Below are 57671 nucleotides of genomic sequence, written 5' to 3' on the forward strand. Positions count from 1 at the left end.
TAAGAGGCTAGGACTTTTGTCCCAGCCTCTTTTGAGTTAATGAAAACTTCCTTTGCTTAAAATGGTAATTTCCCTGCGAAAGCACCGAGTTTTTTCTTGGTTGCAGCATCAATTTCTTCAATGGCAGCATTGATGGCTTGAACCGTCATATCAGAAAGAGTTTCTGTATCTTCAGGATCGACCACTGCAACATTGAAATCAATGGAGACGACCTTCTTATCACCTGTAAGAGTCGCGACAACCAAATCTTGAGCAGATTTTCCGACAAATTGAGTTGCAGCTAGCTCCGCTTGGCTTTGCTCCATTTGCTTTTGCAATTTTTGAGCTTGCTTCATCATATTTTGCATATTCATCATAGCAATAACATTCCTTCCAAATTGTGAAATTTACAGTTCATTATACCATTTTTTAGACGCTTGGAAAAGCCTAGGTGAGGGAACTCTGACATCATGCCTGCTGTTTCAGGCAATTTCATGAAGAGAGAAAAGAGTTTTGAAATCTGTGGGCCTCATCTTCCCTTAAAAGCCAGAATGTTCTTTCAAATACTCCTCTTCTTCCTTGGTCGAAGGCCGTCCTAAGATGGCATTCCGATGTGGATAACGCCCAAATTGTTGAAGAATGTCCATGTGCATCTTCTCATACTTCAAACGCTTTTCTAAGCCCGGTTGATCAAATAGGCGCAGAGCTTCTTCATGAATGGTTAAAGATTCCGAATGCATAAAGGGCATGTAGAAAAAGCCTCTTTGTACAACTGGTAATTCTTGAGCTTGTGTTAGGCCTTCTTGGGCCAAGACCAAGGCCAGGGAATCTGTCGCAAAAGCTTGGGCAGTCCCTCGAAAAATATTGCGAGGAATTTGGTCCAAGAGCAAAATCTCTGCTAAACGCCCTTCTGCCGTAGCCCGCCAGTGAAACAATTCCCCACGACTGGCCTTCCAATAAAGTTCCTCAAAGCGCTCCCGCATTTCTTGATCCAGTGCTTCTGATTTTTTGAACCAATCCTCTGGCTTCAACTCTTCGAACCAGAACCTTATCACTTCCTTCATTGCTTAACCTGCCATAATTTTTTCTTTTGTTTTTTCATCCAATGCATCATTCATCCGGCCGTACTTATATCCAGCCAAATCCAAGGCTACATAGGTAAATCCGATTTTTTTCATGTAGTCATTGATCTTGTCATGCAGTTGGATGGCTTTAAGCAGATGGTCTTCTTCCACTTCGATGCGCGCCAAGTCTCCATGCACACGCACACGGACTTGCTCAAAGCCAAGTCCTACAAGGAACTCTTCCCCTTCAAAAACCCGTTGTACATTTTCTGAAGTGATTTTCACTCCGTATGGGAAGCGTGAGGCAACGCTACAAGATGGCACCTTATTCCAATTGGAGACCCCTCTTTCCTTGGCCAATTGACGAATTTCTGTCTTATAGAGGCCGGCTTCTTGCAAGACACTGCGGACACCCGCTTCGTCCCGAGCCTTGATACCAGGGCGAAAATCGTCGATATCATCCATAATATTGCCGTCTACCAATTGCTTAAAGCCCAGTTCTGTAACTGAATCCTTAATAGTTTGGTACATCAATTGTTTGGTGTAATACCAAATATTGGGCGTATTGGCAGCAATCCGTGGATCACTCAATTCTCTCATTTCCAGTCCAAGCACAGGTGCTCCTAGCTGATCGGCCAAGTCGAGCGCTAGATCGAATTCTTCATTTGAAAACATCTCAGAGTTCACGACGGCCGCAATAACATTGTCAGGTCCCAAGGTATCCAAGGCCACCTTCAAGAGATAAGAGCTGTCAATCCCACCTGAATAGGTAACGGCTACTTTTCCGATTTCCCGCAAAATATCTTGTAATTTTTCTTCTTTTTCTTTTCTGATTTGTGCTTCTGTTGCCATGTTAGAATGTTTCCCTTCCAATAAATTCTTCAATTCGTTCGATGTCCAAAATAACGATCTTTTGCTGTCGAATGTCTAAAACTCCCTCCCGCTTTAATTCGTTCAGTATGCGGTTGACACTGTTTCGGGTTGAGATCCCACAAAAACCAGCAATATCTTCATTGGTAATATTAAAATCAATCAAGATACCATCGTCCTGCTCTACCCCAAACAAACTGCACAGCTTTTGTAGGTGAAAACAAACTGCGCCTTTTTTCCCATTCATCATCATGTACTGCTGGGATTCCATACTCTCAGACAGTTTATTGCGATAATAATCCCGTACGTAATCTTGCAGTTCCTTTTTCTCTTTGACAAAGGTCCAGAACTTGACCCGAGGAATCCGGTAAAAACTAGCCTCAGCTGTCTCGACGCGCACGTTAAAAGGCGAGTCCGTATAATTGGATACCTCATCCCGTAACAAGGATACAATATCGGTCGCTTTTAAATAGGAAAAGTTAAATTCTCGACCATCACGCATGATGACACTGGTCTTGACAACCCCTTCTTTTAAAATATAGATATAGTCCTCTTTAATCCCGCGATAAGAGAGGTAGCTGTGGTATTTTTTCTTGATAATGGGCGTTCGCCTCTCTTCCAAGAATTTCACTAAAAATGCTGAATCCACGCGCGTTTTTCCTCCTGTTTTGGCTCTTCATAGAAGTCACACTAATGATACACCTGTTCAAAACGAACGACGTTAACATTTGTTGACATCAATTGGTGCACACCTCTTTTTAAAAAGAATTATACTATAAGTATCAGTATTAATAAAGGAGATCGCAAATAATGGTAGAAATTAAATTACCGTACGACAAAAAATCGATTGTTGCAAAGATTCCAGATGAAAACTTTGCAGGATTGTTAGAGTCTAAGGCGGAAAACTTCCATAACCCACTGTCTGAAGAAGAAACTGTTGAACGTTCAATGGACAACCCTATCGGCAGCCCTACTTTGGAAGAACTTGCTAAAGGCAAAAAAGACATCGTGTTGATCAGTTCTGACCACACTCGTCCCGTTCCTTCTCACATCATCACTCCAATCATTTTGCGTCGTATTCGCTCAGTTAACCCTGATGCACGCGTGCGTATCTTGGTTGCTACTGGTTTCCACCGTCCTTCAACTCGTGAAGAATTGATCAATAAATACGGCCAAGAAATCGTTGACAATGAAGAAATCGTTATGCACATTTCAACAAACGACGATGACATGGTGAAAATCGGTCAACTTCCTTCAGGTGGTGATTGTATCATCAATAAGATCGCTGCTGAAGCTGACTTGTTGATAGCAGAAGGATTCATCGAATCTCACTTCTTTGCTGGTTTCTCAGGTGGACGTAAATCAGTCCTTCCAGGTATCGCATCATACAAAACTATCATGGCGAACCACTCAGGTGACTTCATCAATTCTGATAAGGCACGTACTGGTAACCTTGACCACAACCCAATCCACGAAGATATGCTTTACGCTGCTCGTACTGCAAACTTGGCCTTCATCGTCAACGTTGTATTGGACGGCGAAAAACACATCATCGGATCTTTCGCTGGGGACATGGTTGAAGCCCACAAAGTTGGTTGTGACTTCGTTGCAGACTTGGCACGTGTGTCTAAGATCGAAAGCGACATCACAATTTCAACAAACGGTGGTTTCCCACTTGACCAAAACATCTACCAAGCTGTTAAAGGGATGACTGCAGCCGAAGCTTCTAACAAAGAAGGCGGAACAATCATCATGGTAGCTGGATGTGCAGACGGTCACGGTGGAGAAGGTTTCTATCGCAACCTTGCTGACGTAGAAGATCCAAAAGAATTCTTGGAACAAGCCATCAATACACCTCGTTTAGAGACTGTCCCAGACCAATGGACTTCTCAAATCTTGGCACGTATTTTGGTACACCACCATGTTATCTTTGTATCTGACCTTGTAGATCCTGAATTGATCAAAGGTATGCATATGGAACTTGCAACTTCATTTGACGAAGCGCTTGAAAAAGCCTTTGCTCGTGAAGGAAAAGATGCTAAAGTAACTGTTATCCGCGACGGACTTTCTGTCGTTGTTGAATAGAATCAAACATGGATTTTCAACCCAATCTAGAACAAACACTCCGTTCTTTGCAAGCGGGCCATCTCTCCGTTGAGGATGCGCTGGAGCAAATCAACGGGGTTAAAGAGCTAGGGTATGCAGCAATTGATACTGACCGGCAACGTCGCAACGGCTTCCCTGAAGTCGTATACGGCGAAGGAAAGACAGTTGAGCAAATTGAAGGAATCCTGCAATTTCTTTCACAGAAAGAATTGCCGATCCTCACAACAAGAGTCTCTCTCCAAAAGGGAGAGGCTCTTTCTCAGCGCTTTCCGACTGGCCACTATTATCCGGAAGCCCGCTGCTTCGTTCTCAACTCTAAAAAGGAAGAAGCCGATCCTGAACACTACATTGCGGTCGTCACAGCAGGGACAAGTGATGTTCCTGTTGCAGAAGAAGCTGCAGTCACTGCAGAAACCTTTGGCCATTCGGTTCGCCGAATCTATGATGTGGGAGTCGCCGGCATCCATCGCCTCTTCAATCGCTTAGAAGAGATCCAAAAAGCCAGTGTGATCATCGTGATTGCCGGTATGGAAGGAGCTCTTGTTAGTGTTGTAGGAGGTCTTGTGGATGTTCCCGTTATTGCCGTTCCGACCAGCATTGGATACGGAAGCAACCTTCAAGGGCTAACAACCTTGATGAGTATGTTGACCTCTTGCGCTTCTGGCGTAACGGTCGTCAACATTGATAACGGATTTGGTGCAGCTTATTCAGCATGTATGATCAATCGACTCAACCACAATCGAAAGGAAAACTGATGACCAGTCTATTTTTAGAACCTTTTTCTGGAATAAGTGGCGATATGCTCAATGGTCTTCTTGTGGACCTTGGGGCAGATGTCGAGCTTCTTCACACAGAACTCGAGAAACTGGGAGTGGATGGTTTCCACCTCCACGTTCATCGCGTCGCAAAGAGCGCAATTTGGGGAACTGATTTTGATGTTCACCTTCACCACGGGGAGAAAGATACGGGGATTGAAGGTGATTTTGATCACGATCATGAACATCATCACGATCATGAACACCATCACGATCACGAACATCATCACGATCATGAACATCATCATCACCATTCCCACGCGGATGCTCGCAGTTATGCGGATATCCACGATCTGATTGCCGCTTCACAGTTGAGTCCTTTTGTGAAAGAAAAGAGTCTTGAAGTCTTTCTTGATATCGCAAAGGCCGAAGCAGCTGTGCATAACATGCCTGTCGAACAGATTCATTTCCATGAAATTGGTGCAATTGACTCCATCGTCGATATCGTTAGCTTTTTCATCCTAGTGGAATCGCTCGGTATCGATACAGTTTACTCTACTCCTCTCACTGAGGGAAGTGGGACTATTTCAGTTGCCCATGGAGAAATGCCTGTTCCGGTTCCCGCTGTGATGCAGTTGAGAAAAGGAACGACTATTCCGATTACTCAAGACTTCACAGTTAAAACGGAGTTGATTACTCCGACAGGGTTAGCCCTCCTTAAAGCATTGTCACCAATCTTTGAACCAATCCCCTCTCACCTTTCCATCGAAAGTGTGGGCTATGGATTTGGTAAAAGAGAGACTGGAAAATTCAATGCTTTACGCGGTTCGCTATTGAAAGAAGACACCTCTCACAGCACCACTGTTGTTCATCGCACGGAAGATCAAATTATTGAGATCACCACTACGATCGATGATCAAACACCAGAGCAACTCGGTTATATTATCCACCGTTTCCTGGACGCTGGAGCTTTAGATGTCTACTATCGTAGCGTCGTTATGAAAAAGAATCGCCCTGGCTTTGAATTGATTCTCTTGATTCAAGGAAGTCAGTTGGAAGATTTTTCAGCCCTCTTGTTCAAAGAAACCAGTACCATTGGTTTTCGATACCAACAAGTCGACCGAAAGGTCATGCAACGTCGATTTGAACAAATCGATACGGAATTTGGACCCGTTACGGTAAAAATTAACCAGTACGGATCTACCACTAAAAAAACACTTGAATACGAAGACTGTCAGCGTATTGCTACGGAGATGCAGTTGCCGATTCAAGAAGTTTATCACCAATTACAAAAATACATTTATTAATTTAGGAGACATTAATTAACATGACACATCAATTACTTGCAGAAGTTATGAGTACAGCTTTGATGATTATCTTCGGGGTTGGCGTACACTGTGACGACGTTTTGAAGAAAACAAAATATGCTGGAACTGGACACTTATTCGCGATCACTACATGGGCATTCGGTATCACTGTCTGCTTGTTCGTCTTTGGTGGCGTTTCAATGAACCCTGCTATGGCTTTGCTGAAAGTCCTTCTTGGTAAATTGACAATCGCTCAATTCTTCCCAATTGCAATCGCTGAAATGATCGGTGCCTTCCTTGGTGCAGTCATTGCTTACTTTATGTACGCAGACCACTTCAAGATTTCTGAAGGTCAAATTGATGGTGTTGCTATCCGTAACATCTTCTCAACTAACCCTAACTGCCGTAACCTTCCACGTAACTACTTCGTCGAAGCGTTCGCAACATTTATCTTCTTGACATCTATCATGGCTGCTGAACACGCCAACGAAGCAATGCTTCCATTCACTGTTGGTTTGATCGTTTGGGCTATCGGTATGGGTCTTGGTGGTACTACAGGTTTCGCGATGAACCAAGCGCGTGACCTTGGACCTCGTTTCGCTTACCAAATCTTGCCAATCAAAGATAAAGTAAACAACGACTGGCAATATGGTCTTCTTGTACCAGGTACTGCTCCATTTGTTGGTGCTGTCCTTGCCTTCTTCTTCATCCGTTACTTCCTTGGAATCATGTAATAAGTTGATCGAAGAATCATTCAAAAGCAAGCATCGAAGGGTGCTTGTTTTTTTGATTCCTTCATTTTCCGAAGCCGTCCATAAAATGATATAATGGACAAAGCAAATCATGAAAGAAACAAAAGAAGGAAGAACGACATGACTCATTTTCACACCATTGTCATCGGTGGTGGCCCAGCAGGTATGATGGCGACCATTGCCAGCGCCTCTTATGGCCAACCTACACTACTAATCGAAAAAAATAAAAAGCTGGGTAAGAAACTTGCAGGTACCGGAGGGGGTCGCTGTAATGTCACAAACAACGGGACCTTAGACGATTTGATGGCCGGTATCCCTGGAAATGGCCGTTTCCTTTACAGTGTGTTTTCCCAATTTGATAATCATGATATCATCCAATTTTTTACCGATAATGGCGTCAAGTTAAAAGTCGAAGACCATGGCCGGGTCTTTCCTGTTAGTGATCAATCTCGCACCATTATTCAAGCCTTAGAAAATAAGATTCTTGAGCTTGGTGCTAGCATTGCCACCAACTGTGAAGTAGTCTCTGTCACCAAGCCAGAAGACGTCTTCATCGTCAAATCAGCTGAAAACACTTGGACAGCTGATAAGCTGATCGTTACGACTGGAGGCAAATCCTACCCTTCTACCGGCTCTACTGGCTACGGACACGAAATTGCCCGTCACTTCAAACATAACATTACGGATCTAGAAGCGACAGAAAGCCCTCTTTTGACATATTTCCCACACAAGGCCCTCCAAGGGATCTCTCTGACAGATGTGACCCTCAGCTACGGTAAACACATCATCACACACGACCTTCTCTTTACCCATTTTGGACTTTCTGGCCCTGCAGCCCTTCGGATGTCCAGCTTTGTTAAAGGCGGGGAAATCTTATCTCTGGACCTCCTTCCGACTACTTCTTCTCAAGACTTAAAAGACTTTCTAGAAGAGCATCGAGAAAAGGCCATTAAAAATAGCCTCAAAGCCCTGCTTCCTGAACGATTAGCTGATTTCTTGGCGCAAGGATTCCCTGAAAAAGCCAAGCAACTCACTCCTCTTCAAACAGAAGAGCTCATTCAAAAGATCAAAGAGCTACCTATCCCCGTCACTGGGAAGATGTCACTAGCCAAATCCTTTGTCACCAAGGGTGGTGTCAGCCTTAAAGAAATCAATCCTAAAACCCTAGAAAGTAAGCTCGTTCCTGGACTCCACTTTGCAGGAGAAGTCCTCGATATCAATGCCCATACAGGCGGTTTTAATATTACAGCCGCCCTCTGTACCGGTTGGGTAGCAGGGAGCCTTCATTATTAAAAAAAACGAACTCGATTTTCCATCGAGTTCGTCTTTTTATTGTTCTTTGGTTAATGAAAAACGGAAATCATTGTATTTGGTGTAGTCAAATTCTGTATTGACAGGCGCTGTGAAAACAATCGGGGTATAGTGTCCTTCTTCTAAGACAAAACCTGGCTCCAGTCGGAAGTTGGCTACACCTAGCCCTGTGATCCCAGGAAGCAAGGCATCAGCTCCATCCAATCCTTCTGACTCCCAATAGTAGATATTGCCTGTTGCTTTTACTGCTCTTGCTGTATAGGTAGCTGTCCGAGTTGGTTCGCTATCATTTTTGAAGCTAACCACTGTTGTCACATCTCCATTGGCATCCACTGTCATTTTAATCGCATCCGCTTGTGGGCTAGATCCTACCCAAGTTCCCACCAGTTCTGCAGGGACAGTAGCTTGCGTCGTAGTAGACGCATTGTCAGTCTTACTAGAGTCTTTTGCAGCTGTCGCGCTACTGGCTTGAGTCGAAGAGCTAGCTGTATCGTTTGCCTGAGAGGAAGATGCCGCACTCTTTTTGCTATTACTTTTGGCTTTTTTCTCTACCTTGCTGGTAGATGCTTTTTCGGATGAGGAAGCTGTTTTTTTATCCTTAGCACCACAACCACCGAGAGCTAGACCAAGTGAAGCAGCCACCAGAACAGCGGCACTCCAACGGAAGATTGATTTTTTCATACGATCACCTCTTTATCTTTCTGACTTCCATTATACTCCAATTGTTACAAAAATCAAGTTTTTTGTAACAATTGTAATTTTTTTGTAACATATTTTTCCATTTAAAACACCAATCGCAATAGGGCGATCAAGACAATTCCAAACAAAACGGTTCCCATAAGGTTTTTGTAACGAAAGGCGACAAAGAGACTGGGAATGGTCACTACTAGGTCCAACCAGTGAAACTGCGGGAGGCTTCCAATTTTTCCATCTACTAAGCTTGATAAAACCAAGGCAAAGATAATGGAAATGGGCAGGTATTTGAGAAAGCGGGTCACAGGAGCCGGCAGTCCCTTGTATTTGACTAAGAGGAAGGGCAAGATCCGAGGAATCCAGGTAACGAGGGCTGAGGCCAGAATGGCCATGAAGATATAACTATTCACGCGCATCACAGACCACCCCCACAAAACAGCCGATCAAGGTCGCAGCTAACACTGCTAGAGGTTGCGAAACAAAAAAGAGTAAGAGAAAGAAACTCACTGCTACTGCTAACAGCACCATGAGCATTGTCTTGGTCTTTTCTGTTAGTTGCATTCCTTGAAACTGGGCTGCAAAAATCCCAATAAACATAGCCACTAAGGCAAAATCAAGCCCAAAAGCCTTTGGATCAGGTAGGAGAGATCCCAGAGCTGTTCCGATAACCGTCGCACTGATCCAAGCCACATAGCCTACTAGATTGTTCCCATGCATCCAAGGAACTGTAATGGTATCCGTCTTTAACTTCTCACTCAAGTAGACCCCATAACTCTCATCGGTCAGGAGACTTCCAATCCCAATGGTATGAGCAAGGCTCGCATCCTTAAAATCCGTGGACGTATGCAGACTCATCAACATATTCCGGAGATTGATCAAACACACCGTCAAGGCCATATTCAGAATCGAAGAGTGGGCCGCAATCAGAGAGAGCATCGCAAACTGAGCTGCCCCAGCATAGACCAAGACACTCATCAAGGCCATCTCCAAAGGAGAAAGATAGGGAGACGCCACCACACCGCAAGCTAGGCCAATACTGATATAGCCCAAAGCAGTCGGTAGCGCGTCCCTCACCCCCTGCCAAAAATCTTTTTCCACTCTCTCACTCCTTTCTGAATCATTGACCTCTATTATAACACAAGAAAAAAAGTTGAAAAGGGACCAATGAGAGAGAATGGATAAGCCTCGATATATTTCTATCTCTCCCCTAATGATTCACTTTTAAATCCGACATCTCTAATGACATCTTTTCTTCTTGTGTCATGCTCTCGACAATTTGTTTTTGCTCGCTGGATATTGGCAAGATCAAAATCGTAGCAGATTGATCCGGCAATGCTCCACTGTCACTAATTTTATAGCCAATCCGTTGATGTTGATAAATGAATTGCCCATCATATTTCCAATTTAATGAAAAGTCAAAATCCTTATCAATTTGAAATCCAGCTTTGTTAATCAATAGAAAAACGGCATATTCTTGTTGATTAGATGAGAAAGTTGCTCCAGTATAGTTGATCGATAGGCTTCCTTTATTTCCAAGTTCTGGATGTTCCTTGGTTAATTTCTTCCCTAATTCAATTACATTTGATTCTTTTCCTTCATACTGTGGTCCCACCACAAACTGCAAGCCTTTTTCATTTTTAACAGTTGAAGACTCTTTTGAAATCTGCTCCGTTTTGCTCTGCGAAGAATCTTTTGATTCCTGTCGAGACTGGACGCATGCTGTTAATGATAGAAGCGCTACTAACAAAACGATCGTTTTTTCATCATTTCTACTCCTTTTTCTTGTCCATTTCATTCTAGTTACTTTTTTCGATGACTATCTCTTCTACACTATCAAACTGTAAATTCCCTGTTTTAGCTCCTAAAAGAACTGGAACTTTACCAAATTCAAAGGTCAATAGAAAAGCCGTAAGAATACCGCCTATCACCAAAAAGATCCCCTCTTGTCCATTATTGTTGAATAAATACATGGCTAAACAGGCCAGTAAGACAACATTTAATAGATGGGCATCAAAAATTTGCTTTCTTTCTGGTATCGGCTTGAAAGTCACCCTGTATCTCTTCCTCGCTGTAGGAAATAGATTCTTAACTTTTTTACGAGCCTTTGCTATAGAAAATCGAAAGAACGCAAAAGATATAAGCATGGCAACCATGAATAAGACCATCTTTAGAAAAATTTGCTGACTAATATCATACTCACTGAATAGATTTTGTAAGAGTCTATAAACCACTCCAACAAATGGCTGGACTATAATGGCTGCTGTCCCTCCTTTTATTTTATTGATGGGTGTGCCTGGAATTTCAACTTTTTTATTTACTTCCATCATCTCAACAGTGATAGCTTCCGTTGGCATCCCCCAATAATAGAGCTTAGGCTTCATGGTACTAGCATCTAACAGAAATTTTTTGCCATTGTACTCTACCAGTTGGTGACAGAAAATACTTGTTTCTTTATATTCTAACATCCTATTTACTTCCTACATGCTTTCAACATAGCGTCCTAGACGGTACTAACCTGATCAAATCCAGCTTTCTTCTCCCAACCTTCCAGATGAGGCTTTACTCAGCCAATTCACCACCTTTTCCATTGTAGTATTGTTTAAACTCATCATAAGAACGAATTTCATGTTCTTGACCATCTATTGAGTACCGAGCTTCAATTTTTACACCAGGTAAGGTGTCCTGTCCTTTAGGTGCAAACCAGTGAAGAAGAGTATCAAACCATTCCTTACTACTTAACAACTGTAATCTAGGTTCAATCCAGTACTCACCACTCAACATTTTCTCTTTGAATTCCGGATAAATTACAAATAAATTGATATCTGTATTTACATTCTTAGCCTGTTTCTGAAATTTAAATCCTGCTTGAAGGTCAAAACCGGTATTCTTATCGATTAATTCCATTAAATTTGTATAGTCTATTATTTTTTCCTTAACTGCACTGCCCTCTGGGATGGCATATTTGCTATAGTATTTCTGTTCATCCAACTTGTAATAAATATTTTTCCCATTTCCAATACTACGTTCCATTGCGCTACGAGAATCAAAATAGATTAGATCTACAACACTTACTCCACTATTAACATTTATTTGATAATCATAAATAAAGGCTTTTGGTGCTGTCTTACGAATCTCATCTAAAGCATTTACGGTTGTTTCTTTAAAATGATTGTCAATCTCGTAATATCGGAATCCGACATACTCCCATTTTATTCTGTCATCGGTTTTTACATAGTCAAAACCAACCAGATACTTCCCATCAACCAAGGTCAGATCCTTACTCAAAACAAATTGATTTTTCTCACCAAATAGCTGAACATCCTTGAGATTCCCTTCATGAATGATTTTTGTTGAGCTAGGTCTCTTTTCGATAGGTTTTTTCTTAGTCTCTGAAGGTTTAAAATAAAACACCAAACCAACTATAACACCCAATATGAAAACCAGTTTCAAACTTAAAATTTTTTTCAATACATCCACCTACTTTTCAAAATCCTCTTGACCATCAGAGATTTTCTTACTTACCATTTTCCACTTCTTGAGATATGATCTCTATCATATAAGGCCATTTGGATAATTGGTAATCAAATTTAAACATAAATATCACTAAAAAACTAATGAGCAAAAAGAGGACTGCAATGGTTTCATTGCCAATCACAAACAAAAGAATCGCGGCTACAGTTAGGAGTCTAAAAAGATTAAGGATACAGGTGAAGTACACCCTTCGTCTCTTCAAGGACCTGATCAATTTTTTTCCTTGATCCTCCTCTAACTTGGATGGCTGTAATTTCAGACTCGCATGGTAATATCGAATGATCCACGCCGCAAGAAAGTAGGAGAAGACACCTAAAATTGGAATCGTTCCAAGTCGTACCAACTGATTGTCGAATATTCCAGCCTCCGCTAATCCATCCGAAATTTTGTTGATAATAAATAATGTAATAGGGAGCAGTACATAAGACCAGTAGTTAGGAGAAGATGTCTCTTCTAGTATGACTTTTTCCTCCCAATCAAAATGGAAATTCTTGTTCTCCCATATTCCTAAATTAATCATTGTTTGCATAACAACCTCTTTTTCACTCTCCTTGTATGTTTTCTAAAAATTCTCTCAGTATCAATATGAAAAAGATTTACCGTTATAATACTTTTGAATCTCGTCGAACTGAGAGATTTTCGTATCCTTATTTTCTATACTCAGTTCTTTAGGTAGGTAAGCATGATCGTACACAGAAGAACCTAATTTAAGAAATTCTGATTCAAGATCTATCAATTCTTTTCCATTCGTAATGGCACCATTCTCAGAATTGATCACTTTATACGCAAAACCTTCTGGTTTTGAAAAGAGTTTAAATGCTGTCGGATAAGATGCTCTTAAATTGATATCCCCTTTGAAAGATTTTTCCTTCCAAAAATAATTATCAAACGGAAGAACTCCAGCAGTGTAGCCTTTACGGGTAGAAATGGAGAGATACACTCTATTTTTCTCATTAACTTCTTCTTCCGTTATTTCTTTATCGATTTTAAGGGTTTTAAGATTAAGCAAGAAATAACGTGACTGAGTTTGCTTCATAATTTTAATGATAGCGTAGTCATTCCCATTCATTTTTCGAAGAGTAGGGAAAGGACTATAGAGCTCAAAATCATCGTTTTTTACATACTCCACCATCATCTTCCAAAGATCGACTTCCTTTCGTTTCGCCTTACTCCCTGTCAAATCATAAATCTCTAAATGGGCAAATTCATCTGATTTCATTTTTTTCGATGGAATAATACCTCTTACTCTGTTCCTTTGTCTAACCAAATAATTAGAGTTCACCTCAACCCAATCTGATGAATCAGGAGACTTCAAAGATTTCTTCCGTTCTTTTTCATCAAACTTCCATTCGACCACAAGCCCATTTTTTGCACGGATAAATTGAAAGTCTTTAATATCAGATTTCGCATTATAGACCGAGAATTCGTAAGACTCTTTATCTTTGTCACTTTTTTCAATTTTCTTTTTTGATTCACATCCTGCAACCAGTAGCAAACAGACAGCAAAGACAAGAATCGTACCAATTCTATATTTATAGCTCTTCTCTTTCTTCATATCTATTCTCTTCCACCTCAGTTTCATTCCTTCTATCATACCGAATTTTCTTTCACCTCGCAAATCCGCTACTAGTTGGTGAGATTCCAGCAAAAAAGCCATTGGACCTTGCACATCCAATTGGCTCCTTTTTCTTATTCAATTCCTTCAAAGGCCAAGCTTGGTTTGGCATTGAGGTCCCAGCCTGCGAAGTTTTCTTTGTTCCATTCACTAACGCTAGCATAGGCAATCATCCCTGCATTGTCCCCGCAGAGACGCAGAGGCGGAATGATGACCTTAACATCCGTGATGTCAGAAGCCAAGCGTTCACGGAGACCTTGGTTGGCTGCGACCCCACCCGCAACGACTAGAGTCTTGACTGGATATTTCTCCAAAGCCTTCTTGGTCTTGGCCATGAGAATGTCTAAGACGGCTGCTTGGAAACTCGCTGACAGGTCCGCATTAGAGAGACTTTCCCCTTTTTGCTGGGCATTGTGGTGCAGATTGATAAAGGCCGATTTGAGCCCTGAAAAAGAAAATTCCAGATTGTCTTCTTTGATCATGGCCCGTGGAAAATCATAAATATCAGCCCCTTGGTGGGCTAGCTGATCAATCTCACGTCCTGCTGGATAGGTCAAGCCCATCACGCGCCCGACCTTGTCATAAGCCTCTCCTACAGCGTCATCACGGGTCTCTCCGACGATCTTATAATCCCCCGCTTCACTGACATAGACCAACTCGGTATGTCCTCCACTCACCAGCAAGGCTAAGAGCGGAAATTCTAAGGGCTCGACGCTTTGAGCGGCCATCAAGTGCCCCGCCATATGATTGACAGGAATCAAAGGAAGGCCGTGCACCCAGGCAAAGGCCTTAGCTGCAGCCAAGCCGACTAAAAGAGCCCCAACCAGGCCTGGGCCGTAAGTAACGGCTACAGCAGTGACCTCGTCTTCTGTGATGCCGGCTTCTTCTAGGGCTTCTTCAATACATGCCGTGATGACTTCCACATGGTGACGAGAGGCTACCTCAGGCACTACTCCACCAAAACGCTTGTGACTTTCGATTTGACTGGCAATGACATTGGATAAGAGTTGGTCGTCATTTTTCAAGACAGCCACGCTGGTCTCATCACACGATGTCTCAAAAGCCAAAATATATCTATCTTTCATTTGGGTTCCTCTTCATGATCACGGCATCCTCTATCGGATCGTGATAGTAGTTTTTCCTCCGTGCAATTTCTTCAAAATGCATTTTTTTGTATAGGCCTTGGGCCGGTTGATTGGACACGCGCACTTCTAAGAAAATCTCTTTTTGGTCCGGCAACTGCGCGAGTAACTGCTGAGCTAGGCCTCGGCCCTGAAAGGCGCGCTTGACCGCAATCTGCAAAACCTCTGCTTCATAGAGAGTATCTTGAATGGCGACAAACCCAAGGACTTGTCCCTCATCCACAGCTAGGAAATAGGAGATCGATTCCTGCTCTAAATCGGCTTCGATCTGCTCCAACTTCCAGGGACTAGCTTCATAGACATCTTCCATCACAGAGAGAATAGCGGCTGCATCCTGAATTCGCCCCTTTTTGATTTCTACTTTGATCATAGACGCTTGATGTAGGAGGTCGTTGTTTCCGTGTGGTCTTTGAGCCAGTTTTCCTCCGCTTCGACCCGTTTGAGATAATTGGGGACAAAATCATGGAGGCTAGCAGGTACTTGTTTGAGGCCGAGACGTCCGATTTTCACTGCATCTGGCAGTGTTTCAGAGCAAGTAGCACTTGGCAGGCTAGAGGCAATCTGCTCCTTAAAAGCCGTGACCTCTCCGACAAAGGTGACCTGCTCACTCGTTGCTGCACGCTCTAGGACTTCCTCAAATGGAAAATGCCCTTCTGGCGCGACCAGCTGATCTCCTTGGTAAAAACCCGCATAGACGTTGTTCCGACGGGCATCCATGACAGGTACTACCAAACCTTCTAGATCATCCGGCACTAGGGCTAAGAGGCTTGAAACCCCGACCAATTCAATCCCTAAAGTATGAGCCAAGGTCTTTGCGGTTGCGACTGCAATGCGCAGCCCAGTATAGCTCCCAGGACCTTCTGCCACCACGATGCGGTCCAAGTCCTTGGGTGTCAAGTCGATTTGTTGCATCAAAAAATCGATGACCGGCATCAAGGTGATACTATGATTCTTTTTAATGGTTAAAGTTGTTTCTGCAAGTAGAGTCTCATCTTCTAAAATCGCTACAGAAAGAGCCTTACTCGAGGTATCAAATGCTAATAATTTCATTTCCTACTCCTCTTGAACTGGATTATATTATACTACAAATTCCCTTCAAATCCCAGCGAAACTTTCCCTTAGAGTGCAGGATTTTCATATCCAAAACCTCTCAAAAGCTTCTCTATTATAGGTCTTTGCCTCTCTGACTTTTCCAGTCTATCTTTTACTTACAGGCGAATTTATGATATAATGATAATTAATTGTATCGAATCAGGTCCACTAGTTGCGAGTAGAAAACTCTAGTGATTGCACTCCTTCGCAGCTAACAAATAGACCGAAATAATGAAAGGAAAATTACTTCATGATTTACAAAGTTTTTTATCAGGAAACAAAAGAACGGAACCCTCGTCGTGAAACGACGCATGCACTTTATCTCGATATTGATGCACCGAATGAACGCGAAGGACGCATCCAAGCACGTCAATTGGTTGAAGCAAACACAGATTTCAACATTGAATTTATCACACCACTTTCTGAGCAACATCTTGCTTACGAGAAAGAGTCAGGTGCTTTTGAACTAACGGAGTACTAATCCATGGCTTATACCTTAAAACCTGAAGAAGTTGGTGTATTTGCCATTGGTGGACTTGGAGAGATCGGAAAAAATACCTACGGGATCGAATACCAAGATGAAATCATCATTGTCGATGCCGGGATCAAATTTCCAGAAGATGACCTCCTTGGGATCGACTATGTAATCCCAGATTACTCTTATATCGTTGACAATATCGATCGCGTCAAAGCGGTCCTCATTACCCACGGGCACGAAGACCACATCGGTGGGATTCCTTTCCTTTTGAAGCAAGCCAATGTCCCTATCTATGCTGGGCCTTTGGCGCTTGCCTTAATCCGTGGAAAATTAGAAGAGCATGGTCTTCTTCGTGATGCTAAACTCTACGAAATCAATCAAAACACTGAGCTTCAATTTAAAAATCTTAAAGCAACCTTCTTCCGTACGACTCACTCGATTCCAGAACCTTTAGGGATTGTGATTCACACCCCTCAAGGAAAGATTGTTTGTACCGGAGACTTCAAATTCGACTTCACACCTGTTGGGGAACCAGCTGACCTCCATCGTATGGCAGCTCTTGGAGAAGAAGGCGTTCTCTGCCTGCTTTCAGACTCAACCAACGCGGAAATCCCAACCTTTACCAACTCTGAAAAAGTGGTTGGCCAATCCATCATGAAGATCATCGAAGGGATCCACGGACGCATCATCTTTGCTTCCTTTGCTTCGAATATCTTCCGTCTCCAACAAGCTGCTGAGGCTGCTGTCAAGACCGGTCGCAAGATCGTCGTTTTTGGACGCTCGATGGAAAAAGCCATCGTCAATGGAATCGAGCTTGGCTACATCAAGGTCCCCGCTGGAACCATTATCGAGCCAAATGAGATCAAAGACTATGCGGCCAATGAGATCCTGATCATGTGTACAGGAAGCCAAGGAGAGCCAATGGCAGCCCTCTCTCGGATTGCCAACGGAACGCACCGCCAAGTGCAACTCCAACCAGGAGATACTGTGATCTTCTCTTCTAGTCCAATTCCTGGAAATACAACCAGTGTGAATAAATTAATCAATACGATTTCTGAAGCGGGTGTAGAGGTCATTCACGGGAAGATCAACAATATCCATACTTCTGGACACGGGGGGCAACAAGAACAAAAACTTATGCTCCGCTTGATCAAACCAAAATACTTCATGCCTGTCCATGGTGAATACCGGATGCAGAAGATCCACGCAGGACTTGCGCGTGATTGCGGAGTGGAAAAAGACAATATCTACATCATGAGTAATGGTGATGTCCTCGCTCTAACAGCCAACTCTGCTCGGATCGCAGGAAGCTTCAATGCTCAAGATATCTATGTCGATGGAAATCGCATCGGTGAAATCGGGGCTGCTGTCCTTCGTGACCGGAGAGACCTTTCCGAAGACGGTGTCGTTCTTGCTGTTGCGACTGTTGACTTCAAATCGAAGATGATCCTGGCTGGTCCAGACATCTTGAGCCGTGGTTTCATCTACATGCGTGAATCAGGAGATCTGATTCGTGAAAGCCAACGCATTCTCTTCAATGCTATTCGTATCGCCTTGAAGAACAAAGATGCCAATATCCAAACCGTCAATGGTGCGATTGTTAATGCCCTTCGTCCATTCTTATACGAGAGCACGGAACGTGAACCTATCATTATTCCTATGATTCTCACACCAGATGACGAAAATTAAAAAAACAACCAGTTGAGACCACTGTTTCAACTGGTTTTATGATGACTTTTTGAGGATCAAAAAGAGAGTGGGACAGAAATCGGTAATTCGTTAGAATTCGATTTCATCGTCCCACCTCCGCACAGTTGAGTAGGGCTGTAAAAGCTGATGAAATCAGCGTATTAGAGCCCACTCAACCACTGCATCTTGCTCGACATCCAAAAGAGGCTAGGACTTTTGTCCTAGCCTCTTTACTCTTGTTTCTTAATAAAGATCTAAATAGTTGTCTACTTCCCATTGGGATACGAAGGTAGCATAACTTGCCCATTCGATTCGTTTGGCTTCAAGGAAGCTGGTGTAGATGTGCTCACCCAAGGCAGCTTTCACCACTTCGTCTTCTGTCAAGGCTTTCAAGGCATTGTGAAGGGTAGAAGGGAGATCTGTGATTCCAGCTGCTCTACGTTCTTCTGGTGTCATCACATAGATATTTTCTTCGATCGGAGCAGGTGCTTCGATTTTATTTTCAATCCCGTGAAGGCCGACTTCAAGCAAGACTGCCAAGGCTACATAAGGATTGGCCATTGGGTCTACGGAGCGCAATTCTAAACGAGTTCCCATACCACGTGATGCTGGCACACGTACCAATGGGGAACGGTTGCGACCTGCCCAAGCGATATAAACGGGTGCTTCATATCCTGGCACCAAACGCTTATAAGAGTTAACCGTTGGGTTTGTCACCGCTGTAAAGTTATATGCATGCTTGATCAAACCACCCAAGAAGTGATAAGCTGTTTCTGACAATTGCATGCCCTTTGGATCTTCTGGATCAAAGAAGGCATTGTTGCCATCTTGGTCAAAGAGAGACATATTACAGTGCATACCTGATCCGGCAATTCCAAATTTTGGTTTGGCCATAAAGGTTGCATACAAGCCGTGTTTACGAGCGATGGTCTTCACAACGAGTTTAAAGATTTGGATCTTATCACAAGCGCGAAGCACTTCGTCATACTTAAAGTCGATTTCATGCTGACCAACGGCTACTTCGTGGTGGCTGGCTTCTACTTCAAAGCCCATCTTGGTCAAGACATTTACGATTTCACGACGAGTGTTATCTGCAAGGTCTGTTGGAGCCAAGTCAAAATAGCCACCTTTGTCGTTTACTTCAAGAGTTGGATCTCCATTTTCGTCCAACTTAAAGAGGAAGAATTCTGGTTCTGGTCCAAGGTTAAAGGATTTGAATCCAAGTTTTTCCATATGACGAAGGGCACGTTTCAAGTTGCCACGTGGGTCTCCTGCAAATGGTTCTCCTTCTGTCGTATAGACATCACAGATCAAGCCAGCTACGCTACCATTTTCATCTCCCCAAGGGAAGACTGTCCATGTATCCAAATCTGGGTAAAGATACATATCTGACTCGTTGATACGGACAAATCCTTCGATAGAAGAACCATCAAACATGGCTTTGTTTGAAAGAACCTTGTCCAGTTGCTCATCGGTAGCTGGAATTTCGACGTTCTTCATGGTTCCCAAAATATCAGAAAACATCAAGCGAATAAAAGTAACATTTTTTTCTTTTACTTCACGGCGAATATCTGCAGCAGTAATTGACATTTTTGTCTCCTTAAAATAGATTACAAGCTTATGAAATGATCAACGAAATTGACCATATGGCGATGGGGAAGATGTGAAGCGACTTTGCTGAAGAATGTCACGATGAAGAGCCTTACGAATGGCTTCTTGACTGACAACCTTGGTTTGCTCTTGCTCTTTTTCCGCATATTTCTTCTTAATATCCGCAATATTGAAGCCATCTGAGATATAATCTTTGATCTCAAGCAAGCGGTCCATATCGTCCAACGAATACATGCGGCGATTGCCTTCTGTCCGATCAGGAGAAATCAATCCCTGATCTTCATAATAACGAATCTGGCGAGCTGTCAAGTCGGTCAGCTTCATAACACTGCCAATCGGAAAGACTGCCAGCGAGCGTCGTAATTCCTTTTCCTTCATACCATTCCTCTTTCTATTCTATTATATCGAAAAAAAAATCTATGTCAAGATTAAATGTTATATAATCTTACATAGGTTTTTTGTGTTTCTTGAGAAAATCGCGAATGCGATCCACATCCGAATTGACCAAAATCGCAACGAAAACGCCAATAAAGGTCTCAAATATTCGGGCAAAAACATACAAGAAGGTTTCTCCGTTAGGAATCGAGAGGGTAATGATCAGCATTGCCGAAACTCCTCCGATAATTCCTGCTTTGTTATTCATAGCGACATTTGTCATAATGGTTAACATGGTCGCAATGGGTACAAAAATAAGAGTCACCCAATACTCCCCATGAAAGAGCGTTTTTAAAAGGAAGAACAATACAGCATAAAAACCTCCGATACTGTTGCCCATGACACGCGAAGCCCCGAAGTGGACACTCTTATCAAAGTCTTCCCTCAAACTAAAAACAGCTGTCAAGGTCCCGATCTGAAGGCCTCGCCAGCCAAATATTCCAAAAATAAGTAGTACAATAAAAACGGCAATCCCTGTTTTAAAGGTTCTCATCCCCAAACGGAATTTGGACCAATCAAATTTGTGTCGTTTAAAGTAATCCATGGTCACCTATCTTTCTATTTCTATTATTCTACCATATTTTCAGAAAGGAGAGAACAGATATCAATAGAAAGAAAAAAAGAGAGTGGGACAGAAATCGGTAATTCGTTAGAATTCGATTTCATCGTCCCACATCCGCACAGTTGAGTAGGGCTGTAAAAGCTGATGAAATCAGCGTATTAGAGCCCACTCAACCACTGCATCTTGCTCGACATCCAAAAACAATTGAGAGGCTAGGACTTTTGTCCCAGCCTCTTTCATTCTATTTAGATTATTTGTCTGTAAGAGCAGCCAATCCTGGAAGTTCTTTACCTTCAAGGAGTTCCATAGAAGCACCACCACCAGTAGAGATCCATGAGAATTTGTCTGCACGGCCAAGGTTGATCGCAGCAGCAGCTGAGTCACCACCACCGATGATTGATTTAACGCCTGGTTGTTTCACGATAGCGTCCATCACACCGATTGTACCAGCTTGGAAGTCAGGGTTTTCAAATACACCCATAGGTCCGTTCCATACAACTGTTTTCGCACCAGTCAATTCTTGGTCGAATTTAGCGATTGATTTAGGACCGATATCAAGACCAAGGAATCCTGGATCTACTGCTTCACCTTCAGTGTCTTTCACTTCAGTGTAGTCAGCAAATGCGTTTGCTTCTTTTGAGTCAACTGGCAAGATCAATTTGCCGTTTGATTTTTCAAGAAGAGCTTTCGCAACATCCAATTTGTCTTCTTCTACAAGTGAGTTACCGATTTCGATACCTTGTGCTTTGTAGAATGTGTAAGTCATCCCACCACCGATAAGGACTTTATCAGCTTTTTCAAGCAAGTTTTCGATAACACCGATCTTGTCAGATACTTTAGATCCACCAAGGATAGCTACGAATGGACGTTCTGGAGCTTCAACTGCTTCTTTGATATAAGCAATTTCGTTTTCAAGAAGGAATCCAGCAACAGCTTTATCAACGTTTGCAGAGATACCAACGTTAGATGCGTGTGCACGGTGAGCAGTACCGAATGCATCGTTTACGAAGATACCATCTCCAAGTGATGCCCAGTATTTACCAAGTTCAGGATCGTTTTTAGATTCTTTCTTGCCGTCAACATCTTCGAAACGAGTGTTTTCAACCAAGAGAACTTGTCCATCTTCAAGAGCGTTAACAGCTGCTTCCAATTCAGCACCACGTGTAACACCTGGGATAAATTTCACTTCTTGACCCAATTTAGCAGCCAAGTCAGCAGCTACAGGAGCAAGTGATTTACCTTCTTTATCTGCTTCTTCTTTTACACGTCCAAGGTGAGAGAAGAGGATTGCACGTCCACCTTGTTCAAGGATGTACTTGATAGTTGGAAGAGCTGCAGTGATACGGTTATCGTTAGTGATCACGCCGTCTTTTACAGGAACGTTGAAGTCAACACGAACGAGAACTTTTTTCCCTTTCAAGTCAACGTCTTTAACAGTCAATTTTGCCATTAGATATGACTCCTTCTTTTTTTAATACATGATAATTATATCACAAAAGCTGTAAAAGAGGTAGAAAAATCCAATGCTTTTCCCCTCTAATTCACAGGATCCGAACGACACTTCTAAATACAAGATCAAACCTCTCTGGTTTTCACCAGAGAGGTTTTTTGAGAGTGACTTTTTAAGTGAACGAAAGAATCCTGTAAAAGACTTACTCTTCTTTCTTCTTACCAGCCAAGAGGAAGCCGCCTAAGGCCGCTAAGAGAACAGCTTCAGCTGCAAAGGAAGCTTCTAGGCTTGCCGTATTTGGCAAGTGTTCCGATTGACTTTCTTTGCTTGCATCTTTTGTTTCTTGCTGAACCGTTGGCTGTGAGTTCGCTCCTTGGTGGGCACTTAACAACTGATGGATCTCTTGATCGACCATATCCTTGTGTTCTTCCTCCTGATGACCCGCTTGAGTAGAAGTCGTTGGGGCCAACTGATCCACTTGAGAAGACTCTGTAGGCTTCAATGGATTAGCTGGATCCGGAGTTACTGGGGTAGCTGGTTGGACTGGTTGATTTGGTTGAGCTGGTTGAACAGGCTGATCAGGTTTAGCCGGTTCCTCTGGTTGGATCGGTTGATCTGGTTCTTCCGTTTGTGCTGGCTTATAGACAATCGCATAGTGAGTAAAGTGAGGAGCTGTAAAAATGACCACATCTCCAACTCTCTCAAAGGCCAAGGATTGAGGTGCTTGACCTTCTGGGAAGAAGAGAACTTGCTCCACTTCTTTATCCTTATCCACAGGGATTTTCACAAGGGATGGATGGTGGGTATCGATATCTTGACCGCTGGCATCCACACCTTCAATATCAAAGACGATTCCTTCTCGGCCCTTCAGCTCTTCTTTTTCTGCCTGATTGGCTTCAACTTTCGCGACTTTCAGTCCTTTGACAACGGTTGGCTCTAAGTTGGAGAATTGGACTTCGACTCCAGTCGCAGGGTCTACAAAGACCGCTGGCTTGTCTTCTTTCAGGAGTGCAATCAAGGTCTCTAGACCTGTCTTAGCTGTTCCAAGAGCTTCAGGAGTGAGCTCTGAAGAAGCTAGGAGTTCTTTATTTTTCTCCAGGAGTGCCTGTAAAGCTTCACCAGAAGGGTGATTTGGCTTGCTTGCTAATAGAGAGGTCGCTTCAGTTGTCAGAGCAGAAAGTGCTTCTTTTTCTTTTGTTAGATTGGCTTGACCATCCAAGGCTTTCAAGAGAGCGGTCAAATTGTTCAACTGCTCATTGACTTGATCTTGTGTGCTGGTATCATGCTCTTTCAAGACTTTTTCAGAAGCAGCCATTCCAGCTAGCAAAGCTTCTTTAACTTCAGGAGTGGCAAAAGTAAAGTCTACTTTGTCTTTTGCAGCTTCAGCTTCAGCCAATTTTTGCTTAAGGTATTCATCGTTGAGAGCTGGTTTTGGATTGACGAGGACATCAAAGCTTGTGCTAGCTCCTTTGTAATGGATAGTGATGGTTTGACGGCCTTCCTTGCTCGCATCAAATCCAGTTATTTCAACACCTTCATCGGTCAAGGCGTGCGTTTCGGTCGTTTCATCTTCAAAGACGACTGTAAAGCGTCCGCCTTCTTTCTCCAATGCTTCTCCGACGATATATTCCACTTTTGGTTTGTCGGTCAATTCTAGACCAGCAACTGCTTTTTCACCTGCTTCCTCTGCACTGACCACAAAAACAGTGAGAGTCTTATCCAATTTCTGACCAAGGTAAGAAACTTCTAGGTGTTGTTCTCCAAGCTTGCTACTGTCAAATCCATGAATCTCTACACCTGAGTTGGTGAGGTTGACCAGTTGATCTGCTTGGCCATCTTTATAATGAACGCGGAGAGTCGCCCCTTTCAAGGAAAGGGCATCGCCTTCCCGGTAGACCTTCTTGGTCAATCCATCTTCAAATTGAAGTCCCGCAATTTCTTTATCATTCTTTGGAACTTCGATCGCCAAAACATTACTGATATCTTTACCAGGTTCTTGCGCACGATAGTAGAGAAGAGATGGGGTTGATTCAAAAGCGAGCGGTTTAAAGATCAGATTTCCAGCTTGATCGGCTGTCATGGTCGCAATTGGATTAGTGGCTTCTTTATCGGCATAAAGAGTCAGAGTAGTATTAGCCGGAACATCTTTGAAACCGACTTGGACAAAATGATTACCTAAGTTTTGCGCTGCAGCATGTTTCATCGGAATGTTGACCGTTTCAGTATCCAGACTTTCATACATCTTCCAGTTGTAAATCCGGATGGCTTGCCATGGGGTGCCGTTATCTGCCGTAATGACATGGAGACGCCAGTCTTGAGCCTTGATTGGATGGTCGAGTGTAATGTCGGACACATGGGCTTTATTGCCACGAACTTCCTTAGCAAGCTTCCATTCACCCGCTTCATCCTTGTAGTAAAGGTCGAAGTCACGGGTATTCATCTTGCCATCGTCGACAGATTCTCCACCCGCACCGGCATGGTCCATGACCCAACGAACAATGGTCCGTGGTTGTGTCAAACGAATATCGACGGTTCCACTCAATTGAGCAGAAGACCATTTATCTGAAAGACTGGTAATGGTACCATTTAACATGCCTTCGATGCCTTCACTACCATCCGCATCCGGGAAGCTCGAACCGATCACTTTGGCTCCGATGACCACGTTTGGCGCTAAAGCTTTTGGTAGACTGGTATCTGACACGGTCATGCCCCAATCAAAGGCTACAGTTCCCGCATCCGAACGTTGACCATTCTTTCCAACTGCCACAACCTTGAGTTCCTGAGTGGTTCCTTCAGCACTTGCTGAACGGCTAACTTTTGGTAGATAGACGGTTGCCGCAGAAGATCCTGTTAAGAGACGCCAGTTATCGCCATCTTTTTCATAGACTTCATAATAATCCGCATCTGCTACCCCTTTAAAATTGAGGACTGCTTCTGCTTCTTGCGCATTTTGTAGACGTTTTGCACGAACGGATACTTCTGCTGGAGTAGCTGGTTTTTCTTGGTTTGACGTAATCGACAATTGGCCGAGATTAAATTTGTAGTCTTTAACATCCGTATCATGGTCAAAGAACATCTTCACAGCATAGATGGTCTTGCCAGCCAAACTTCCTAAATCAAAGGTTTGAGTAGACCAATCTGCACTCGGTGTCAATTCTTTCCATTCGTATTCAGAGTAGTCTTCTTTGGTGGCAACAGCTACCCAGGCAGCAGCTCCGATCCCACCTTTATGACTGACGCTCAATTTTGTCGTTTCTGTCACAGGAATCTTGGTCGAATAGAGCATGACATTTTGACTGCTATTGGCTTTTAAATCTCCTTCAAAGGCTAGAGAATTTCCTCCATTGTAAGCTTGATCAAAATCATAGCGACCTTTTAATGGTGTACTATCTTCACTATGCTCTACCCACCAACGCCATGTTGGAAGGTAGCCAGAAACAGAACGGTAGTTCCATTCCCCTTCTTTAGAAATCTTGCCATCGACAAACCAGTGTTTTCCGTGACCAGTATTGAAGGAAGTATTGAAATCTTCACTAGTGATTGGGGTTTTGTCCACTACTAGATTGGACATACCGTACCAAGATTGGTCTGCTGGTTTTCCTTTAGTCGGATCTCCTTGGAAACCTGTCCAGAATAGATCTTCATGGGTATGGTATCCTTCTCCAGTCTTTCCTAGCCCTGTAATGGTATCAGGTGCATAAAGCCCAAGAGATAGACGCAACTTGCCATGTTCATCTAAAATGGCATTCCAGTCTACATTAGTCTTATAAGAGCCTCCTTTTTGGAGTTCGAGTCCAGCTAGAACATCATAAGGATTCCGATGAATCCATTTAGCTGTACTGATGGAATAATCCACTTCTGATTTGCCCCAGTTAAAGTTAGCAAAGAAGGTATCCACTGGATTTTCCCCATTTTCTGGCTGCATGAAATTGTAGTTGTATTCTCCCAGCGCATTCTCATGGTAACGGCCATATTCATAGGTCATAGCATCATACCAGGAATACTTAATCGGATAGTTCAGACTCTTCGCATATTCCTTGGTATAAAGAAGGAAATCTCTCAATTTTGGCCCCAATGGTTCTACAAGATTTCCGGTCGTTTCTTGGTTGATAAAGTAACCATCAAAGCCATAGTACTTAGCAAGTTCGACTAATTTACGAGCGATCGGGAAAGTTTTAGAGCCTTCACTATCTTCTTTCAAGGTTTCTGCAAAATGTTCTTGATCCTTGATGCTGCTAGACCAGTTATAAAAGAGTGTTCCATAAATAGGAACCCCATTTCGGTGGGCAGCATCAATCACATCTGCTGATGGAACCAGCCCTTCCCAAAAGACCATGGAATCCAAATATTGCCAGTAATCAAAAGCATAGGCTTTAAACTCTTCCCCGCCGACAGACGCATGATCCTTTGCTTTGGAGTTCATATTTGACAGTGCTTGGATCTTCGCTTCAGGGTTGGCTTGTTCATTAATTTGTTTTCCTTGGAAACGACTCGCAAGTGGGACGCTTGCTCTGTTCATATCGTCATCCACTCGTTTTCCTGGTTCCCACTTCAAGAGATCATCCCAGGTATCGAACTTAACTTCTTTGGGTCTTAATTGTTTTTCTTCATTGGTTGGTAAATCAGCCACTTTTTCTGCAGCAGCTTTCGGTTTTTCAGTCTCTGAAACGGCTGGATGATCTGTAGTTGTCGAGCTAGCTTCTGTACTTGTAGGACTAGCCTCCGGAGTGACCGCTTCTGCGGCTGGTTTTTCCGTTTCTGCAGCAGGTAAGGCCGCATCTGCAGTATAGACGCCAGCTTCTCTCACTAGATGATTAACATCTTCAGTCGCTACTGAAGAGGTTTCCAAGGGTTGTTCACTAGTAGAAACCGTCTCATCTGCAGAGACAGCGCCTGTTCCCAAAAATGCTAACCCAATCAATGCGGAGCAAACTCCCACACTGAATTTTCGTATACTAAATCGTTCTTTCTTTTCAAATAGATGACCTTTCATCTTGACCTCCTTGTATGGTTTTTTTCTTTTTCTTGAGCGATTTCCATTGGCTCCTTCCTCCACGATCTGTAATCGCTTTCATTTTCTTGTATTAGAAATCTCCAATCAAGGATAGGATACCCTAATCTATTTAGCACTGTCAATCATTTTTAGCAATTCCTATAATATGATGAGAAAGCCCTAAAAAAAGTACAAAAAAAGAGGAGGTTTCCCTCCTCTCATCATACGCATGAATTATTTAGCAATTTTTGCGAAGTATTCAAGAGTACGAACAAGTTGTGCAGTGTAAGACATTTCGTTGTCATACCATGAAACAACTTTAACCAATTGTTTACCGTCAACGTCAATAACTTTAGTTTGAGTTGCGTCAAACAATGATCCGTAAGACATACCTACAACGTCTGAAGAAACGATTGGATCTTCAGTGTAACCGTATGATTCGTTTGAAGCTGCTTTCATAGCTGCGTTCACTTCATCAACAGTAACGTTCTTGTCAAGAACAACTACCAATTCAGTAACTGATCCAGTTGGAACAGGAACACGTTGTGCAGCTCCGTCCAATTTACCGTTCAATTCAGGGATAACCAAACCGATTGCTTTAGCAGCACCAGTTGAGTTAGGAACGATGTTAGCAGCACCAGCGCGTGCACGACGAAGGTCACCTTTACGGTGTGGACCGTCAAGGATCATTTGGTCACCAGTGTAAGCGTGGATAGTAGTCATCAATCCTTCAACAACACCGAAGTTATCTTGAAGAGCTTTAGCCATTGGAGCCAAGCAGTTTGTAGTACATGAAGCACCTGAGATAACTGTTTCAGTACCATCAAGAATATCGTGGTTAGTGTTAAATACGACTGTTTTAACATCTGATCCACCAGGAGCAGTGATAACAACTTTCTTAGCACCACCAGCATGCAAGTGTTTTTCAGCAGCTGCTTTAGTAGCAAAGAAACCAGTTGCTTCAAGAACGATTTCTACACCGTCGTTAGCCCAGTCGATTTGTTCTGGATCACGTTCAGCGGAAACTTTAATGAATTTACCGTTAACTTCGAATCCACCTTCTTTAACTTCCACAGTACCGTCGAAACGACCTTGAGTTGTATCGTATTTCAACAAGTGTGCAAGCATAACTGGATCTGTAAGGTCGTTGATGCGTGTAACTTCAACACCTTCTACGTTTTGGATACGACGGAAAGCAAGACGTCCGATACGACCGAAACCGTTAATACCAACTTTAACTACCATTCGTGATTTCCTCCTTATGAAAATCAAAAAAATTTTTTGTGAAAAGAGTAACTTGACACAGCGCCAAACATCTTTTAACAGTCTCTATTATATACTTTATTGCATTAAAAAGCAACTATTTCCCCACGAAAAGCAAGATTTATCATAGATCACCACCTCTTTTATTGAAGTTTTTCACAAAGTCTTGTTTGCTAGGAAGAGCACTTTTTTACTTGTATTCACTTTTGGAACAAAGAAAAACTCTTCCCAAAGTGGGAAGAGTTTTTAAGCATTGGTAAATTAAGCTTCACCTTTAGCTTTTTTAATGATTTCTTCTTGTACTGATTTTGGTACATCTTCGTAGTGGTCAAATACCATCATGAAGGTACCACGTCCTTGAGTTGCAGAACGAAGGACAGTAGCGTAACCGAACATTTCAGCAAGTGGTACATATGCACGAACGATTTGGCTTGCACCGTGTGCTTCCATACCATCTACACGTCCACGACGAGCAGTTACGTGACCCATAACATCCCCAAGGTTTTCTTCAGGAACTGTGATGGTTACAAGCATCATTGGTTCAAGGATAGCTGGTTGTGCAGTCTTAGCAGCTTCTTTAAGTGCAAGAGATGCAGCGATCTTGAAGGCAGTTTCAGATGAGTCGACATCGTGGTATGAACCATCGTAAAGCTTAGCTTTCACGTCAACCATTGGGTAACCAGCAAGAACACCGTTCGCCATAGATTCTTGAAGTCCTTTTTCTACTGCAGGGATGAATTCACGTGGAACCACACCACCGACGATCGCATTTTCGAACTCGAATCCTTTACCTTCTTCGTTTGGAGTAAATTCGATCCAAACATCACCAAACTGACCTTTACCACCAGATTGACGTTTGAAGAATCCACGTGCTTGTGTAGAAGCGCGGAATGTTTCACGGTAAGATACTTGAGGAGCACCAACGTTAGCTTCAACCTTGAATTCACGTTTCATACGGTCAACAAGGACATCCAAGTGCAACTCACCCATACCAGAGATAACTGTTTCACCAGTTTCAGGGTTTGTTTCAACGCGGAATGTTGGATCTTCTTCAGCCAATTTTTGAAGGGCGATACCCATCTTGTCTTGGTCCGCTTTAGATTTAGGCTCAACCATCAATTGGATAACTGGTTCTGGAACTTCGATTGATTCAAGGATGATTTTTGCTTTTTCATCTGTCAATGAGTCACCAGTTGTAGTATCTTTCAAACCAACGGCAGCAGCGATATCTCCAGAGTAAACTGTTTCGATTTCTTTACGAGTGTTGGCGTGCATTTGAAGGATACGTCCGATACGTTCACGTTTACCTTTAGAAGTGTTCAATACGTATGAACCTGAGTTCAAGACACCTGAGTAAACACGGAAGAATGTCAAACGACCTACGAATGGGTCAGTCATGATCTTGAAGGCAAGAGCTGCAAATGGCTCTTCATCAGATGCTGGACGTTCTTCTTCTTCGTCTGTATCTGGGTTTACACCCTTGATTGCAGGGATATCAAGTGGGCTTGGAAGGTAGTCAAGGACTGCATCCAACATCAATTGAACCCCTTTGTTCTTGAAGGCAGAACCACAAAGTACTGGGTAGAATTCAACGTTGATTGTAGCTTTACGGATACCAGCTTTCAATTCTTCGTTAGTAATTTCTTCCCCTTCAAGGTATTTCATCATCAAGTCTTCATCAGTTTCAGCAACTGCTTCAACCAATTTTTCACGGTATTCTTGAGCTTGTTCAAGGTATTCAGCTGGAATATCTTCTTCAAGGATATCTGTACCAAGGTCGTTAGTATAGATTTCAGCTTTCATCTTGATCAAGTCAATGATTCCGCGGAAGTCATCTTCAGCACCGATTGGCAATTGAATTGGGTGAGCGTTTGCTTGAAGACGGTCATGAAGTGTGCTTACTGAGTAAAGGAAGTCAGCACCGATTTTATCCATCTTGTTAGCGAATACGATACGTGGAACTCCGTATTCAGTTGCTTGACGCCAAACTGTTTCAGTTTGAGGCTCAACACCTGATTGTGAGTCAAGAACGGTTACAGCACCGTCCAAAACGCGGAGTGAACGTTGAACTTCGATCGTGAAGTCCACGTGTCCTGGTGTGTCGATGATGTTTACACGAGTGTCTTTCCATTGAGCTGTTGTAGCGGCAGATGTGATAGTGATACCACGTTCTTGTTCTTGCTCCATCCAGTCCATTTGTGACGCACCTTCGTGAGTTTCACCGATTTTGTGAATCTTACCAGTGTAGTAAAGGATACGCTCAGTTGTAGTTGTTTTACCAGCATCGACGTGAGCCATGATACCGATATTACGAGTTTTTTCAAGTGAAAATTCGCGTGCCATGAGGTTTGTTTCTCCTATATTTTTTATTTCTATATTCTATTATAACATGATTTAATAAAAACGGATAGGCAGGACCTACCCGTTCTCAGTGTTTTCATGCTAAGTTTTGGTTCCAACTTGTAAGAAGAGTTGAATTGGGTTCAAGAGCTGACGAAGCTTAATTGAACTCGGGCTAAAGTTAGTTAGCCGATTTGAGCCGGAACGGGATGCTGTGTGAAAAAGATAAACTTCCTTGTATTCATCGAATACTGCGTCAGTTTCCTATTTTCACTTTGCATCCTTGCCGTTCCTAGCATCATGATCTTACCAGCGGAAGTGTGCGAATGCACGGTTAGCTTCAGCCATACGGTGAGTATCTTCACGTTTCTTAACAGCTGCACCAGTGTTGTTCGCTGCATCCAAGATTTCTTTTGCAAGACGATCAACCATTGTGTGTTCACCACGTTGACGAGCGATTGTTACCAACCAACGAAGTCCAAGTGTTGTACGACGTTCTGGACGAACTTCAACTGGGACTTGGTAGTTAGAACCACCGACACGGCGAGCACGTACTTCAAGTACAGGCATGATGTTTTCCATAGCTGTTTCGAATACTTCAAGAGCATCGTTTCCAGTAGCTTCTTTAATTTGTTCGAAAGCTCCGTAAACGATTGAAGCAGCTGTACCACGTTTACCATCAAGCATAACGCGGTTGATAAGACGAGTAACTAATTGTGAATTGTAAAGCGGATCTGGCAATACATCGCGTTTAGGCGCACGGTTTTTACGACTCATTTTTCTTTATCCCCTTTCCTTATGCTTTTGGTTTTTTAGTACCGTATTTAGAACGGCCTTGTTTACGATCGTTTACACCTGCAGTATCAAGTGCTCCACGGACGATATGGTAACGTACCCCTGGAAGGTCTTTTACACGTCCACCACGAAGAAGAACCACGCTGTGTTCTTGCAAGTTGTGTCCGATACCTGGGATATAAGCAGTTACTTCGATCAAGTTGCTCAAACGTACACGGGCAAATTTACGAAGGGCAGAGTTAGGTTTTTTAGGTGTCATTGTTCCAACACGAGTTGCAACACCACGTTTTTGTGGTGAAGAAACGTTTGTTTGAACTTTTTTATGACTGTTGTAACCAACGTTCAAAGCTGGTGATTTAGATTTTTCTACTTTTGATTTACGCGGTTTGCGAACCAATTGGTTAATTGTAGGCATCTACATTCTCCTGTGAAATTTTTTATTTTTGGTGATGGTACACTTGGTGACAGCTACCATCTGTGTGTACTTTTGCAACATTTGTCAGCACGTCCCTGTACACTCTTGAGAGACCAAAAGTAAAAAGTACCGTCTATTATTATAACATGACGGCACTTTGATTGCAAGATGTTTTTTTATTTTTTAAAGAAGTCGAAAAAGTTCATTATTGACCAGCTTCAGCAGGTACTTCTGCCCCTGCATCTGCAGCCGGAGCATACTGTTGTTGCTGTTGTGGTTGAACTGTCGCATTGGCTCCAGCTACTCCAGCGTTGGCATTAGCGTCTGTTTGAGTCTGCTGCGTTGCCGCTGTGTCACTCTCATAGGTCAGTCCATAATAGTTAGCGATGTATTGGATACGGGCATCAAGCGATTGCTTTTGAGTCGCATCTTTGACTTTCTTCACAGCAGCTTGGGCAGCGTTCACAGAATCTTGACTTGGGGTTGTTTCCATTTGAACGACTGCTTTTTCAGCAGCTTCTGTATTTTTCTTTTCTTCCTTCTTTTCTTTTTCTTCCTTTGTTTCCTTTTTCACTGGAAGGGAACCTGTTTTTTTAGCAGGTTGAATTTCTGTCGTTACCTGGGCAGCCGTATTCTTTTTAACGGTATACAAACCAGCTACCAATATAAAGGATAGAGACAGAACTGTCACCAAGCGAATCCACAAAGGGCTATTATCAAATCGATCTAAAATTCTTTTCACTTTTTGATCCTCCTTTGCTGCTCTTAATCAAAGATATTCCCAACTTCGACACTCAATTTATTTTCTTTTACATCGATGTTGGTAACGCGCAATAAGGATTTGTGTTCAAAGAATTCACGGTCGGTTGCAGCATTATCCGCAAAGACAGCTACCCCTGCTAATTCAGAATCAAATTCAGACAAGAGGCTGACCATCCCGTTAATCGTTCCGCCACCTTTAAGGAAGTCATCGACAATCAAGACCCGGCTTCCTGCTTTTAGGCTCCGTTTTGAAAGGAACATTTTCTCAATGCGATCCCCACTTGAGCCTGAAACATAGTTGACACTAACGGTTGACCCTTCTGTGATTTTCAAATCACGACGGACAATAACAAAAGGAACATTCAAGACATTGGCTACTGCATTGGCTAGAGGAACTCCCTTGGTCGCTACGGTCATGACAGCATCAATCTTCTTATCCCGGAAAGCTTTGGCAATGATGCGGCCGATGCGATTCAAAATCTTTGGATTGCTCAACAGATCAGACAGGTAAATGTAGCCACCAGGAAGGATACGATCACTTTCAGACAGCTGCTTGCAAAGATCCTCGACGATTTCTTTGGATTCTTGATCTGAGATAGACGGTGTAAAGATAACACCTCCACCAGCTCCTGTAATGGTCTCAATATTTCCGATTTCCATCTCTTCAAACGCACGCTTAATGATCACGATATCTTCTGAGATGGAAGACTTGGCAGACTCATACTTTTCCGCAAACGTATTGAGGCTCGTCAATTCATAGGGATGGTTGATCAAGTAATTAGAAATCACGACCATCCGTTCACTTCTTCTTAATTTCATTTTCTCACCATGTAGTTTTTTCTATCATTATACCATAAGAAGCGAAAAAAACGAACATTCTGATTTACAGAAGGCCGTTTTTTCCTGATTATTTTATTTTTGGCAGAATCATTCCCGTATTTATCTCTGTTTTTACTAGTCGAGATTCGGTTTATAGAAGGAACGATTTTCCATAGCAAAGATTTTATTGGTCATTTCGCCAGGACCAATTAAGCCAAGTGCTGTTGTCATCATCATCATTTCCGCATCCAAATTATCGATCATATGAATAATCTCTGCTTCCATGATCTTTGGACGAACAGGACTACCGTATTCGAGCAAGCCATGGTGACTCAAGATCACATGGCGAAGGACGATGACTTCTTCTTTTTGGTCATCAATCTTCAAGTCTTGCAAGACCTTGGTGATTTCTTCATCGATGAGTGCAATGTGGCCGATGAGGTTGCCCCGAACAGTGTATTCTGTATTTTCAGGACCTGTCAACTCGATCACTTTGGCCAAATCGTGTAACATAATCCCTGCAAAGAGCAAGCTCTTATTCAACTGAGGATAGATATCACCGATACTATCTGCCAAGCGGACCATGGTCGCCGTATGATAAGCGAGACCGGCTTCAAAGGCATGGTGGTTGGTCTTAGCAGCTGGATAACTATAAAACTCTTTCTCATATTTCCCATAGAGGGCTCGGACAATCCGTTGCCAGACTGGATTTTCAATTTTGAAAATCATGTTTGACAGGTATTCATGCAATTCCTTAGGATCTACTGGTGGTTTTTCCTTGAAGTCTGCTGGATTGTTAGGCTCTCCTGCTTGTGGCAAGCGCATGTTTAATTGGTTGACTTGCGGAGTATTATTGTATACTTCCCGACGACCAGCCATATGGACCACACGCCCAGCTGTAAAGCTCTCTACATTGTGAGGTTGAGCGTCCCATAGTTTACCTTCGATTGTACCGGTCTCATCCTGGAAGACAAAGGCTAAGTAGTTCTTCCCAGCCCGCGTTTGACGCACTTCTGCTGACTTGATCAAATAGAATCCTTCGAACAATTCATCTTTTTTCATTTGGCTAATTTTGACCATCATCTTCTCCATCTTCTATATATACATCTAGTCCCAGCAGGTCCTCATCGCTTTCGATTTGGCGGAGTGTCCGCTCGATGGCACTGGTCCGTCTGGTTAGCAAATCATCAATATTATTGGAAGCATTCTTTAAATGGCGCTGAGTTTTGGCCAGAATCCCTCCAAACTTATGGAATTCTGATTTGACCGATCCCAACACCTTGCTAATGTCATCTGCACTCTTTTGGATGTTGAGCGTTTTAAAGCCAACAGACAAGGAATTCAAGAGGGCTGATAGCGTACTTGGACCAGCCACTAAAATTTGTTCGTCCCGACGCAAGCGATCGAAGAATTCTGGATTGCGAACCACTTCGGAATAGAGGCCTTCAGTTGGCAAAAAGAGAATTCCGAAATTCGTTGTCGCTGGTGGAAAGAGGTATTTTTGTTGGATATCCTTAGCAAAACGCTTGATACTAGCAAGAAGGGCCTTGCGGTAACGATCGATCTCCTCTTTCTCTCCTGATTCATAAGCTTCTTCCAGACGATAGTAGTCTTCCAGTGGGAATTTAGAGTCAATCGGCAGATAGACTGGCTCCTCTCCTTGTCCTGGAAGCTTAATGGCATACTCCACGCGCTCACTGGATTGGGGAACGGTGACAAACTCCCGCTCATACTGGGCTGGGGTCAAGATATCTTCAATAATTTGGCCCAGTTGCAATTCGCCCATAATCCCACGCGTCTTGGTATTGGAGAGAACTTTATTGAGGGTTCCAACATCTCGCGCCACCGTCTGCATTTCTCCCAGCCCTTTGTTGACCGATTCCAATTGTTTTGAAACCGTCTCAAAGGAGGTCTGCAAACGGTGCTGCAAGGTTTTCTCCAATTTTTCTTCTACCGTTTGGCGCATCTGTTCTAGCCGCACTTCATTGGACTCTTGGATCTGGCGCATACGCTCATCTGTTTTGTCCCGATTTTTAGTAAAGTGCTCATTCATCTCAGCGCGCAGAGCCGTCGTCTGCTGGTGGATCTCCACTCGCATCTCGGTTAAGCGATCTGTCAGGGCGATCTCTAACTGCTGATTGGCAATCTGGTTTGCTTGTCTTTCTTTTTCAAAACGATAGTCCAACTGGTCTGTCAAATGATCCTCATGGTCTTCCAGCATCTCTCGTAAAGCCGGTCTTGTATCATCTGACCGTTGCAAGAAATAGATGAGGAGGCCCAGATTGAGCAGGCCAATCAGAAGCAGAATGATATTCATATTAACCTCTGTCTTTACTATAAACAATGACAAGATAGCCACGGTTAAGACTCACTTGAATCGGTTGATCCAAAAATTCGTTGGAGCCATACATGGCCTTCAAAAAATAATTCTCCTGATGGAGCGGATACTTGGCCCCTGTGATCTCTAAGTGGCCTTGTCCGACAGGCATAAAACCAACATAGGACATGGCAGGATCTGGCTGAATCTCATGGCAACCAGCTGGTCTGTAGATCAAGCGATTTTGACCATCGACTAATTGGATTTGCTCCATGTAGGGAGCTAGGTCTGGATCGGTCGGCAAAAAGATATTGGACAAAAAGTGATCCAAGCGACCGCCAAAGGCACCATAAACGGTGACAGCAGCATCTGGATAGGCCTCAAAGACCGCTTTCAAGGCCAATTCCAAATCCGTATCGTTCTTTTCAGGGATGGATTGAACAACCTGCTTGGCTTGGGTTTGGATCTTATTCAAATCAGTCTCAGAGACAGAATCGAAATCCCCCACAGCTATATCTAAAGGCAGACCTTGTTCCAGTAACTTCAAACAGCCACCATCAACGCCTACATAAACATCATGATCTCTTGGCAAGAGCGTGCTGTCACCTCCTGCCAGTATTGCGATGTTACCCATTTACAGCATCTCGGAGCGTTTGAACGCGCTCATTGACATCTCCATTAAAGACATAAGAGCCTGCTACAAAGACATTGGCCCCGGCTTCTTTGGCTTGGGAAATACTTTGGTCATCAATTCCACCATCCACTTCGATATCAAAGTCTAAGCCTTTTTCTTCACGAAGAGCGGCTAATTCGCGCACCTTGTCCATGGTTTCAGGCAAGAAGGCTTGGCCACCGAATCCTGGATTAACGGTCATAACCAAGACTTGATCCACCAAGTTCAAGACATGTTTGATACTGTCTACTGGAGTCCCTGGATTGATCACAACACTCGCCTTCACACCCGCTTGACGAATTTTTTGAAGAGCTCCGTGAATATGGGGAGTAGCTTCCACATGGATGCTGATGATGTCAGCACCTGCACGGGCAAATTCTTCGATATGGTGTTCAGGATTGGTGACCATCAAGTGGCAATCAAAGACCAACTTGCTATGTGGACGCATGCTCTCTACGACACCAGCTCCAAAGCTGATATTGGGCACAAAATGGCCATCCATGACATCGATATGGGCATAGTCAGCTCCTGCTGCTTCTAAGTGTTTCAATTCACTTTCAAAATTGGCATAATCGGCACTCAAAATTGAGGGTGCAATTTTCATTGTTTTCATCGTTGTAGTGTCTCCTATTTTGGCATTTTTTTCGAAACTTTTTTATAGGTTTCGCGACGGTTTTCAATCTCACTTAGAAATTGCAAGTAATCCTCATAACGGAAAGGTGCAATTTCCTCTCTTTCAACGGCTGGTTTCACCGCACAAGCTGGCTCATGCGTGTGGGTACAGGTACGAAATTTACAAGAGTGGCTCACATCGGCGATCTCTGGGAAGGCTTGATTTAAATCTTCACTGGTTGTCACTTCATAATCAAGGGAGGAGAAGCCAGGCGTATCTGCGATCTTTCCTCCATTTAAATGGTAAAAGCTGACAGCTCGGGTCGTGTGTCGACCGCGCCCCAGACTATCTGAAATCTCACCCGTTTCAAGCTCCAGATCCGGAGCGATTTTATTGAGCAAGGTCGATTTTCCTACACCAGTCTGCCCCATAAAGACCGTGGTTTGATTGGTCAAAAGGGGCAAGAGTTCCTCAATCGACAAGACAAAATCATAGCCAATAACCTGGTAGATTCCTTGGTAGTAGTGGATGTCTTCCATATCTTCTAACAAGTCCAGTTTTGAAATATAGACAATGGGATGAATCCCCTTATGCTCCAAAAGAACCAGAAAACGGTCTAAAAGATTGGCGTTGAAATCTGGCTCCTTAGCTGACATAATCACTACTGCCTGATCAATATTGACAATAGGAGGGCGTACGAGGCTATTTTTACGAGGGGCAATGCTCAAGATGTAGCCTTCTGAATTCTCTTCAGCAGAAAACTCCACCTGATCCCCCACATAAGGAGTCTGTCCTTTTTTTCTAAAATTTCCACGAGCCCGTGTCTGGTAAATGTGACCATCTGACTCCACGTAGTAGAAGCCAGCCAAGGCCTTGACGATTGTTCCTTGCAAATCGCACTCCTTTGAGATTAATACTCCTATTATACCAAAAAATGAGAAATAAGGCTGGATTGCTCAATAAGAAAAAACGAAAAGTGAACCTCTCCGGACGCTTTTAGAAACGAATAGGTTCGTTTTTTAAATGGATAGAAACAGAAGACGGAGTATCTGTTATGACTTGTCTTTTAGCAGAATTCGGGAAAGGGCACCTTCCTTTTTTTCCTTGGCATTTTTCCTAAAAAGTGTATAATAGAACTATGCGGAGGTGGTGGAACGGCAGACACGCATGCTTCAGGCGCATGTGCCCCTTCGGGCGTGAGGGTTCAAATCCCTTTCTCCGCATCTTGGAAAGGTGGCCCAGCTCGGTACGGCACCGGACTCGAAATCCGGCAAGTGGATTTTTATTCACGCGCGGGTTCAAATCCCGTCCTTTCCTTCTACAACAAACAAGACATGAGCTATGAAGCTCATGTCTTTTCTGTTATTTTATTCCCGCATCTAGAAGGCCATCTGCTAGGCGGGCGAAGTCTTCTAAGCTCAGAGCTTCTCCTCGTACAGAAGGTTGCAGGCCTGCAGTTTGGATTCCTGCTTCCAGCTTGGCTTTGATTTCTTCGGTCTTGCCGAAGCGACTAGTCAAGTTGTTCCAAAGTGTTTTGCGGCGGTGGACAAAGCTAGCCTTGCTGACAGAGAAGAAGAAATCTTCATCCTTGACGGTTACTGCTGGCTCTTCGCGACGGACCATCTTGAGGATGGCAGAGTCGACGTTTGGTGCTGGCACAAAGACGGTGCGAGGTACAATAAAGGCTACCTTAGCAGTCATATAGTATTGGACAGCAATGGATAACGAACCATAAGCTTTGGTGTTGGGCTCAGCTGAGATGCGGTCTGCCACCTCTTTTTGCATCATGACCACAAATTCTTGGAAAGGAATCTTGGATTCGATCAAGTGCATGAGGATGGGAGTCGTAATGTAGTAAGGAAGGTTAGCCACTACCTTAATCGGAAGGTCTGGGTTTTTAAACTCTGCGATGTACTGGTTGAGGTCTACCTTGAGGATGTCTTGGTTGACAACCGTTACATTGTCAAAATCCCGTAAGGTATCCGCCAAAATAGGAACCAAGCGGTCATCGATCTCAAAGGCCATGACTTCTGCCGCATTTTCCGCCAAAAACTCAGTGAGAGCTCCAATTCCTGGACCGATTTCGATGACATTGACCTGCTTATCAATCTCAGCCGTATCCACAATTTTTTGAAGGATGTTGGTATCGGTCAAGAAGTTCTGACCGAAGGATTTTTTAAAGGTAAAACCGTGACGCTCCAGCACTGCCTTGGTCACGCTATAATCTGCAATTCTCATTTTTTCTCTTTTCTAATCAGTTTAGAGGTAAAGAATCCCCTCTACTTCCGTCTTAATAACTAGCCATCGCCTCTTCGACTTGGGCCAAACTAATTCCAAACAATTCCAAGCGTTTGATCAATTGCTTGCCATTGCAGTAGCCGATGCGCAAGGCTTCTCCTAGATATTCCCGCCGTTTGCGACTATCGCTTCCCATCAAAAGTCCAAGCCGCATCAAGTCAGTCTTTGTGATATCAAAGAAATTATCATCTTCGTAAGACCCGACCAGTCCAGCTAGGGCTTTTTCTAAGTCTTCAAAGCTGGCATGTTCTACTCCAAGAGAACGCCCCTTGGTCTTGGATTTGGGGACTGCTTCACCACGATTTAAAAAGGCATGTTTGGCCTGGGGCACCTCTTGCATAATGATCTTGCGAATTCGCTCACCATTATAGTCTGGATCGGTAAAGACAATGACCCCACGCAACTCTTGCAAGGTAGCAATTCGTTCCAAGTCATCTTGATCGATCGCAGAGCCTCGCGTTTCATAGGTATCCACCTCATAAAAACGACGGAGATTGGCTGTGTCATCCTTGCCCTCCACGATAATCACTTCCGGTATTTTTCTTTTCTCAGTCAAGGCCAAATACCTTTCTTGCATTGTCATAGGTTGCCTGAGCCACTTCTTCTGTTGTTAAGCCACGTAGTTCTGCAATAAAATCTACCACATAACGAGTGTAGGCTGTTTTATTTTCTCGACCACGTTTGGGAACTGGTGCCAGGTAAGGAGCATCTGTTTCAACCAAGATCTTGTCTAACGGAAGGCCAGCTGCCGCTTCTTGGACATCTGTGGCTTTCTTAAAAGTGACCACTCCAGAAAAGGAAATCATCATCCCCAGATCCATGAAGCGTTTCGCTTCTTCTAAACTTCCTGAGAAAGAATGCATGATCCCACCGCGAGAACCGACTCCTTCACTCTTGATGATGGCATAAGTATCTTCTAAAGCATCGCGTGTGTGCACCACAAAGGGGAGGTCCAAGTCTTTAGACAATTGAATCTGACGACGAAAAACCTTTTCTTGGACGTCTTTCGGTGCCGTCATCCAGTGGTAATCGAGACCGATTTCTCCGAGTGCGACGACTTTGGGATGTTTTAGCTGTTCAAGTAAATAGGCCTCCACTTCAGGAGTATAATCGCCTGCCTCAGTGGGGTGCCAACCAAGCGTGAGATAGAGTTCTGGGTACTGGTCTGCCAAGGCTATTCCTCGCTCAATCGTCGGTTTGTCAAAACCAACGATATTGTGGGCTACAACACCCATTTCCTTGGCCAAGTCGAGCTCTTCTTGTTCTTTTCCTGCGAATTCTTCCACATTGAGATGGGTGTGGGTATCAAAAATCTGCATGATCTTCCTTTTCTTCCGAGTTTTTCTTCTTTCTATTATAGCAGAAAGCGACTCTAAATTCACTTTCGGACAAAACAAAAACCAGTAGTCTCGAGTTTCTACTGGTTTTTAGGTTTTTATCTGAATTAGGCAGCCAAAACTTTGCGTCCTTTACGACGACGAGCTGCCAATACGCGACGACCGTTTTTAGTTGCCATACGGTGACGGAAACCATGTTTGCGCGCACGACGAAGTTTACTTGGTTGATAAGTACGTTTCACGATGAATACCTCCTCATAGATTTTGTATTCGTTTAGCCGGCTAGTTGTGATCAGTTACTAAACATACTTTACTATTCTATCGGATTCGACTCTATTTGTCAATAGCTATGGCAAAATTGTTGCAAATACAGGTCGGAGAAAACTTTTCTACACCTGACGGGTTGCCAAGTAATAGGGTTCCAGCGCCACCAGCGCCTCTTGCAACTGATCCAGGATATCCTCAAGAGAACCTTCCTCAACTAGAGAAACATCGTATTTGACGAGGACCTTACGAACCGCCCCTTCTGCTACTGCTTGTAACAGATCATGGCGATTCTTTTCTGTTCCTTCTACCCTTTGACTCTCCCCATTTTTCTGGGCGAAATAATAAACTGGCTGAGAGATAGGAAGGGTGAGAACCATGTGTTGCTTTTGAAGGCTCTGCTCATCTTTTTTTCGCTCGATAAAACTCACCTCTAAGGAAACTCCAAAATCAACTGCATCCCCATAAAGTCTCAAGGCAAACATGGGCTCTGCCATCGTCCCTTCTCCTTTTAGATAGGCCCAAAAATGAGGCCGCAAGACCTGAGCCTGGTTCATCCATTGGCTAGTCCGATCTTGCTCCAAATAGGGGTGACGCTTCTGAAAGGCTGAGACTAAATCAGTGAATTCCTTACGAGCCGCCTGAGCTAGGGCACGATACTGCTCCATCTCCGAGGCTAGCACCCCTGCCTTTGCTGGGGCCTGGTAGTGGATTCCTTGAAACTTTAAAAACTCTCGAATCGCTGTAAATGCCATCTGCTTCCTTTCTAAACCTAAAAAAGGAGAGATCGGCTCAATCCCGTCTCTCCCTTATGGGAAATAATAGCTAGATTATCCTTCGATGTCGACAACTACATAACGGTTTGGTTCTTCCCCTTCAGAGTAGCTAGTGACTCCTTCCATCTTAGAGACGATCCGGTGAATGATTTTGCGTTCACTGTTTGACATCGGATCTGTCTGTTGGGCTTGCCCATCTTCGAGGGCACGTGTTGCCAACTTCTGAGCATAGCTTTGAAGAACTTCTGCCCGGTGTTCTACATAGTCATTGACATTAATGGTAATGTAAAAATTCTTTGAGTAGCGATTATAGAGGTAATTTTGTGCCAATAGTTGAAGAGCCTTCAAGACTTTTCCGTGGTAACCAATGACACGTCCTGGCTCATTGGTATCAATTTGCATATTGACCGTACGGCGGTTGTGACTGCTTGAGATGGTCGCATCCACATCCATTTCATCGACCACTGTTTGAACATAGGCTGTCACATCATCTACGACTTCTTCGATGTTGTAGTTTTCCTCTACCTCGATACCAAGGTTTGAGAAATCAGACTCGCTTGATTCTTTTGCCGCTGGTTCTTTGACTTTTTCAAGGATATGTTCATGCCCTTTTTCTTCAAGAACGGTATCTGCTTCTTTGTCATGTTTCAGGATTTCTGTCTTGATTTCTTCAGAGACAACTTCTCCTTCTTCTTCGACCTTTTTGATCGCTGCAACGACACGTCCGAGATCGACCGTTGCTTCGCTCACAGTCTTAACCGGTTCATTTTGCGCATTGATCTCATCTGGGACACCTTTGACAGCTTTTTGATTGGCTTTTACAACAGTTGTTTCTGCAATGGGCTCAATCTCTACTTGGGCTGGTTTTTTCCCAAACAAGCCAAGAAAACCTTTCTTTTCACGCGCTACAACCGTAATATGTGCCTTCATACGAGGAATATCTAAATCGTTCAGACCTTTTTGAATCGCTTCTTCAACAGTTGCTCCAGTATATAGGACCATATGTCCACCTCTTTCTTATTTTTTCTTTTTCTGTGCTTTGTTTAGGGCACGGCGTTTTTGTTTTTCCATGTCGCGTGAAGCTTGCTCTTTTGCTTCACGCTCTGCGATAATCTTGAAGGGGTTGTTCAAGAGATAGGTTTGCCCGACTTGGTAAGCATTGGAAGTCACCCAGTATAGTGCGACCCCGCTGGCTGAGAACAAGGCAAAGAAGAAGATCATCACAGGCATCACATACATCATGGTTGTCGCACTACCATTGCGCTCTGGCATGGCTTTATTGGTCAACCAACTGCTGAAAAATGTGAAGAGTGCTGCAAGAACCGGCAAGATATAAGTCGGGTCGATCGCGCCAAGGTCCAACCAGAGGAAGTGACCGACTTTAAGGAATTCAACACGGCTCAGTGCTTGGAACAAGGCCATCAAGACCGGCATCTGGATTAAGAGAGGAAGGAAGGCTGAAGACGTTTTGACACCTTTTTCCTTGTATAGGGCCTGCATCTCTTCAGAAAGCTTGGTCCGACTATCAAGATCCTTCCCAGGATACTTAGCTTGCAATTCCTTGAGGAGGGGTTGAATTTCCTGCATTTTGCGGGTTGAATTCATTTGATATTGGAAGAGAGGCAAGAGGACCGTCCGTATGACAATGGTAAAGACGATAATCCCTACACCGATACTTCCGCCAAAGGACAAGAAGCGGATGGCTTCTGCAAAGAAGTAGACGAAGCGTTCCCAACCACCTGTCGACTGAGCTGTCACTTGAGAGGTTCCACAAGCTGTCAAGACCAATAAGGCCGCACCTAATAATCCAGTTAACTTCAGTTTCTTTTTCACATTATTCCCTTTCTTGGTAGACATGCGATAATTTTAAGACATGTACAAGATTTTTCTCTACTTGATGAAAGTCGAGCTCCTCCACTCCTTTACGAGCAATGACAACAAAATCATCGGTCGTAAGGAAGGCTTGGTGTTTGATCAAAACATGGCGAATCAAACGTTTGATGCGATTTCTGGTCACAGCATTTCCCAGTTTCTTACTAACAGACAGGCCGACTCGAAAATGCGGTTGGTCTTTGCGCAAGCGGTAAACAACGAATTTCCGATTGGCAACATTTTGACCACTTTTAAAGATAGCATTAAAATCTTTGTCACGTTTGACGCGGTAGCTTTTTTTCAAACCTCAACTCCTTCTTTTAAATTTATTCTATTATACCATATTTTCAAAAAAAACCAATCTCACTCAGGAAATCGGTTGCTACTTAAATACAGATAAAAGTAAAGGCAAGGTATAGTAAAGATTGAGCAGGATATGAGCCAAAATAGGAGAAAGGAGCGTCTTACTCCGATAATACAGGATCCCAAAAATCACACTCGGCAGGAGATAGATGATAGAAGCTCCCAGCGAAAAGGGAGTGTGGAGAAAATGCAGGCCACTATAGATGAGGGCTGGAAGCCAAATCTCAGCATAGAGTTTCCAGCCTTTGAAGTAGGCATTCACCAAGGCTCCACGAAAAATCAGCTCTTCTGTCACTGGCCGGATGACGACCATTGCGATCACTAAGATTAGCACCCCTGTGGGACTAATTTCCCGTGGAAAGAGACTCAAAACGGCTGCCCGTCCTTGAACAAAACCACTGATGAAGTAGTCCAACCAGTAAACCAAGCAGGCCGCAAAAACGGCTTCTATCAGAGCTTGAAGAGGGTTCTTCCCCAGTTTAAACTGCGCTTTTTTAGAAAAACGATAGACCAAAAATCCTGTAAAGACTGCATAGAGGCCTTCTAGGCCAAATAAGGTCCAATAATAGCTATTGGCACTTGCTACACTATTGGAGACATACTGGGCCAAGGGGCGAAATTGAGGCCGAACATAAAAATAAAACAAGAGCAGAAAGAGGGGATACAGCAGTGAGAGCTTTCCTTTGATGAATTTCATAGATACCTTTCCTATAAAATCTGACAAATCGTATAGTGCATCTTACCATAATCGTGACAAGGTTTCAATGAAAAAGGATGCTTTTCTACTCTCTGAGATAGGCCACATAACCACCTAAGACAGCGACTAGAATCAAGAGACAAAGAAAAGTTTCCATCCATACAAGAACTGTCAAGAAAGGCAGTTGCAACAAGCCTTGAGCCATTTTCAAAGAGGTCGCTGTGATAACTGTTGGAAAGGTCAGGGCTGAAAAAGCAGGTTGAAAACCTTCTGTGATCATTCTCGGTAGGCGCGTCAAAACAAAGAAATAAAAACCTTGCGAGGCCACCACCATGATCAGTAAGAACCAGGTAGGCAGGCTTGCTCCACCCACACGAACCAGAGCCGCTAAAAGAAGGGAAAAGGGAGCGCAATAGATGCCTTCTTGGCCCAACAGATGACTGGGTAAGGGTGACTGCTTCAAATCATGATAGATAAGGGGATAAAGAAGAAAGGTCAAACCAAAACCAATCACTAAAGCGAGATAAGCAATCTCTCTTATTCCCACAACTGGATAAGTCAAGGCCGCTACTGCAATGCCCACATAGAGAACGGTCCAACTGGGAGTGGCATTGGCTCTTGGTCGCGCTAGGACATGGGTCTTGGTAAAATAGAGAATCAAGCCCAGATCTAAGAGAAAGGCAGACCACCAGACCAACTGTGATAGACCTCCAAAGGCGGGAAAGAGGCGCAAAAGATAGGTGGATAGAATCATCCCTGCCATGGGAAAAGTTGCCATCCCAGATAAAAGGGCTGGTTGTTGGAGTTCTATCTTGGTTTCTTGCCAGCGAATTGCATGATAAACGACAAAGAAAAACCAGAAGAACAAACCTGTCAGACTAAAGGCGTGAGCAAGGAAGGGTAGCGAGTCTGCAAGAAGGTTTCCAGCGCCAACCAGTCCTAACAGACAGCCTGAAAATACTAAGGGGATCTTTTTCATCGGAAGCTCCAATCATTTTATCGCTTTCAGTATACCATAAAAACAAAGGCAACATCATCAAAAAACGAAGTTGGAGAATACCAACTTCGTTCAGATTGAAGATAAAGTCATATAAAAACTTTCCTTAGGTGAGTACGGACGTCAGCGAACTTCGAAGAAGTTCCATGACTAATTATTGAGCCTAAGGTCTCAATAATTCCGAGTGCCTGAAACGTTATTGTTTCAGGCACTTTTCTCACAGCGGAAAGTTTCGGTATTTTCTTGAATCGATTTTAAAAATGGAACTCATTTTTGTTTTTTTGCAGAATCGCTTAACTTATTTTAATTTAAAATAGTTTGTCTACATTCTAACTTCTTTTTATCCATTCTATTAAAGACTAGGCCTGTACGACCATCATATAAAGAAATAAGGATACGAGAAAGACGATACTAACAACGAGGGTCGCTAGCTTGAGTCCACGGTGAGACCGCCAGTAACTTGGTTTTCCTAGGTTACTGGTCGCATCTGTTGAGAGCGATTGTTGTTGGCGAGGCTGCAGGGTGATCAGAACCACAAGAGCGAGGGATAAGATCGAGATCCCGATTGCAAATACCATTTCCATCTTAGGATCCTCCTAACACTCTGAAGAGGGTAAAAATAACTCCCAGCAGAATCACCAAACCAATGATCACATTAAAAGTAACATTGATCTTTTCAGAACGTGTCGTCTTTTCTTTTTCGGCAGGACGGCGTTTGAGAGACTCCATCCGTCCTTCTACTTCTTTGTAAAATAAATCTTTCTTACGATCACTCACTGTATCCACCTATCCCTTCTTGCAAGCGAGCTTTGAAAACAGCTGGCTCAACGCTACTTGATTGGGCAATTTGTTGCGCAACGGCTTCTCTGTAGTTATCCACAGATTGGTAGATTTCCTGGATACGGGACACCATATCTGCTTCTTTTCCTTGATCAAAGATATTGGCTTGTGCGAGGAAGTGGCGGTCATGCAGGGTATGGCTAAAGGCAAGGATGACTTGCTGGTGTTCGAAGGCCTTGCGAACAATGCCTTGTACCTCTGCATAGTGGTTGATATCCAGATAAATACTAGAGACCTTAAGCAACTCTTTGATCCGCTCTTGACTGATATTTTGGTACAAGACCACATTTGGGTAGCGGACCATAGACAAGAGGCTCGCAGACATCTCCGTCAAAGCTGCTACACGGAAGGTCACATTTGGCAAGTTCTCTACTAGGTAGGTCAAGGCTTCGATCTGATCCGAATTGGTCAAGACAAAGGCGTCTTTACGGATATCGTCTTTCACCTTGAAATCATACAGGTAGCCAAGGGGACCAAAATAGCTATGCTGATCTTGCGAGGTCAACTGCAAAGCACGATGATAGGTCGCGTTTTGCGGAATCAAGATCTTCTTGGTCCGGATTTCTGGGCTCTTTAGAATCAACTGCATGTTGCCCGGAAGGCTGTCGTGAAGAGGCTCTTGCCACACCAGGACGTCGCGTCCTTTGATGCCTTTATTGCCCAGCTGGAGACTAATGCTAAAGGAGGTAGCCAGCGTATTGTAGACCAAACCATCTAGATCAAAACCACGATACTCTAGATAAAAGACAAAGTAATCTAAGCGATTCTTGAAAATTCGCATGGGTTGATGGTCCAAGGTCAAGATCAAATCCCCTGTTTGGTGATTTTCTGTCAAGCGCTCGGTATCCCCTTCAAAATAAGTAGTCACCAAATACTGTCCCTGATCGCCACAAGTCGTTACGGCAATCTTACGACCGTATTGGTCGTAGTGCTCAATCATGACCACTTGTCCCTTGTCATCTAACCACTCTAAGCGCTCGACGATGCGTTTGTAGGAAGCAGCGTGGTACACAATTCGAGCCTTTTCTTGACCATAGTAGGTCACTTTTCCCGAACTATTATCCCCAGAAACTTCCCAGAAATCAGGAACTGGAACTTCATTAAAGTAGCGTCCCCGCTTCTCTCCTTTTGCTTGTCCTAAGAAATAGATAAATGGAGACTCGACACCGTCTGGTAAGAAACCATTTGGCTCCAAAACAACGGTCGGGTGGTCAAAGCCAGACTCTTTCATAGAGTGGAGCAAGTCTTGGCTTTCACGAGAATAACTATCAAATACGTTCAGCATGTGTCACCTCTTCTATCAATTGTGCCCAAGCTTCTTCTACTCGGCTGGTCAAAAAGTCTTCTGCACGCGCATAAGATGCTTGACGCATGCTGGCTAGATCATTTTTTTTGTATAGCTGGATCATTTTTTCCGCAAAGGCAGAAGCGATCTGGTCGACCACTTGATCTGCTGAAGGCGGAATGAGATAGCCATTTTTACCTTCTGTAACAAAGGTCTGGTTGCCATAAGGAACGTCAAAACCGATTATCGGAAGACCAGAACCGATCGCCTCCATCAAGGTCAACCCAAAGCCTTCGCTGGTCGACGCTGACAGGTAAACCTCATAATTCTTATAAATTTCCTCTAGATTGGCATGCCCTTTGAGATGGATATAGTCTGCCGCCCCCAATTCATCAATCAGAGAACGCAGCTTGCCTTCTTCTCCACCTTTTCCATAGATATCAAAAGACAGTTCTGGCAATTCTTTTTTGGCGCGAACCACTGCTCGCACTAACCAGTCAATATGCTTTTCTGTCGCCAAACGAGAGGCAGTAATCATAGAAAATGGGGTGCGATTTTCGTTTTGTGGCAAGCTTGCAAGACTCCCAACTGGAATGGTATAGATGGCTGGCTGATGGTTGGTGTATTTGGCAAACTGCTCGGCTAAGATTTCTTTTTGACGGTCGGTCGCAACAATAAAGAAGTCCACCTTGTCAGCATTGGTAAATTGGTACTCGTAGTAGTTGTTCCACAGGATATACTGATCGTCAACATTATTGGCACTGAAGTGCTCTGCATGGACGACCACACCCAGGCGGGCTTTTTGCGCTTCTTCAAAGATAGGCTGACCGATATTGGTTTCCCGATCCAAAATCACCAGATCTTGTTTGGTCAATTGAAGGGTTTGCATGAAGTAGCGGATCAATTCTTGGCGACCAACTAGATAGCGATCTGGGAAACGATAGATTTCGCGGCCATCCGCCATCTGCATGCTGTAGGCAACCGTCCCGTCTTCATTGTAAAAACGGCGCTCAATCAAGTTGGCTTGGTTGTTCTTGGGAATGAAGTACTCCGTACAATAGCGGGCATAGGAGAAATAATCCTTTCTCACCAAGATCCCTCTAGACACATACTCACAGCGTTCCACATAAGGACTATTTTCTGAGCGCAGGTAGCAGGTCAAAAAATTGTCCTGGTCTTCATAAAAGAAGCGCTTGATCTTGCCATCGACTTCTTCGCGCGTCGGTTTCCCGGCAAAACCTGCTAAGACCTGGTCAATGGTATAGGTCGTTGGTGCAATTTTTATATCTGTAAAATGGCTGTAGAGCCAGATGATTTCATCATTTTTAAAACCGATATTTTCTGTTAAATGTTGGATATTATCGGCTAGAATCATATCCATAAAAACAAATTTAGCTGGTTGATGGATATTGCGTAACAACTGGGCCCGGTAGGCCTGGGCGTACTCAACACCACTGCTGGCCCAACCGATTCCAAGGTTGATATTGTATACTGTCATAATGTCCTCTTTTATGGGAAATGCAAGACAATTTCCCCTTTTTTATTGATTTCTACTCGACTCAGCAAGAGATTGCGGACCATTTGTTCTTTGGCCGCCCCTTTCATTCGATCAAAGGATTGGTAGGCTTCTTGGAAAAATTCCACCAAAGGATTTTTCTGACTGGTGTATTGACCAGAGAGAGCCATCCGCAATTGTTGCAGATAGTCGACCTGCTCGACCCAGTTTTCATCGATAGCTTTTAGAATGGCCATGCGCTGGAATTGGGCGATCACCTCATCGGTGCCTAGGACCTCATACTTAGCCTCTAACTCACTTTTAGCAATCTCCCATAAGAAATTCTCTTTGGTTTTTTTGCTACGGAAGGTTTGGTGGGCCTTTTCCGGATCTACTTGGTAGCTCACATTGTCTAACATATAGCGATAAAAAGCTACCGGTTCCTTGTATTCTTTTTTATGGGCTACGCTTGAAAAGACGGAACGAAGAACTTTTTCAACGATGTCGTCCAAGCGACCTTCTTGTTTGATCAAGCGGTCGCGCTCTTCGTAGACGATGGCACGCTGAATGTTCATGCTTTCCGCAAATTCTAGCGTCATCCGACGACTGGCCTGACCAGAACTTTCACTAGCATTTTGAGCCCGTTCCACCAAGTTTCTATACTTGCGCTTGGTCAGAGCTTTAGCTGAACCAATCCGCTCATCCACATCATAGTCTTGATAGGTATCCTGGATCCAGTCTGGCCCCCAGTTTTTCATCAAATCGTCTTCCAAAGAGACGAAGAACTTGGTCAAACCGGGATCTCCTTGACGACCTGAACGTCCACGAATTTGAAGGTCAATCCGCTGGTTCATCATCCGCTCAGTCCCAACAACCACCAAGCCACCTAACTCAGCGACTCCTGGTCCCAACTTGATATCGGTTCCCCGACCGGCCATTGAGGTCGCAACCGTCACAGCACCTTTTCGACCAGACTCCTTAATGATCTGGGCCTCTCGAGGAGCATTGTTAGCATTGAGAAGATTGTGAGGAATCCCTTCCCGCAAAAGAAGATTCGAATAAAGAATCGACATCTCAACGGATCCGGCAAAGACCAGGATCGGATTGCCCTTTTCGTGGACCTTCTTCACATAATCCAGGGAAGCCACGATTTTTTCCGGCAAGGTCTGATAGATTTCATCCGGCAAATCCTTGCGGATCTTCTTACGATTGGTTGGGATCTTGATCACTGACATGGCATAGGTATCAAGAAACTCTGCCTCAGCGACCTTCCCAGTCCCGGTCATGCCACCCAACTTCCGAAACATCTTAAAGAGGTTTTGGTAAGTAATAGAAGCCATAGCCCGTGTTTCTTGGGTGAGTTTGAGACCTTCTTTGGCTTCAATCGCCTGGTGGAGTCCTCCTTGCAAGCGGGTCATTTCCATCAAGCGACCCGTCGCCTGGTCTAGCAAAACAATCTCAGGTTGTCCTTCGACATTAGGATGGATGACATAGTCCTTATCCTTAATAAAGTTTTTATTGGCCTGCAGGGCTAGACTGATATGGCGGACCAAGTCACGGTATTGGGGATCATAGAGATTGGGAATAGCAAGAAAAGCTTCTGCTGCATGAGCTCCTTTTCGAGTCAACCAAACCCGTTTCTTTTCTTCGTCAAACTTGAAGTCTTCCCCCTCTTTGAAGGTTTGGATCAGGGTGTCAATAATCCCATAAAGGTTGGACTGGACCCGAGGAGAACCAGAAATAATCAAGGGAGTCTGCGCACTATCTAGGAGCACCGAATCAATCTCATCAACAATGGCGTAATTGAAGTCTGCCAAAAATTGGCCATCTGCTGAAGCCGTCAAGTTCTCTGTTAGATAGTCAAAGCCCAGACTGGTATTGGTCGTATAGATGACGTCTGATTGGTAAATTTCGCGTTTGACTTCTGGATCTAATTCTTCGTCCTCTGACTGTTTCAAAGGAACGCCGACGGTCAAACCTAAAAAGCGGTAGACCTGTCCCATCTCTTCTGCATCCCGAGTTGCCAGATAGGTATTGGTCGTAATGACCATAACCCCTTTTCCTTCTAGGGCATTGAGATAAACCGGCATGGTCGCTGTTAAGGTTTTTCCTTCACCGGTATTCATTTCAGCGACATTTCCCTGATGCAGAACAATCCCTCCCATGACTTGCACGTCATAAGGAAACATACCTAAGACCCGTTTATCAGCTTCCCGCGCAACCGCAAATGCTTCTGGCAAGAGATCATCCAAGGTCTCACCCTCTGCTAGACGTTCCCGAAATTCTGCAGTCTTCTCCTGCAGCTGACGATCCGTCAAACAGGCCATGTCATCCCTCCAGCTATTGACTTCTTTTAAGATTTTTTTGATGTTTCTTAATTTAACGTAATCCAATGTGATCCTCTTTTTTGCAGTGATGTTCGTCTATTCGAGAACTTCTGCTCCCTCAGACGATATTGGGTAAATAGTGAAATAGTGGAAGGTGAACTCTTGCAAACCTGCACTGAGCAAGCGTACTTCGTAGGCGTAAGCTTGATCTGGATAGGTGAACTGCAAGCGACCTTCTGCGGTTACTCGACGGCCAACAAGGTCTCCAAAGCGATCTCTAAAGATAATTTCTACCATAACGGTATGAGTGGGGGTCGCTTCCATCGTGATAACCAATTCATAATCTTGCTCTCTTTTGAGCAGGGGCAGGCTAGGAATTTGACGAGTTGCCCCAAAATTCGTCTGCGAATGCCAGGTTTTCAGTACTTGACCAGATGGCATGAGGGGGTTCTGAAATTGAACGCTTCCTTGGGCAGTTGCTTGAATCGTTGACCCCCAAAGATAATCTGCAAGAACGGTATCGCCCCAGTAGATTCGTCTGCTTTCATTTTCTTTTATTTTTATCATTGGCTTCTTCCAAAGTCTCTTTCCATGATTTCTTTGTACTGGGTCACAAACCACTCAATGATCGGACCACTCGCATCATTGTGTCGGCCAGCGCGACTGGTACTGATAATACGAACCGGTAATTCATACAAGGCTTCTAAAATATCTGGATAGGCCTGCTGGTCGTAGTCATCATCCCGCATATAGGCAAGGGCTAGAATGGTATCCTTAAAGTCCGCTTTTTCAAACCGGTCCCAGAAACGTTGATTGAGCTGACCGATCCCTTCTTGTGACACTTGCCCAACGATCAACTGCATCATGTCTAGAGATGTTCCAAACTCATCTGGACGTTTAAATTTCAGATTGGCAGCGACATCCCCCAGGTTGACAATAGGTTTTCCGACCAAGATCGCATGAGGAGAATAAAGAGCACCATAGTAAAGGGCACCAAAGGTCCCCATGGACAAGCCTGAAAAATTCATATCTTTTGGCTCAAAGCCGAGCAAGTCCAAGTGCTGATCAATAAAGGCAGTGATTTGACTTTCCAATTCTTCTGAGCCCATATAGAAGGATCCACCTTCCAGTCTTGGGTCAGAAAAGAGAATAAAGGGACTCCCCATCGCACGCATCATCCCAAACCCTTCAAAACCTTCAGCCGGACGATACCCAGAAAAGTAAATGTTTAAAGGTGGTTTCATATCGCCAGGATGGAAATAAGCAAAAATTTCTTGGCGTTTGTGGTCCCGTAGCGTCTTAGCTCCTACGGTCATCTCTCCTAAAGGACCATGTGACAAGCGCTTATGTAGGGCTCCGATCGTAAGTGTCCCTTCTCCTTTTGCTTCCAGCGAAAAGGCTAGGTAATAAGGCTCTGCTCCATCCAATTCTAGTGGTTGCTCCATCTCTTCTTCTGAAAAGACTGCATCTTCGACCCACTCTCCCAGAGCACCAAAGCGGTAAAATTGAATCCGCAATTGCAGCTGACAGCTTGGATCTTTTTCATATTCCAACCAAAAATTGATGGGACGGCTAGCATCATACACGTAGTTGTAGACCCACTGAGCAATCGGTGTAAACTCTTCACCGTATGATCCATCTAGCTTCAGAAAATGTTGCCCCAGCACCGTTTGCTGGCCAGCAAAATCAGGTCTCACTCGCAGGTCACGAACCGTAAAGGCATCTCCATATTGATTGTCGTATAAAAAACGCTCTAAGACATAGAGAAATTGATGCTTGTTTGAGAAATCCCAGGGTCTTGCTTGCTTGAGTCTTAAGAGGTGGGCCAATTCTTCAGAAGGCGCCTCTAGTTCATAGCTTTTATCATAAAAAACGGTATACGGTTGGAAATAAGCCAGGTCTTCTCCTAAAGCTAATAAATCTTCTGGCTTTTCCAGAATCAAGGCTTTGAATTTGGAGATTTCCTCTTCTTCCATATATTCTTTGAGTGATGGAAGAGCGTTAGCTTGAAAAAAGTGCCAGCCTAGTCCAGCAGGAAGCTCCACCTGATCCTGCCAACTGCTTGAGCCAATTTGGAGAATATGGGGTATTTGTTGTTTTTTATCCATGACGTTCTTTCATCCATCCTTCCCATTTCTCGATCAAGCGTTGACCGGTGTATTCTTGAATTTTTTCGATCGAGTAGACCAAGGCTTCGTTCCAAGGCTTCAATTCCAATAAGAAGTGCGTGATTGCCTTTTCTAATTCCTTGTCTCCCTTTGATAAGACATAGCCATTTTTCAAATGATCAACATATTCTGTCTGGACGCGGTTGACCTGTGGAATCCCAGCAGAGATCCCCGCGATTTGCGTGTAGAGGTTGGGTTCCTCGCTTAAATCTACGATCAAGCGTGTTTTTTCCAACTCTTGAATAATGTCATTTTCATTTGAAAAATTCTTAACTACAAAGCGATAGTCCGGTGCGTCTTGTAGGGACTCTTCATCGATAATCTGGTTTTCCCCAAGCCCTTCCATTTGGGCTGGTGATTGAACCAGATGCAAGTCCTGCTCGCTAGCGATCAATTCCTCGAGTTGCCCTTCTAATTCCTTAACACGCTCCGGTGATCCATTGTAAAATGCAAAAACAACTTCAAATAAAGGATGTTGCCCCAAGACCTCCAGAACCTTTTTGAGCTGGCTCTTACTTGGAAGCTCAGCTTCATTGACATAAAAGTAAATCTTTGATTCCTTGCGCTCCTGACTAGATCCCAAACGAAGGCGGGAGTCAAAAGAGGTAATCCGGTGTGTCTTCTGAGCCAAGCTAGGAGAAAAGACCCCAATCGCTTCTTTGGTTTTTTCACTATCTGTGATCAAGAGCTGGGCATCAATCATATCAAAATAAAGGGCAAAGTTTTCGGCAGACAAGGGCTGACGATCCCCATAAAAAGACAAGACTTTCTTGACACTACTTGCTGTATCTTGTAAAAAAGCCAAATTTGCTGGATGAGCTGCCAAAACCAACTGATCTCTTCCTGGAACCAAGGTTGCTAGCTGTTCCTTCATTTTTTCAGCGACAACGTCTCCCATATTGGCATAGCTTTCTTTTTTGAAGGCATGAGAGAAAGCTTCATTGACCATAACGGAGTGGTTCTCTTCGATCAACATCTCTCTCAAAACCCATTGCCCATCAAAACTCAGATACTCTTGGAAATAAGGTTTCCCCTCATTGTAGTAGATTCGACTAGAGATAAAGCCACGATCATCTATGTACTCGATGTAGCTGATCTCGTCATTCTTATAACGGGTCAAAGAGAGAAGGTTTCCATCCACTCCCATATCAATTTTCGCTAGGTGGTGGCCCTTACGAAATGCCATTACCAAAAAGGGAGTATAGGAAAAAGTGGTCTCACTCGGCCATTCGATGTCCTGAAGCTGAACTGGGCGCATAGCCAAATCAGACGGAACCTGTTGGATCTTATCAAAAATCGAAAAGACATCTGTCTCTAACAAATCTTGGCGGTGTAAAAAATAGCGCAGTTGTGGACTATATTGAGGCAACAATAAGATCCGATCCATTTCTGCTTCTTGAAAAATACGAACTTGATTAATGGTATCGTCAAATTCAATGGACTCTCGCATCCAGTACCAAGGGGTAGCTGTTTGCTGCCAGATGCGGTCCGTTCCATACCAGGCTGGTACAAAATAATACATGGTTACTCCTAGAATATTCTTGTATAACGTTGATTCACACGAAGGGCACGAATTTCTTCTCGGATATTGTAAATCATCCCGACAAACATGAGGAAGGTTCCTGGAATCATAGTCAAGCGCAAGAGATCTTTATCCCATAACAAGAGAGAAAAAGGAAGCGCCGTGAAGAGGATCAGATACAAGGTCCCAAAAACCGTCAAGCGTAGCACAATTTTATTGATATAGCGACGTGTATCTGCTCCAGGATAAACATGATCGATATACTCGGAAGCCTTCATCATCTTATCTGCAATTTCTTCTCCATTCACATTGACAAAGGCGAAAGCAAAAGAGAGAAGGGCGATCATCAGAATGTAAAGAAGAATCCAAATCGGATCTCCCATCACCAAGTGTTTGGCTAAACGAGCAGCCCACTTGGCATTGGAATCCATTGACAAGATCAAGAGCATAGCATACTGAGGAATGGACACCAAGGTCATGGCGTACATGAAGGGCATCCCTCCTGCCGGGTTGAGCTTGATATCCAAAAAAGTATAACTTTTCAAGTTGTTGTGGATCCCTAATTTATTGACAGGAATCTGGTACTTGGAATATTCCACCAAGACTGCCACATAGACAAAAATCAAGATGAAAATCACGCCCAGAACATAAGCGATTTCTGGGATATTATTGACATTTGAAAGGGTCTGCATCACGTCTTCTGGCAGGTACATAACCATCCCAGCCATCATGATCACAACAGAACTTCCAAGCCCCAAAGCGGCATTTAGATCGGAGAGCCAAACTAAAAAGAAGGCTCCGGCTACCATAATCATGGTATTGACCGCAATGACAAGTCCGGAGTTCAACCCTGTCTTCAAGGGGAGATACATGGCCACTGCCAAAGACTGGACGATGGCGAGCGCCAAGGTCACGTACATCTTTCGCCGCTCCACTATCTCCGTGCTGGTTTTTTCAAGGTTAAAGCGTTTTGAAACGGTAAACATCCGCCACAAAATCATGGAAGACATCCATGGCGATAGACCGATCGAAAAGATAGACATTCCGCGGAGGTTTCCCCCCATCACAGCGCTTGAGAGCTGCAAACCCGTTGTCGTTCCCTCATTGAGTCTCAGGGCCTTTGATAAGTCAACAAAAGGCAGGGAAATTTTACTTCCCAAAACATAAATAAAGACGAAAAATATCGTCCAACAAAATCTCTTTCCTACTTCAGATCGTTTTAACATTTCTTTTAAACTTTCTCTTACTCATTTTGACTCTTCCACCTGGGAAACAGCCTTAAAATATGTGCCTTTAGAGCATTTTATCTCAACTTATTTTACCATAATTTGCGACTTTTCCAAACTCATTTGTCACTAATATTTGATAATATTTCAATTTCCCCATTTGGTACCGTATTCAACAAAAAATCCTTCAGATGTTTATCTGAAGAATCTTGTTTACTTGGATATTATTCTCCTAAAGCCATGATGGTATCGACAAATAATTTCTTTGTAAAATAGCCATTGCGGATCAAATAAGAAGTATATTGAGCCTTTCGGACCATTTGAGCATACTCTTCTTCTGTACAGTCTTGGACCAAACGATTGGCTTCTTCAAGACTGGAAGCTACAAAGCCGAGCCCTTTTTCTCGAATATAGTCTGCATTTGACAAATAGTCTGGCACTACTACTGGAAGACCAGCAGATAGATAAGTTGATAGTTTGTAAGAAATATTTTCTTTGTAGTAATCCCGCTCATCCTCAGGATTCTCTGAATTTCCCCAGACAAGCCCAAAACCACCCTTGGAAAGTTCGAGAAGCAACTCTTGCTTAGTCCGCCAGCCTTCCATATGGATCTTAGAATAATCGACTCCTTCAACTGGTTCAGTATAGACATGAAGGGGTGTCTCATATTTCCAATCGATGATATGTGGGAAACGCGAAGGATTTCCTGAGAAGATCAGTTTTTTCTCAAATTGCGGAGTATAGAGATCCAAACTGTGGGTCAAATCCCACA

Annotated in this window: 58 protein-coding genes and 2 tRNA genes (1 of these 60 only partly in view); 9 read left to right on the plus strand and 51 right to left on the minus strand. The window is 43.6% G+C overall.

The annotated features are described in order from the left end of the window. Positions 1-56: 56 nt before the first annotated feature. The 4 genes from HMPREF3002_RS06345 to HMPREF3002_RS06360 form a co-directional block, all read right to left on the minus strand. Entirely contained in the window at positions 57-386 is a 330-nt protein-coding gene (locus HMPREF3002_RS06345) for a YbaB/EbfC family nucleoid-associated protein (RefSeq protein ID WP_298615012.1), read from the minus strand. 132 nt (positions 387-518) lie between these two features. Beyond that, positions 519-1043, minus strand: a complete 525-nt coding sequence (locus tag HMPREF3002_RS06350; protein WP_049471959.1) for a DUF924 family protein — start codon at positions 1041-1043, stop codon at positions 519-521. 3 nt (positions 1044-1046) lie between these two features. Further along, positions 1047-1895 (minus strand): ATP-dependent sacrificial sulfur transferase LarE, encoded by an 849-nt coding sequence (gene larE, locus HMPREF3002_RS06355; protein WP_070665645.1) that lies wholly within the window; start codon positions 1893-1895, stop codon positions 1047-1049. A 1-nt stretch (position 1896) separates the two neighbouring features. Beyond that, positions 1897-2562 carry a Crp/Fnr family transcriptional regulator gene (locus HMPREF3002_RS06360; protein ID WP_070594487.1) on the minus strand — a complete coding sequence of 222 codons (666 nt, stop codon included), beginning with the start codon at positions 2560-2562 and terminating at the stop codon, positions 1897-1899. Positions 2563-2723: 161 nt separating this feature from the next. Between HMPREF3002_RS06360 and larA the strand changes: the two genes are divergently transcribed. The 5 genes from larA (at position 2724) to HMPREF3002_RS06385 (ending at position 8126) form a co-directional block, all read left to right on the plus strand. Beyond that, complete coding sequence (larA, locus tag HMPREF3002_RS06365; RefSeq protein WP_049489292.1) at positions 2724-3998, plus strand: nickel-dependent lactate racemase; 1275 nt, start codon at positions 2724-2726, stop codon at positions 3996-3998. An 8-nt stretch (positions 3999-4006) separates the two neighbouring features. Continuing rightward, positions 4007-4774: a nickel pincer cofactor biosynthesis protein LarB gene (gene larB / locus HMPREF3002_RS06370; RefSeq protein ID WP_023919185.1), complete on the plus strand. Its 768-nt coding sequence runs from the start codon at positions 4007-4009 to the stop codon at positions 4772-4774. Further along, positions 4774-6081, plus strand: a complete 1308-nt coding sequence (gene larC, locus HMPREF3002_RS06375) for a nickel pincer cofactor biosynthesis protein LarC (RefSeq protein ID WP_049503893.1) — start codon at positions 4774-4776, stop codon at positions 6079-6081. The genes larB and larC overlap by 1 nt, the downstream gene beginning before the upstream one ends. 20 nt (positions 6082-6101) lie before the next feature. Then, positions 6102-6815, plus strand: coding sequence for a D/L-lactic acid transporter LarD (gene larD / locus HMPREF3002_RS06380; RefSeq protein ID WP_049489294.1), 714 nt, complete (start codon positions 6102-6104; stop codon positions 6813-6815). Between the two features lie 138 nt (positions 6816-6953). Further along, on the plus strand, positions 6954-8126 hold the full coding sequence (locus tag HMPREF3002_RS06385; protein ID WP_070665647.1) for an aminoacetone oxidase: 1173 nt from the start codon (positions 6954-6956) through the stop codon (positions 8124-8126). Between the two features lie 36 nt (positions 8127-8162). Here HMPREF3002_RS06385 and HMPREF3002_RS06390 read toward each other — a convergent pair whose 3' ends face one another. The 11 genes from HMPREF3002_RS06390 to tsaB form a co-directional block, all read right to left on the minus strand. Next, positions 8163-8825, minus strand: coding sequence for a hypothetical protein (locus HMPREF3002_RS06390; RefSeq protein WP_070665650.1), 663 nt, complete (start codon positions 8823-8825; stop codon positions 8163-8165). 101 nt (positions 8826-8926) lie between these two features. Then, positions 8927-9253 carry an AzlD domain-containing protein gene (locus tag HMPREF3002_RS06395; RefSeq protein WP_023919193.1) on the minus strand — a complete coding sequence of 109 codons (327 nt, stop codon included), beginning with the start codon at positions 9251-9253 and terminating at the stop codon, positions 8927-8929. Then, positions 9240-9935, minus strand: coding sequence for an AzlC family ABC transporter permease (locus tag HMPREF3002_RS06400; protein WP_023919195.1), 696 nt, complete (start codon positions 9933-9935; stop codon positions 9240-9242). Before HMPREF3002_RS06400 ends, HMPREF3002_RS06395 begins: the two co-directional genes overlap by 14 nt. A gap of 109 nt (positions 9936-10044) precedes the next feature. Continuing rightward, positions 10045-10632, minus strand: a complete 588-nt coding sequence (locus HMPREF3002_RS06405; protein ID WP_023919197.1) for a hypothetical protein — start codon at positions 10630-10632, stop codon at positions 10045-10047. 1 nt (position 10633) lies between these two features. Continuing rightward, entirely contained in the window at positions 10634-11302 is a 669-nt protein-coding gene (locus HMPREF3002_RS06410; protein WP_023919199.1) for a DUF443 domain-containing protein, read from the minus strand. Between the two features lie 94 nt (positions 11303-11396). Continuing rightward, entirely contained in the window at positions 11397-12314 is a 918-nt protein-coding gene (locus tag HMPREF3002_RS06415) for a hypothetical protein (RefSeq protein ID WP_225305912.1), read from the minus strand. 37 nt (positions 12315-12351) lie between these two features. Then, positions 12352-12897, minus strand: a complete 546-nt coding sequence (locus HMPREF3002_RS06420; RefSeq protein WP_023919203.1) for a hypothetical protein — start codon at positions 12895-12897, stop codon at positions 12352-12354. A 51-nt stretch (positions 12898-12948) separates the two neighbouring features. Beyond that, the gene (locus tag HMPREF3002_RS06425) at positions 12949-14037 is read right to left on the minus strand and encodes a hypothetical protein (protein WP_023919204.1); all 1089 of its coding nucleotides are present in this window, start codon (positions 14035-14037) and stop codon (positions 12949-12951) included. Positions 14038-14057: 20 nt separating this feature from the next. Then, complete coding sequence (tsaD, locus tag HMPREF3002_RS06430) at positions 14058-15068, minus strand: tRNA (adenosine(37)-N6)-threonylcarbamoyltransferase complex transferase subunit TsaD (RefSeq protein ID WP_023919206.1); 1011 nt, start codon at positions 15066-15068, stop codon at positions 14058-14060. Beyond that, positions 15058-15495, minus strand: coding sequence for a ribosomal protein S18-alanine N-acetyltransferase (gene rimI / locus HMPREF3002_RS06435; protein WP_023919208.1), 438 nt, complete (start codon positions 15493-15495; stop codon positions 15058-15060). Before rimI ends, tsaD begins: the two co-directional genes overlap by 11 nt. Beyond that, entirely contained in the window at positions 15492-16175 is a 684-nt protein-coding gene (gene tsaB, locus HMPREF3002_RS06440; RefSeq protein ID WP_023919210.1) for a tRNA (adenosine(37)-N6)-threonylcarbamoyltransferase complex dimerization subunit type 1 TsaB, read from the minus strand. The genes rimI and tsaB overlap by 4 nt, the downstream gene beginning before the upstream one ends. Before the next feature lie 292 nt (positions 16176-16467). On the opposite strand from tsaB, the gene HMPREF3002_RS06445 reads away from it, so the two are divergent. Next, the gene (locus tag HMPREF3002_RS06445; RefSeq protein ID WP_021153967.1) at positions 16468-16698 is read left to right on the plus strand and encodes a DNA-directed RNA polymerase subunit epsilon; all 231 of its coding nucleotides are present in this window, start codon (positions 16468-16470) and stop codon (positions 16696-16698) included. Between the two features lie 3 nt (positions 16699-16701). Continuing rightward, positions 16702-18384: a ribonuclease J1 gene (gene rnjA / locus HMPREF3002_RS06450; protein WP_023919212.1), complete on the plus strand. Its 1683-nt coding sequence runs from the start codon at positions 16702-16704 to the stop codon at positions 18382-18384. A 243-nt stretch (positions 18385-18627) separates the two neighbouring features. Here rnjA and glnA read toward each other — a convergent pair whose 3' ends face one another. From glnA to rsgA, 16 genes are all read right to left on the minus strand, one after another. Then, complete coding sequence (gene glnA, locus HMPREF3002_RS06455) at positions 18628-19974, minus strand: type I glutamate--ammonia ligase (RefSeq protein ID WP_049474644.1); 1347 nt, start codon at positions 19972-19974, stop codon at positions 18628-18630. A 39-nt stretch (positions 19975-20013) separates the two neighbouring features. Beyond that, entirely contained in the window at positions 20014-20373 is a 360-nt protein-coding gene (locus HMPREF3002_RS06460) for a MerR family transcriptional regulator (RefSeq protein WP_049474643.1), read from the minus strand. Between the two features lie 67 nt (positions 20374-20440). After that, positions 20441-20974 (minus strand): FUSC family protein, encoded by a 534-nt coding sequence (locus HMPREF3002_RS06465; RefSeq protein WP_049474642.1) that lies wholly within the window; start codon positions 20972-20974, stop codon positions 20441-20443. Positions 20975-21242: 268 nt separating this feature from the next. After that, positions 21243-22442 carry a phosphoglycerate kinase gene (gene pgk, locus HMPREF3002_RS06470; protein WP_003008876.1) on the minus strand — a complete coding sequence of 400 codons (1200 nt, stop codon included), beginning with the start codon at positions 22440-22442 and terminating at the stop codon, positions 21243-21245. A 202-nt stretch (positions 22443-22644) separates the two neighbouring features. Beyond that, positions 22645-27435, minus strand: a complete 4791-nt coding sequence (locus HMPREF3002_RS06475) for an endo-beta-N-acetylglucosaminidase (RefSeq protein ID WP_070665653.1) — start codon at positions 27433-27435, stop codon at positions 22645-22647. Between the two features lie 234 nt (positions 27436-27669). Continuing rightward, a complete protein-coding gene (gene gap / locus HMPREF3002_RS06480; protein WP_023919220.1) occupies positions 27670-28680 on the minus strand; it encodes a type I glyceraldehyde-3-phosphate dehydrogenase in 1011 nt (336 codons plus the stop codon). A 279-nt stretch (positions 28681-28959) separates the two neighbouring features. After that, positions 28960-31041 carry an elongation factor G gene (gene fusA / locus HMPREF3002_RS06485; RefSeq protein ID WP_003003071.1) on the minus strand — a complete coding sequence of 694 codons (2082 nt, stop codon included), beginning with the start codon at positions 31039-31041 and terminating at the stop codon, positions 28960-28962. A gap of 303 nt (positions 31042-31344) precedes the next feature. Continuing rightward, on the minus strand, positions 31345-31815 hold the full coding sequence (gene rpsG / locus HMPREF3002_RS06490; protein WP_003003105.1) for a 30S ribosomal protein S7: 471 nt from the start codon (positions 31813-31815) through the stop codon (positions 31345-31347). 19 nt (positions 31816-31834) lie between these two features. Then, complete coding sequence (rpsL, locus tag HMPREF3002_RS06495; protein ID WP_003003125.1) at positions 31835-32248, minus strand: 30S ribosomal protein S12; 414 nt, start codon at positions 32246-32248, stop codon at positions 31835-31837. Positions 32249-32453: 205 nt separating this feature from the next. Further along, the gene (locus tag HMPREF3002_RS06500; protein ID WP_070665654.1) at positions 32454-32990 is read right to left on the minus strand and encodes a hypothetical protein; all 537 of its coding nucleotides are present in this window, start codon (positions 32988-32990) and stop codon (positions 32454-32456) included. 23 nt (positions 32991-33013) lie between these two features. After that, positions 33014-33829: a pur operon repressor gene (purR, locus tag HMPREF3002_RS06505; RefSeq protein WP_037599408.1), complete on the minus strand. Its 816-nt coding sequence runs from the start codon at positions 33827-33829 to the stop codon at positions 33014-33016. 135 nt (positions 33830-33964) lie between these two features. Then, positions 33965-34909 carry a 3'-5' exoribonuclease YhaM family protein gene (locus HMPREF3002_RS06510; RefSeq protein WP_049491700.1) on the minus strand — a complete coding sequence of 315 codons (945 nt, stop codon included), beginning with the start codon at positions 34907-34909 and terminating at the stop codon, positions 33965-33967. Beyond that, complete coding sequence (locus tag HMPREF3002_RS06515) at positions 34896-36146, minus strand: DNA recombination protein RmuC (RefSeq protein ID WP_070665657.1); 1251 nt, start codon at positions 36144-36146, stop codon at positions 34896-34898. The genes HMPREF3002_RS06510 and HMPREF3002_RS06515 overlap by 14 nt, the downstream gene beginning before the upstream one ends. A 1-nt stretch (position 36147) precedes the next feature. Continuing rightward, positions 36148-36780 carry a thiamine diphosphokinase gene (locus HMPREF3002_RS06520; protein WP_070665660.1) on the minus strand — a complete coding sequence of 211 codons (633 nt, stop codon included), beginning with the start codon at positions 36778-36780 and terminating at the stop codon, positions 36148-36150. Beyond that, the gene (rpe, locus tag HMPREF3002_RS06525; RefSeq protein ID WP_070665663.1) at positions 36773-37432 is read right to left on the minus strand and encodes a ribulose-phosphate 3-epimerase; all 660 of its coding nucleotides are present in this window, start codon (positions 37430-37432) and stop codon (positions 36773-36775) included. The genes HMPREF3002_RS06520 and rpe overlap by 8 nt, the downstream gene beginning before the upstream one ends. A gap of 14 nt (positions 37433-37446) precedes the next feature. Next, a complete protein-coding gene (gene rsgA, locus HMPREF3002_RS06530; RefSeq protein WP_049474638.1) occupies positions 37447-38325 on the minus strand; it encodes a ribosome small subunit-dependent GTPase A in 879 nt (292 codons plus the stop codon). A 247-nt stretch (positions 38326-38572) separates the two neighbouring features. On the opposite strand from rsgA, the gene HMPREF3002_RS06535 reads away from it, so the two are divergent. Next, positions 38573-38655: transfer RNA gene (locus HMPREF3002_RS06535), tRNA-Leu, on the plus strand. 4 nt (positions 38656-38659) lie between these two features. Next, a tRNA-Ser gene (locus tag HMPREF3002_RS06540) sits at positions 38660-38749 on the plus strand. 45 nt (positions 38750-38794) lie between these two features. On the opposite strand, the gene rsmA is transcribed toward HMPREF3002_RS06540, so the two are convergent. From rsmA to HMPREF3002_RS06640, 20 genes are all read right to left on the minus strand, one after another. Then, positions 38795-39670 (minus strand): 16S rRNA (adenine(1518)-N(6)/adenine(1519)-N(6))-dimethyltransferase RsmA, encoded by an 876-nt coding sequence (gene rsmA / locus HMPREF3002_RS06545; RefSeq protein ID WP_070665666.1) that lies wholly within the window; start codon positions 39668-39670, stop codon positions 38795-38797. Between the two features lie 52 nt (positions 39671-39722). Further along, a complete protein-coding gene (rnmV, locus tag HMPREF3002_RS06550; protein WP_037599409.1) occupies positions 39723-40307 on the minus strand; it encodes a ribonuclease M5 in 585 nt (194 codons plus the stop codon). Next, complete coding sequence (locus HMPREF3002_RS06555) at positions 40279-41049, minus strand: TatD family hydrolase (protein WP_023919238.1); 771 nt, start codon at positions 41047-41049, stop codon at positions 40279-40281. The genes rnmV and HMPREF3002_RS06555 overlap by 29 nt, the downstream gene beginning before the upstream one ends. A 125-nt stretch (positions 41050-41174) precedes the next feature. Further along, entirely contained in the window at positions 41175-41309 is a 135-nt protein-coding gene (gene rpmH, locus HMPREF3002_RS06560; protein WP_003003086.1) for a 50S ribosomal protein L34, read from the minus strand. A gap of 147 nt (positions 41310-41456) precedes the next feature. After that, complete coding sequence (locus tag HMPREF3002_RS06565; protein WP_070665669.1) at positions 41457-42086, minus strand: ribonuclease P; 630 nt, start codon at positions 42084-42086, stop codon at positions 41457-41459. Between the two features lie 75 nt (positions 42087-42161). Further along, positions 42162-43109: an RNA-binding cell elongation regulator Jag/EloR gene (gene jag / locus HMPREF3002_RS06570; protein WP_049483648.1), complete on the minus strand. Its 948-nt coding sequence runs from the start codon at positions 43107-43109 to the stop codon at positions 42162-42164. A 15-nt stretch (positions 43110-43124) separates the two neighbouring features. Further along, entirely contained in the window at positions 43125-43940 is an 816-nt protein-coding gene (locus HMPREF3002_RS06575) for a YidC/Oxa1 family membrane protein insertase (RefSeq protein ID WP_070665713.1), read from the minus strand. Position 43941: 1 nt separating this feature from the next. Continuing rightward, on the minus strand, positions 43942-44283 hold the full coding sequence (rnpA, locus tag HMPREF3002_RS06580) for a ribonuclease P protein component (RefSeq protein ID WP_070665672.1): 342 nt from the start codon (positions 44281-44283) through the stop codon (positions 43942-43944). Between the two features lie 78 nt (positions 44284-44361). Next, the gene (locus tag HMPREF3002_RS06585) at positions 44362-45039 is read right to left on the minus strand and encodes a CPBP family intramembrane glutamic endopeptidase (protein ID WP_049506557.1); all 678 of its coding nucleotides are present in this window, start codon (positions 45037-45039) and stop codon (positions 44362-44364) included. Between the two features lie 85 nt (positions 45040-45124). Next, positions 45125-46018: a TDT family transporter gene (locus HMPREF3002_RS06590; RefSeq protein ID WP_070466661.1), complete on the minus strand. Its 894-nt coding sequence runs from the start codon at positions 46016-46018 to the stop codon at positions 45125-45127. 377 nt (positions 46019-46395) lie between these two features. Then, positions 46396-46620 carry an accessory Sec system protein Asp5 gene (locus HMPREF3002_RS06595; protein WP_003003038.1) on the minus strand — a complete coding sequence of 75 codons (225 nt, stop codon included), beginning with the start codon at positions 46618-46620 and terminating at the stop codon, positions 46396-46398. 1 nt (position 46621) lies between these two features. Then, positions 46622-46813, minus strand: a complete 192-nt coding sequence (gene asp4, locus HMPREF3002_RS06600; protein ID WP_003003066.1) for an accessory Sec system protein Asp4 — start codon at positions 46811-46813, stop codon at positions 46622-46624. Next, positions 46806-48161, minus strand: a complete 1356-nt coding sequence (gene gtfB / locus HMPREF3002_RS06605) for an accessory Sec system glycosylation chaperone GtfB (RefSeq protein WP_070466663.1) — start codon at positions 48159-48161, stop codon at positions 46806-46808. Before gtfB ends, asp4 begins: the two co-directional genes overlap by 8 nt. Next, positions 48145-49659, minus strand: coding sequence for an accessory Sec system glycosyltransferase GtfA (gene gtfA / locus HMPREF3002_RS06610; RefSeq protein WP_070665675.1), 1515 nt, complete (start codon positions 49657-49659; stop codon positions 48145-48147). The genes gtfB and gtfA overlap by 17 nt, the downstream gene beginning before the upstream one ends. Before the next feature lie 11 nt (positions 49660-49670). Then, entirely contained in the window at positions 49671-52055 is a 2385-nt protein-coding gene (gene secA2 / locus HMPREF3002_RS06615) for an accessory Sec system translocase SecA2 (RefSeq protein WP_176745573.1), read from the minus strand. Positions 52056-52079: 24 nt separating this feature from the next. After that, positions 52080-52550 carry an accessory Sec system protein Asp3 gene (gene asp3 / locus HMPREF3002_RS06620; RefSeq protein ID WP_070665681.1) on the minus strand — a complete coding sequence of 157 codons (471 nt, stop codon included), beginning with the start codon at positions 52548-52550 and terminating at the stop codon, positions 52080-52082. Beyond that, entirely contained in the window at positions 52547-54091 is a 1545-nt protein-coding gene (gene asp2 / locus HMPREF3002_RS06625; protein WP_070665685.1) for an accessory Sec system protein Asp2, read from the minus strand. The genes asp3 and asp2 overlap by 4 nt, the downstream gene beginning before the upstream one ends. Continuing rightward, entirely contained in the window at positions 54084-55673 is a 1590-nt protein-coding gene (gene asp1 / locus HMPREF3002_RS06630; RefSeq protein ID WP_070665688.1) for an accessory Sec system protein Asp1, read from the minus strand. The genes asp2 and asp1 overlap by 8 nt, the downstream gene beginning before the upstream one ends. 8 nt (positions 55674-55681) lie before the next feature. Beyond that, complete coding sequence (gene secY2, locus HMPREF3002_RS06635) at positions 55682-56899, minus strand: accessory Sec system protein translocase subunit SecY2 (RefSeq protein ID WP_070665691.1); 1218 nt, start codon at positions 56897-56899, stop codon at positions 55682-55684. Positions 56900-57123: 224 nt separating this feature from the next. Then, positions 57124-57671, minus strand: partial view of a sugar transferase gene (locus HMPREF3002_RS06640; RefSeq protein ID WP_070665694.1) — the 3' portion only. It continues 457 nt past the right edge of the window; only the last 548 of its 1005 coding nucleotides appear in the window; its start codon lies off the right edge, out of view; the stop codon is at positions 57124-57126.

It is taken from the genome of Streptococcus sp. HMSC065E03 (genome assembly GCF_001815045.1).
In the GTDB taxonomy this organism is placed as follows: domain Bacteria; phylum Bacillota; class Bacilli; order Lactobacillales; family Streptococcaceae; genus Streptococcus; species Streptococcus parasanguinis_AD.

What these genes read in the sequence shown, in the direction of transcription:
- gap (WP_023919220.1), bottom strand. Translation starts at nt 28,680, where the DNA reads ATGGTAGTTAAAGTTGGTATTAACGGTTTCGGTCGTATCGGACGTCTT.
- asp2 (WP_070665685.1), bottom strand. Translation starts at nt 54,091, where the DNA reads ATGGATAAAAAACAACAAATACCCCATATTCTCCAAATTGGCTCAAGC.
- rimI (WP_023919208.1), bottom strand. Translation starts at nt 15,495, where the DNA reads ATGATCAAAGTAGAAATCAAAAAGGGGCGAATTCAGGATGCAGCCGCT.
- gtfB (WP_070466663.1), bottom strand. Translation starts at nt 48,161, where the DNA reads ATGCTGAACGTATTTGATAGTTATTCTCGTGAAAGCCAAGACTTGCTC.
- jag (WP_049483648.1), bottom strand. Translation starts at nt 43,109, where the DNA reads ATGGTCCTATATACTGGAGCAACTGTTGAAGAAGCGATTCAAAAAGGT.
- HMPREF3002_RS06395 (WP_023919193.1), bottom strand. Translation starts at nt 9,253, where the DNA reads ATGCGCGTGAATAGTTATATCTTCATGGCCATTCTGGCCTCAGCCCTC.
- HMPREF3002_RS06595 (WP_003003038.1), bottom strand. Translation starts at nt 46,620, where the DNA reads ATGGAAATGGTATTTGCAATCGGGATCTCGATCTTATCCCTCGCTCTT.
- tsaD (WP_023919206.1), bottom strand. Translation starts at nt 15,068, where the DNA reads ATGAAAGATAGATATATTTTGGCTTTTGAGACATCGTGTGATGAGACC.
- fusA (WP_003003071.1), bottom strand. Translation starts at nt 31,041, where the DNA reads ATGGCACGCGAATTTTCACTTGAAAAAACTCGTAATATCGGTATCATG.
- HMPREF3002_RS06585 (WP_049506557.1), bottom strand. Translation starts at nt 45,039, where the DNA reads ATGAAATTCATCAAAGGAAAGCTCTCACTGCTGTATCCCCTCTTTCTG.
- HMPREF3002_RS06350 (WP_049471959.1), bottom strand. Translation starts at nt 1,043, where the DNA reads ATGAAGGAAGTGATAAGGTTCTGGTTCGAAGAGTTGAAGCCAGAGGAT.
- HMPREF3002_RS06465 (WP_049474642.1), bottom strand. Translation starts at nt 20,974, where the DNA reads ATGGATTACTTTAAACGACACAAATTTGATTGGTCCAAATTCCGTTTG.
- HMPREF3002_RS06390 (WP_070665650.1), bottom strand. Translation starts at nt 8,825, where the DNA reads ATGAAAAAATCAATCTTCCGTTGGAGTGCCGCTGTTCTGGTGGCTGCT.
- rpsL (WP_003003125.1), bottom strand. Translation starts at nt 32,248, where the DNA reads ATGCCTACAATTAACCAATTGGTTCGCAAACCGCGTAAATCAAAAGTA.
- HMPREF3002_RS06445 (WP_021153967.1), top strand. Translation starts at nt 16,468, where the DNA reads ATGATTTACAAAGTTTTTTATCAGGAAACAAAAGAACGGAACCCTCGT.
- HMPREF3002_RS06460 (WP_049474643.1), bottom strand. Translation starts at nt 20,373, where the DNA reads ATGAAGGAAAAGGAATTACGACGCTCGCTGGCAGTCTTTCCGATTGGC.
- HMPREF3002_RS06410 (WP_023919199.1), bottom strand. Translation starts at nt 11,302, where the DNA reads ATGTTAGAATATAAAGAAACAAGTATTTTCTGTCACCAACTGGTAGAG.
- secY2 (WP_070665691.1), bottom strand. Translation starts at nt 56,899, where the DNA reads ATGTTAAAACGATCTGAAGTAGGAAAGAGATTTTGTTGGACGATATTT.
- purR (WP_037599408.1), bottom strand. Translation starts at nt 33,829, where the DNA reads ATGAAATTAAGAAGAAGTGAACGGATGGTCGTGATTTCTAATTACTTG.
- rnjA (WP_023919212.1), top strand. Translation starts at nt 16,702, where the DNA reads ATGGCTTATACCTTAAAACCTGAAGAAGTTGGTGTATTTGCCATTGGT.
- HMPREF3002_RS06385 (WP_070665647.1), top strand. Translation starts at nt 6,954, where the DNA reads ATGACTCATTTTCACACCATTGTCATCGGTGGTGGCCCAGCAGGTATG.
- glnA (WP_049474644.1), bottom strand. Translation starts at nt 19,974, where the DNA reads ATGTCAATTACTGCTGCAGATATTCGCCGTGAAGTAAAAGAAAAAAAT.
- HMPREF3002_RS06565 (WP_070665669.1), bottom strand. Translation starts at nt 42,086, where the DNA reads ATGGCATTTACAGCGATTCGAGAGTTTTTAAAGTTTCAAGGAATCCAC.
- larB (WP_023919185.1), top strand. Translation starts at nt 4,007, where the DNA reads ATGGATTTTCAACCCAATCTAGAACAAACACTCCGTTCTTTGCAAGCG.
- asp1 (WP_070665688.1), bottom strand. Translation starts at nt 55,673, where the DNA reads ATGTATTATTTTGTACCAGCCTGGTATGGAACGGACCGCATCTGGCAG.
- HMPREF3002_RS06510 (WP_049491700.1), bottom strand. Translation starts at nt 34,909, where the DNA reads ATGGTCAAAATTAGCCAAATGAAAAAAGATGAATTGTTCGAAGGATTC.
- larD (WP_049489294.1), top strand. Translation starts at nt 6,102, where the DNA reads ATGACACATCAATTACTTGCAGAAGTTATGAGTACAGCTTTGATGATT.
- larE (WP_070665645.1), bottom strand. Translation starts at nt 1,895, where the DNA reads ATGGCAACAGAAGCACAAATCAGAAAAGAAAAAGAAGAAAAATTACAA.
- HMPREF3002_RS06405 (WP_023919197.1), bottom strand. Translation starts at nt 10,632, where the DNA reads ATGAAATGGACAAGAAAAAGGAGTAGAAATGATGAAAAAACGATCGTT.
- rpsG (WP_003003105.1), bottom strand. Translation starts at nt 31,815, where the DNA reads ATGAGTCGTAAAAACCGTGCGCCTAAACGCGATGTATTGCCAGATCCG.
- asp3 (WP_070665681.1), bottom strand. Translation starts at nt 52,550, where the DNA reads ATGATAAAAATAAAAGAAAATGAAAGCAGACGAATCTACTGGGGCGAT.
- rpe (WP_070665663.1), bottom strand. Translation starts at nt 37,432, where the DNA reads ATGAAAACAATGAAAATTGCACCCTCAATTTTGAGTGCCGATTATGCC.
- gtfA (WP_070665675.1), bottom strand. Translation starts at nt 49,659, where the DNA reads ATGACAGTATACAATATCAACCTTGGAATCGGTTGGGCCAGCAGTGGT.
- HMPREF3002_RS06420 (WP_023919203.1), bottom strand. Translation starts at nt 12,897, where the DNA reads ATGCAAACAATGATTAATTTAGGAATATGGGAGAACAAGAATTTCCAT.
- HMPREF3002_RS06555 (WP_023919238.1), bottom strand. Translation starts at nt 41,049, where the DNA reads ATGCAGATTTTTGATACCCACACCCATCTCAATGTGGAAGAATTCGCA.
- larA (WP_049489292.1), top strand. Translation starts at nt 2,724, where the DNA reads ATGGTAGAAATTAAATTACCGTACGACAAAAAATCGATTGTTGCAAAG.
- HMPREF3002_RS06475 (WP_070665653.1), bottom strand. Translation starts at nt 27,435, where the DNA reads ATGAAAGGTCATCTATTTGAAAAGAAAGAACGATTTAGTATACGAAAA.
- larC (WP_049503893.1), top strand. Translation starts at nt 4,774, where the DNA reads ATGACCAGTCTATTTTTAGAACCTTTTTCTGGAATAAGTGGCGATATG.
- HMPREF3002_RS06590 (WP_070466661.1), bottom strand. Translation starts at nt 46,018, where the DNA reads ATGAAAAAGATCCCCTTAGTATTTTCAGGCTGTCTGTTAGGACTGGTT.
- rnmV (WP_037599409.1), bottom strand. Translation starts at nt 40,307, where the DNA reads ATGCAAGAAAGGTATTTGGCCTTGACTGAGAAAAGAAAAATACCGGAA.
- pgk (WP_003008876.1), bottom strand. Translation starts at nt 22,442, where the DNA reads ATGGCAAAATTGACTGTTAAAGACGTTGACTTGAAAGGGAAAAAAGTT.
- rsmA (WP_070665666.1), bottom strand. Translation starts at nt 39,670, where the DNA reads ATGAGAATTGCAGATTATAGCGTGACCAAGGCAGTGCTGGAGCGTCAC.
- tsaB (WP_023919210.1), bottom strand. Translation starts at nt 16,175, where the DNA reads ATGAAATTATTAGCATTTGATACCTCGAGTAAGGCTCTTTCTGTAGCG.
- HMPREF3002_RS06515 (WP_070665657.1), bottom strand. Translation starts at nt 36,146, where the DNA reads ATGAATATCATTCTGCTTCTGATTGGCCTGCTCAATCTGGGCCTCCTC.
- HMPREF3002_RS06520 (WP_070665660.1), bottom strand. Translation starts at nt 36,780, where the DNA reads ATGGGTAACATCGCAATACTGGCAGGAGGTGACAGCACGCTCTTGCCA.